Source organism: Rhodothermales bacterium, assembly GCA_040221055.1.
Taxonomy (GTDB): Bacteria; Bacteroidota; Rhodothermia; order Rhodothermales; family UBA10348; genus 1-14-0-65-60-17.
On the sequence record JAVJVN010000004.1, the window covers coordinates 57,672 to 115,342 of the forward strand.

Genomic DNA, 57,671 nt, shown 5'->3' on the forward strand with positions numbered 1-57,671 from the left:
ATGCGCCCGCGGGACATGCGGATCGTGTGGCGGAGGTCATGGTGACCTGTCTGGCGCCGGTCCTCGATGCGGACGCGTTCCGCCTCACGTGGGGCGGGGGCTATCCGTTCCTGGAAACCCGTCTTGCCGCACGTCTGCTGGATTCGGGTGTGGAGCTCGGCGGTGGCGACATTCCCGTACTTCGCGTGGACCTGGAGCGTGCTGACATAGCGTTCAGGCGCGTCGGTGGAGGCATGCTGGAGCGCACGGTTCGTGCCGGTATCGGGTATACGGTGACGCTGCCTGACGGCACGATGGGCGCAGCCGACGTATGCGACGCGTCCCTCGTCGACCGGATGGATCGCGCGACGGCCGAATCGCTGTCTGACCCCCAGTCCGGGCTGACGCAGCCCGCGCTTCCGCGAACAGGCGTTTGGAGCCGCTTCGTTGAGCCCGTCGTGCTGGTGGGGGCGACCGCCATCGGGACCTGGTTGTTCTTCAATCTCCGCAGCAAGCGGGCGGACGGCGGATGAGTGTGCGTACGGCCTCATTCCTGGGTTTGACCGCATTCCTGCTGGCGTCCTGCGCGGTACCGGTTCCTCCGGGCGGCGGCCCGCCCGACGCCACACCCCCCTCCATTATCGTAACTGAACCGGCGAACGGGACCGTCCGCGTCGAGGGCCGGGAGATCCGGCTCACGTTCTCGGAAGCCGTGGACCAGGGCTCGTTTGCCCGCGCGTGGAGCCTGACCCCCGACATCCCCGGCACGGCGGACGTATCCTGGCGCGGCCGGACCGTGACCCTGCGCTTTCCGGAGGCCTTCCGACCGGAAACCACGTACATCCTGACCATCGATTCCGCATTCCGGGATGCGCGGGGAGTCGGACTCACCTCCCCGATTTCGATGGCCTTCGCGACCGGCGATCGGTTGAATGAGGGCACATTGTCCGGGCAGGCGCTGGACCCCGTGACCGGCAAGCCGGTGGCCGGCCTGGATGTGTTCGCGTACGCTCCCGACGATTCACTGGGCGTGCATCCACCCCTCTACCGCACCCAGACGGGTCGCGACGGTCGATTCGGCTTCCGGAACCTGCGGGAAGGCGACTACGCGCTGTTGGGGGTGGGCGATGCCAATCGCAACCGCCGCCTGGATCCCGGTGAGCGGGTTGCGGTGGCTGGTGCGCGCACCGTGACCGCCGATTCTGTGAGTGTGCCCCCGGACTGGGACTTCCTGCCCGTACGGTACGACCCGGTTGCCCCCGACGTCGCGCGGGTCACCGCGGTCAGCACGCGGGATCTGGAAGTCCGCTTCACGGAAGCCGTGCAGCTGCACCGGACACCCGGCGTCGCCCTGGTGGATTCGCTGGACCGGCCAATGAGGGGCGCCGGAACGCCGGGGGCGTTGGCGGGTGCCGCGTGGTATATCCCGCCCGGGGACGTCCAGCCGATGCCTGCGAGACCCGACGAACGTCTGGCGACAATCTCCACGCGCTCCGCTGCGGTCTGGCGGATCCGGGTGGATACCCTGCTCGCCGGAAACTGGCGGCTCCGGTTGGAAGATCGATCAGGCTCCGCAAATGGCGCCGCGGTGAAACCGGCCATTGCGGATTCGGCAGGGAATGCACTCGCGAGCGGGAGTTGGCCCTTCACGGTGCGTGGATCCGAACCCCCGGCGGATACGGCTCGAGTGGTACGTGTCCTGCCCGATTCGATGTTGATTTTTCCGCGGGATGCGCTGCGCATGCTGTTCTCAGCTCCGGTCCCCGATCCGCTCAGGATTGCCCTGGAGGATACGTCAGGTACCGGGCTTTCCACGGTGACGGCGAGTGGCATGGCTGCCCGGCGAGAGACGGATTCCACAGGGTCGTTCACCCCCGCCCACGTGCTGGAAGTGGACCGGGGCGTGCTTCCACCAACCGGACCCTTCCGTGTGGTGGTGGCCGATACGTCGTTCATCCGGGCCCTGGCGGGCGTGGACGCCACGGGTGAAATCGTGGGCACGCTCGACTCGGAGGTACCCGTCGTGGTGGAATTTCCGGGCATCGACACCCTCCACGTGGACGCCGGGCTCACCCGTTTCCGCCTTTCGCAGGTGCCGGGTGGCACCCGCTACCGCATCCGGGCGTTCCAGGATGTGGACGGCGACGGCCGCTGGTCGGCAGGCACGCTGCGCCCCTGGTCTCCGCCCGAACCCATCATCTGGGCCGACGGCACCGAACCCGTGCGTGCGCGTTGGGAATCCGTACGGACCGATACGCTCCGCTTTTTGACGCCGGCTGCAGAAAACCGCCCCTGAGCAGGACATGCCCGACCCCTCATCCCAAATCGCCCCGCTCCTCACCGCCGCCGCCATGCGCGAGGCAGACCGGGTGACCATCGAGGAGATCGGGATTCCCGGGCACACGCTCATGGAGTGTGCGGGGCGGGCGGCGACCGCCCTCATCCGGTCGCTGGACCCGCGGCGGGTGACCGTGGTGTGCGGAACGGGCAACAACGGCGGTGACGGGCTGGTCGTCGCCCGCCTCCTGGCCGACCGGGGCGTAACCGTGGACGTGCTGCTGACCGGCGCCATGTCCGGCCCCGACGCCGTGCTGAACCTGCAAGTCCTGGAACGCGCGCTCGAGCGCTGGCCCGACATGCCCGTGCAAATCCTGCGTCCGGATTCCGTCGCGCCAGGTGGCGAGGTTACGGATGCAGCGTGGGCTTCCCTTCAAGGCTCAGATGTGGTGGTCGACGCCCTGCTCGGCACCGGCCTGAGCAGCGCCGTCCGTGAGCCGGCCGCAGCCCTGATTGACGGCATGAACGCCCTGAACACGATCCGGATTGCCCTCGACATGCCCTCCGGCCTCTCCAGCGATACGGGCGAAATCCAGGGTCGGGCCGTGCACGCCCACCACACCGTCACCTTCGGGGCGGCCAAGGTCGGCCTGTACATCGGCGACGGACCCGAAGTCGCGGGGCGCATCCACGTGGCGGACATCGGCATTCCCCGAGCGCTGCTGCGGGCGGCGGCGAGCGCCCCCGGCTGCGCCGGGATGCCTTCGGCAACGGCCGTGCGGGCGCACCTGAGGCCCCGCCGCCGCGGTGACCACAAATACACCACCGGCCCCACGATTGTCGCCGGCGGATCGACCGCATTCCCCGGTGCGCCCGCACTGGCCGCGCTCGCCGCCGCCCGCGTGGGCTCCGGGTACGTCACCGTCTGGTGCCCGGAGGCCATCCGGCCCCTGTTGCTGGAGAAACTGACCGAGATTCCGGTCGTCCCGTTTTCCGAGCAGCCCGACTGGGAACGCGCCCGGGCCCTGGTCGTCGGCCCCGGCCTGGGACGCGGCGACGCAACCAGGGACTTCGTGAAAACGACCCTGTCCGGCTTCGACGGTCCGGCCGTCGTGGACGCCGATGCCCTCCATGCCCTGCGCGACGACCGGGAATGGGTGGCGGCAAACAGCCGGGCGCGCTGGGTTTTCACGCCACACGCCGGCGAATTCGCACGATTGACCGGGACGCCAGAGCGTAAAATGGGAGACATCACCACCAACGTCATTGAGTCCGTCCGGGCGTTTGCCCGGGACTGGAACGTCGTGCTGCTCCTGAAGGGCCAGCCCAGCCTCACCGCCGAGCCGGACGGAACGGTCCACGTGAATGACACCGGAAACGCATCGGCCGGCACTGCGGGTACCGGGGACGTCCTGGCCGGCATGATCGGGGGCCTGCTGGCGACCGGCATCGATCCCTTCCATGCCGCATCGTCCGGCATCCATCTGGCCGGAACTGCCGCCGACCGGTTCGTTGAAGAGGGCGCATCCCAATCCATGATGGCCACCGACATCGTCGCCCTCCTGCCCACCCTGTTGGCCTCGTACCGCTGATTCCATGCCCGAATTTCTTCGTGGCCGCCTCTGGCCGGCCATCCTCTGGACCGTACTGGTGATCGTGGCTCTCAGCATCCCCACGCAGTCGTTGTCGAAGTCCGACCTCCTGGAATGGGACAAGGCCGCCCATTTCGTCCTGTTCTTCGTACTCACCTGGCTGTGGCTCCACGGGGCCGCAAGGACCTCCCGGACGAAAGGACTGCTGGTCGTGCTGATGGCCTGCGCGTTCGCGTTCCTGACGGAATACTACCAGGAAATGCTGGGCTTCCGGTCGAAGGACATGCTGGATGCCGTGGCCGATTCGGCCGGAGCCCTGGTGGCGGGGGCCGTCTGGTGGTGGGAGACGCGACGCCGCGACGCCTGAGCAACTTCCCCGCAGAAATCGGGTCTCTCCTTCAACCAATCATCATGGAGGCCCGACATGGCACTGCGAAAAACGGAGAACGCCAATCTCCGCAAGAAATATCCGCTGTTCGTGGAAGTCGGCCTGCTCCTGACCCTGGTCATCCTCATCCTGGCCTTCCGCCTGGACATGACCGTCAGCGAGCCGGTGGACTTCAACACGACCGAACAGGAAGTCGTCCAGATGGAGGAAATCCTCCAGACGCAACAGATCGAGAAACCCCCGCCGCCGCCGCCACCGCCGGTTCCCGTCGAGGTCCCGAACGACGAGGTGCTGGAGGACGTGGATCTGGACCTGGACATGTTCCTGGACATTGACGAAGCCCCCGACCTGCCCCCTCCGCCTCCCCCGGCCGCCGTCGAGGAGGAGCAAGAGCCCGAGATCTTCGTGCTGGTCGAGGACATGCCCGAGCTGATCGGCGGCATGGCGGGCCTGCAGAAGCGGGTCAAGTACCCGGAAATGGCCAAGCGCGCCAACGTGGAAGGCAAGGTGTTCCTGCAGTTCATCGTGGACGAGCAGGGCAACGTGGTCGATCCGGTCGTCATGCGCGGCATTGGTGCCGGATGCGATGAGGAAGCCCTCCGCGCCATCCGCGAGGCAAAGTTCAAGCCGGGCCGGCAGCGCGGCGTACCGGTGCAGGTGAAATTCAACCTGGCGGTCACGTTCCGTCTTCGCTGAGGAAACGCGCTGATGAATTCGGTCGCCCCCCCGGGAACGAACCCCCGGGGGGTGCGCGTAAAGGAATGGTGAACGCGTTTTTATTTCACGGCGGGTTCACGTATACTTTGCGCTCCCTTTCAATCAGCTGTACACCATGGCACTCCGCAAGACTGACAAGGCGAATCTCAAGAACAAGTACCCCTTGTACGTTGAGATCGGCCTGTTTTTGACCCTGGTCGTCCTCATCGTTGCGTTCCGCATTGACATGACGGCCAACAATGGTTTCGAGGTCACGACCACCGAACAGGAAGTGGTCCAGATGGAAGAAATCATCCAGACGCAACAGATCGAGAAGCCCCCGCCCCCGCCGCGGCCTCCGGTCCCTGTTGAAGTCCCGAACGACGAAGTCCTGGACGATGAGGACCTCGACCTGGACATGTTCCTGGACATCGACGAAGCTCCGGACCTCCCACCACCACCGCCTCCTGCGGCTGTGGAAGAAGAGCCCGAGCCCGAGATTTTCGTGATCGTGGAAGAAATGCCGGAATTGATCGGCGGCCTGCCAGGTCTCCAGAAAAAGATCAAGTACCCGGAAATCGCCAAGAAGGCCGGTGTTGAAGGCCGCGTGTTCCTGCAGTTCGTGGTCGACGAGAACGGCAATGTGGTGGATCCCGTCGTGACGCGCGGCATTGGTGCCGGTTGCGACGAAGAAGCCCTCCGCGCCATCCGTGAGGCCAAGTTCAAGCCGGGCATGCAGCGTGGCAAGGCCGTGAAGGTGAAGATGTCCCTTCCCATCACGTTCAAGCTGAAGTAAGCGGGCCCGCTGCGGTGAACCGATCGCGGCCGTGAAGTATAAGACCCTCGAAGGGGGGCGCCTCCCGGCGCCCCCCTTTTTTTGGCCAGACCCGAATTGCCGACACAACCAAACCGCACTGGACGCAACCAATCCGGCGCTTTTTTTCGTATTCTGAAGGCATCATGGAACCCAATCGAAACGAAGATCTCGACCGACTGGTTGACGGCTTGCTCCGCGACCGGGACTTCCTCCTGGCGCAGGAGCTGAAGCAGAAGGTCGATCAGCTCAACGAACTGCTGGCGCAGAGCGTCCGGCAGGAGTTGCAGGTGGAGCTCCTGGTCGATGAATCCAAGGGGCGCGGCGGCCGCATGCACACGCACGTGGACATCAAGATCTTCAAGGAGCTTTGAATACCGGACCCGTGAGCCCCACCCCACCGACGCGTACCCGGTATGACGTGGGCGTGGTACGTTCCTGCTTTCCATCACTGCATGTGGGTGACCACGTGTTCATGGACAACCCCGGAGGCACGCAGGTAGCGAAGCGCGTCATTGACCGGACGACCGACTATTTCACGCGCATGAACGCGAATACGGGCGGGTATTTTGCCACGTCCGAGGCCTCCGACGATCTCCTGGTCCAGGCCCACGCTGCCGCCGCTGACCTGCTCGGCGCATCGACGGGTGACGAAATCGTGTTCGGCCAGAACATGACCTCGCTCACGTTCAGCATCTCCCGATCCATCGGACGTGAACTCAATCCCGGGGACGAAATCATCGTCACGCGGATGGACCATGACGGCAACATCAGTCCGTGGCTTATGATGGCCGAGGACCGGGGCCTGACCGTCCGGTGGTTGGATTTCAACCGCGACACGTTCCGGTACGACCTGGATGACCTGGACCGGCTCCTGACCCCGCGTACGCGGCTCGTGGCGGTCAACTACGCCAGCAACGCCCTGGGTACGGTCAACGATGTACGCGCCGTCACCGAGCGCGCCCACGCCGTTGGCGCGTGGGTATATGTGGATGCCGTACAGTATGTGCCCCATGGTGTTACGGATGTCCAAGCCATTGGCTGCGACTTCCTCGCCTGCTCGCCCTACAAATTCTACGGCCCGCATCAAGGCGTGGTCTGGGGCCGCCGTGAATTGCTGGAGCGGCTTACGCCCTACAAGGTCCGGCCGGCGTCCAACGAACTGCCGACGCGGTTCGAGACCGGCACGCTGTCCCACGAGGGCATGGCCGGAACGCTCGGCGCCATCGAACATCTGGCCTGGGTTGGGGAGACCATGGGATTCGCCGCGCCCGCCATGGAGTCGGGCATCGGACCGGAGGGCGCCGGAACAGGGAGGCGGACGCCCGATCCCATACGCCGCCGACACCTCGAAGCCGCGTTCCACGCCATCGCCGAGCACGAGCATGCCGTTTTCGGAAAGCTGCTGGATGGACTGCACGCCATTCCAGGCGTGACCGTGTACGGCCCGGATCATCGTGATCGCGTTCCGACGGTCGCCATCACGAAGTCAGGCACGACGCCCGAACAACTGGCCCGCCATCTGGGCCGCCACGGCATTTTCTCCTGGGACGGACACTACTACGCGATTGAAGTCGTGCGGCACCTGGGTCTCGACCGGCAGGGCGGCATGCTGCGGTTGGGCCTGGCCCAGTACAACACGGCGGACGAAGTGGACCGGGTCCTGAATGCGCTTACAGGCTGATGACACCCTCTATTTCGGCGGCCTGCCGGTAATAATCGACCACCCGATCCGCACTCTCCACGTGCACCCGCGTGGTAATGCTGCGCCAACTGCCCTTGGACGACGCGCGGACCGTCACCTCTCCGACACCTTCAAACAACTGTTCAACTTGCTCGGCTTTATCCTTGGGCGCAATGAACTTGAACAGGTAGGTGGTCGGCCATTCGTTCTGGTCATCCAGCAACGTCCGGAATTTGTCCCACCACGCATTGGATGTAGGCTGCATAGGAAAGAACCCGGTAATTTGCCTTTCCTGAACCGGATGCCCCGCAACACAGTTCCCAGGCACATCGTACCTTCTCCGCATCCCAACCGAACGCGCACGTCGCCATGATTCCCCTTCCCGACTGGGCCCCGAACCTCCACCCCCTGATTGTCCATTTCCCGATCGGCATCCTGTTCACGGCGGCGTTGTTCGACCTTGTCGGTACGGCGCTGCGCAACCTGGACTTTCCACGTCGGGCGGCCATGATGCTGTACGTGCTCGGAGGGATAGCCATCACGTTCACCTGGCTGACCGGCCGTGCCGCCGCCGACTCGGTGTTCCTCCCGACCGAAGCCAACGCCCTGCTCACCGAACACGCCGACCTGGGCACGTGGGCGTTCTATTTTTTCGCAGCCTACGCCGTGGTTCGTCTCATAACCTTCTTCGCGGGGCTGGAGAAGTCAACACCCGTTCGGCTCATCCAGACCCTCGTCGGACTGGGCGGACTGGCCCTGCTGACGGTGACGGCCGATCACGGCGCAGAAATGGTCTTCAAATATGGCGTAGGGGTCCAGGCCGTGGACAGTTCCCCGGCCGTGGTCATGGCCCCGGCCGACTCCTCGGCGTTCGGCCCGCAGGTCACCGACAACGGCGGATGGATGTGGCGCCCCACGCGGGCCGCTGCCTGGCAATCCGCCATGGTCACCTCCGGTGATCTCCGCTCATCGCTCGTGGACGGCGGCGAACGCGGTGACGTGCTGGCGCTCTCGGTCTCTGACGGCAGCGCCATGTTCTGGTTCGACCAGCCCCTGGAAGCCATCCAGGTGGATGCCAGCATGGACCTCTCCGGCTTCGACGGCACGGCCATGCTGGTTCATCATATCATCGACAAGGACAACTTCCATTTCATGGCCGTGGGCCAAGGGGAGATGCGTCAGGGCCACAGCGAGAACGGCGACCTGTATCTGATGGACGCCAAACCGTTCGATGCCGCCGGGTGGCACACCTACCGCGTGGTGGGAGACCAGACCCACTTCCGGGCCTACGCCGATGAAGTCCTGGTCACGCACGGTCACAAGGAGGCCGCCGGATCCGGATTCGTGGGCGTCCGCCTGAACGGCACCGGGACCGTACTCCTGGAATGGATGCAAGTGCAGCCGGTGCGCTGACCTGCCACGTTGTCAGGTTCGCAAACATGGTACGTTTTTCGCATCGATCATTCCTGATTGAAAACGTACCATCTTCTGCCGCTTTGGCGGGGGCGAAAGGATATGAACCTGCAGAAATTCACCGTAAAGGCCCAGGAAATCGTGAAGGCTGCCACCGAAGTGGCCGCCGCACGCAACCATCAGGGCGTGGAACCACCGCATCTCATGCGGGCCTTCCTGGATGAGCCGGGCGGCATTGTTGTTTCCATCCTGGAGAAACTGGGCGCCACCACCGACCTCCTGGCGCGTCGAACGGATGCCGCGCTCGACAAACTCCCCGTGGTCACCGGCTCCAGCGTGTCGGGCCAGTACATCGGCAATGACGCCAAGAAGGTGTTCGATCGCGCATTGGCGGAGGCCGGCCAGCTGAAGGACGACTTCGTGGCATCGGAGCACCTGTTGATCGGCCTGGCGGCATCCAAGGATCCCATCGGGGATGCGCTTCGCGATGCCGGTGTGACCAAGGAGGCCATCCTGCGCATCCTGAAAGATGTGCGCGGCTCCCAGCGCGTGACGGACCAGCATGCGGAGAGCCGGTATCAGGCGCTGGAGCGGTATACCAAGGACCTCAACGACCTGGCCGAGAAGGGCCGGATCGATCCGGTCATCGGCCGCGACGACGAAATCCGGCGCATCCTCCAGATCCTGTCCCGGCGCACCAAGAACAACCCTGTGCTGGTGGGCGAACCCGGCGTGGGCAAGACAGCCATTGCCGAGGGGCTGGCCATCCGGATCGTATCGGGCGACGTACCCGACGGGCTCAAGAACAAGCGCATCCTGGCGCTCGACATGGGCTCGCTGATTGCCGGTGCCAAATACCGCGGCGAATTCGAGGACCGGCTGAAAGCCGTGGTCAAGGAAGTCGTGGACGCGGAGGGACAGATCGTCCTCTTCATCGACGAAATCCATACGCTCGTGGGCGCGGGTGCCGGGGAAGGCGCCATGGATGCGGCGAACATCCTCAAGCCGGCCCTCGCGCGCGGTGAACTGCGGGCCATCGGCGCCACGACGCTCGACGAATACAAAAAGTACCTGGAGAAGGACAAGGCGCTGGAGCGCCGGTTCCAGGTGGTCGTGGTGGACGAACCCTCGGTGGAAGACACCATTTCCATCCTGCGTGGCATAAAAGAAAGGTATGAGGTGCACCACGGCGTCCGGATTACGGACGGTGCGTTGGTCTCCGCCGCCGAACTCAGTCATCGCTACATCTCGGACCGGTTCCTGCCGGACAAGGCCATTGACCTGATTGACGAGGCCGCGGCCCGGCTGCGGATAGAAATCGACTCCATGCCGGAGGAACTGGACCAGCTCGAACGGCAGATCCGGCAGCTGGAAATCGAACGGGAAGCCGTGAAGCGGGAGAAGGACGACTCCAAGCTGTCCCAGATTGCCGAGCAGCTCGCCAACCTGGAAGAGCGCAGCGTGGAATTGAAGGCCCGCTGGAAGAAGGAAAAGGAACTGATCGGGGCCATCCGTGAGGCGAAGGAGCACATGGACGAGCTCCGCGTGGAGGCCGAGCGGCTGGAGCGTGAAGGCAAGTACGGCGAAGTGGCCGAACTCCGCTATGGTCGCATTCCGAAACTCGAAGAGCTCGTCGACGAGAACAAAGCGTTGCTGCAGTCCGCCCAGGACCAGGGTGCATTGCTCAAGGAAGAGGTCGATTCCGAAGACATTGCCGGCATCATTTCCCGATGGACCGGTATTCCGGTGTCCCGCATGCTGGAAAGCGAACGGGCGAAACTCCTCCGCATGGAGGAAGAACTTGCCAAGCGCGTCGTGGGACAGGCAGAAGCCGTGTCCGCGGTATCGAATGCCGTCCGGCGGGGCCGCGCCGGCCTCCAGGAGGAAACCCGACCCATCGGCTCATTCATTTTCCTGGGCACCACGGGGGTCGGCAAGACCGAACTCGCCAAAGCCCTGGCCCGCTTCCTGTTCAACGACGACAATGCCATGGTGCGCATTGACATGAGTGAATACCAGGAGCGACACGCCGTGAGCCGCCTGGTGGGTGCCCCTCCCGGCTACGTCGGTTACGAGGAAGGTGGCCAGCTCACCGAAGCGGTCCGCCGCCATCCCTATTCCGTCGTGCTGCTGGATGAGATCGAGAAGGCGCATCCGGAGGTGTTCAACATCCTGCTCCAGGTGCTGGACGACGGTCGATTGACCGACAACCAGGGCCGCGTGGCCGACTTCAAGAATACCATCATCATCATGACCTCGAACCTGGGTTCGGAAGTCATCCAGAGCCGGATGGATGCGGCCGGTGAGGACTGGTCGGACGCGTCGGAGGAACAGCTCAGAACCGAGCTCATGACCGTGCTCCGCCAGCGGCTGCGGCCCGAGTTCCTGAACCGGATTGACGAGATCGTGATGTTCCATCCGCTCGGACGGGATGAGATCCGGCGCATTGTGGACATCCAGTTCGAGGACGTCCGTCGTCTGGCCCGCAAGAGCAACAACATCGAGGTCGAGCTGACCGATGCGGCACGGGACCACCTGGCCGGCATTGGCTTCGATCCGGTGTTCGGCGCACGGCCGCTGAAGCGGGTCATCCAGCGGGAAATCACCAACAAGCTGGCCGAGGAGTTGCTGTCGGGCTGGATTGAACCGGACGAAACCATCCGGATAGATGTGAGCGGCGACGGGCTCAGTTTCGAGACGGTGCCGCAGTCAAGCGCGCCAGAGACCGCCTGACAGCAGAGGCCTCGGTCTGCATTTCAAGGGCCAGGTAGGCGTCGAGGCTGCGCGTGAGTGCACGCTCGGCCTCGGCGCTGCGCCCCTCCTCCAGGAGCAGGATTCCCCACGTGTGCGCGGCTTCCGCCACGTCGGCGTCTTCCTCGCCCCACAGGGCGGCCATCATGTCTACAGCACGGCCGTATGCGGCGATGGCCTGGCTGCGTTGTTCGCCCTCCAGATAAACGGCGGCCAGATCTCGCTGCGTGAGCGCGGCATAGGCCGATGAACCCGCCTGACCCAAAACATTGACGGCCTGGACGTACCACCGCGCGGCGTCGGTGTGCATGCCGCGGGCCTTGTCCAGGATGCCCAGCCAGCGCAGGTCCATCCCGACAAAGAAATCGATTTCGCCGGCATTGGCCCGGTGGATGTCGAGCGTCCGCAGGAGGTAGCGCTCGGCTTCCGCGAAATTGCCCTGGGCCAGCAGGGTCCGCCCCAGGTAGCTCAATGCCCGCGCTGTCTCGTTGTGGTCCGGACCGTAGATGCTTTCCCGCCGGGCTACAGCATCCTCCAGGAGCTGCCGGGCTTCATCGAGCGATCCCAGATCATACAGGATGCTGCCCAGGTTGTAAATGTTGTCAGCCACCAACGGATGACGATCGCCCAATACGGACCGGGACATGCCCAATGATTCGCGGTAATACCGCTCGGCGGCGGCAAAGTCGCCCTGGTTGGCGGCGAATGTACCCAGGTTGGACAGCGTTTCGGCGATGTGTTCGTGATCCCCCCCGTAGAGCTCCCGACGCTCGGCCAAAGCTTCCTGGAGCAGGGCCTCGGCCGTGGAGTCCTGACGCAGCCGCATGTGGGAGACCGCCATGTCGTTGAGGGTCTGTGCGGCCTCCTGGCTGGGATAACCAAACAGTGCCCGCTGCATGGCCAGGGCCTCTTCGTAGAGCCGGACGGCCTCCTCCCACTCCCGGGTGGTAGACCCTTCGTCCACGACGTAAGCGTAGCGGTAGAGCGCCTCGGCCAATTCGGGACTTGCCCCCTCCGGCCCCAGCCGGCTCCGCAGCTCGCGCACGTTGTCCTGGATGAGGTTGAGTGCGTTGTCGTGCGAGCCCAGTTCCGTATAGACCGCAGCAATGGTATTGCGAAGCGCCGCCTGGAGTTCGACAGGCGTATCGGGGTCCTCCGTAATCCGCTCCGCCCCCGCATCCACGAGCTGTCGGACCGTCATGTCCCGCCCCTGGACACGATCCGGACTGGCCTCATTGAACAGGTCGACCACGAACGCCGTGATGGCCTTTGACTTCCGGGCTTCCAATTCAATCTGGTTGCGCTGCGCGGCCGTGTCGACCGCATACCGGACCGAAAGCCCGGTCGCCAGGACGAGAAGGAATGCAATCACGACGCCGGCGGCTACGCCGGCCTTGTGCCGCCGTACGAACCGGTCTGCCCGGTACAACACGGAATCCGTCTGGGCCGAGACGGGCAGCCCCTGCCGGTAGCGGCCAATATCCTGCAGCAACTGATCGGCCGACTGGTAGCGTCGGTCCATATCCTTGCGCAGCGCCATGAGCACGATCCGGTCCAGATCTCCGCTGAGTTGGCGCCGGAGCCGCTCCAGCGGCGTGCGGCGCTTCTCGGAGACGAGGGTGGGCGACGTGTTTGCCTGCTCGTCCTTGACCCGGGAGATGGCCGTGCTGGGGCGCTCCGGTTCCTTCTCCAGCACGATCTTCTCGATTTCGTGCCGGGCCATGGTCTGGAATTGGAACGGCCGATGCCCCGTCAACAACTCGTACAAGAGGACACCCAGCTGATACACATCGCTGGCGGTGGTCAGATTCCCACCGCGCATCTGTTCCGGGCTGGCGTACTCCGGCGTCATGACCCGCAACTCTTCCCGCGTCATGGGCAATGTGTACCCGGTCAGGTCCGGATTCAGGAATTTGGCGATGCCGAAGTCGAGCAATTTCACTTCGCCGGATGCGGTCACCAGCACATTGGCGGGCTTCAGATCCCGATGCACGATCAGGTTCTGATGCGCATAGTGGACGGCCGAACACACTTTCTCGAACAGGTCCAGACGCGATTCGAGCGGCAGGCGGTGTTCGTCGCAGTACCGGTCTATCCGTTCACCGTCCACGTATTCCATGACGAAATACGATACGCCGTCCTCCGTCTGTCCCCCATCCAGCAGCCGGGCGATATTCGGATGCGTCAGCGAGGCCAGGATTTGCCGCTCCACGCGGAATCGCTTCAGGATCTCGTCCGAGTCCATGCCCCGCTTGATGACCTTCACGGCCACATACCGCTTGAAGGCTTCATCGTCCCGGACGGCCAGATACACCTGCCCCATGCCACCCTTGCCGAGGGGGCGGATGAGCCGGTACGGCCCGACAACTTTCGGCATGGAGGACTTGGCGTCGTCCGTCTCTTCGGACTCTCCGGCCGCCTCCGCCAGGTTCTTCAACGCATCGCGCAAATGCGACGGGTTGTCCGTCTCCAGGAAGCCGTCCGATGCGCCTGCGGCATCCAGCATCCGGAGCACGTCATTGCAGAGGGTCGTGTCATCCCCGCATTCGGACGCGATGAATGCGCGGCGATCGCCCGGGGGCAATTCCAGTGCGGCATCCAACACGGCCTCCATCCGCTTCCAGCGCGCCTGATCCATGGCTCAGACCTCGCCGCGAAGGGCCATGTACAGGAAGGCCTTGGCCTTCAGCCAGTCCCGGTCCACCGTACGCGTGGACACGTCCAGCAGAGCCGCGGTTTCTTCGATGGACATGCCCCCGAAATAGCGGCATTCCACGATCTGGGACAGGCGCGGGTTCATCTCCTCCAGCCGTTTCATCGCATCGTCCAGATCGAGGATGTCGATGGGTGTTTCGGACCCACTGATGATGGATGCGTTCAATTCCGTGTGTTCCACATCTCCGCCGCGTTTCTTGGCCTTGACCCGGCGCGCGTAGTCCACCAGGATCTGACGCATGGCTTTGGCAGTCACCGAGAAGAAGTGGACCCGGTCGTTCCACGTGGCATCGGACCGGTCGAACATCTTCAGATACGCCTCGTGGACCAACCCCGTTGTGTTGATGGTCTTGCCCGGGCTGCGGAAATGCAATTCCCGGCGCGCCATGCCGCGCAACTCGTCATAAACGAGCTCGAACAGCTTGTCGGCTGCCTCCTTGTTACCGTTCTGGTGCTCAACGAGGAGCTGAGTCACCAAACCATCGTACTGCATGGGGGGAATGGTCAGGGTTTATATGAGGGTACGCAACACGGGGCAGAAACGGAAGCCCTGAGGGTGAAGCCGCATTTCACACGGAAATACAATAACGGAAGTGGAATGTTGGGCCACATGCCAAACCATTGTATTTACTGTGCGTTGACCTGTGCATAACTCGGTTTGCAAAACGGCTGTCTACGAACGTAATTGCTGTTTGCCCACTGTCGCTTGAGAAATACCCAGCATCCATGTACCTGAGCAAACTGGAGCTCCACGGCTTCAAGAGTTTCGCCGAACGAACCGTCGTCGACTTCGCCCCCGGGGTAACCTGTGTGGTCGGCCCGAACGGGTGCGGCAAATCAAACGTCGTGGACGCCGTCCGCTGGGTCATCGGCGAACAGCGCGCACGCATCCTGCGCAGCGACAAAATGGATAACGTCATCTTCAATGGTACGTCCAAAAGACGCAGTTTGGGGATGGCCGAGGTCATGCTGACCATCGAAAACACGCGTGGCATCCTCCCTATCGAGTATTCCGAGGTAACCATCGGGCGTCGGCTGTTCCGGTCGGGCGAGTCGGAATATCTGCTGAACGGGGTGCAGTGTCGACTGAAGGACATCACCGACCTGTTCATGGATACGGGAATGGGCGCAGGCGCCTATTCGGTCATTGAGCTGAAGATGATCGAGGAACTGCTGTCGGACAATACCCAGGACCGGAGGCACCTGTTCGAGGAGGCCGCCGGCATCACGAAATACAAGGTGCGCCGGGGGCAGACCCTGCGCAAACTCAAGAGCACGCAGGTGGATCTGGACCGGGTCCGGGACCTGACCGACGAGCTCGACAAGCGGGTGGCCTCGCTGGAACGCCAGGCCCGCAAGGCCACGAAGCACAAGGAGTACGAATCGCGGCTCCATTTCCTGGAGTTGTCGCTGGCCGGACTGGAATACGACGAATTGACGGGGCAGCAGACCACGTTGTCCGCTGAGCGCACGTCATTTGCCGAGCAGGCCGCCGGGTTGTCGGCGAAGGTGTCGGCCGAAGAGGCCACGCACGAAGCACTGCGGGCGGATCACGTTACGCGCGAGAAGGCGGTCTCTGAAGCCCAGACGCTGCTCAGCGACCATACGGACAAGCTGCGCGCCGCCGAATCGGACCTGCGCATAAGCACCGAGCGCCTGTCCACCATCAGCCGGGACATGACCCGTCTGGCCGAGGAGGAAACGACCGATGCCGCGCAGCGCGACATGCTGCTGCGCCTGAAAACCCGCGCGGAACAGGATATTTCCGATGCGCAGCCCGCCGCCGACGTCGCTGAGAAATCGCTGACCGATGCGCGGCGCATCCGTGACGAGGCGCAGAACACGCAGCAGCGGCACCAGGTGAAGCTGCACAATCTACGATTGGAAGAGCGCACCGTGACCACGCGGCGTGTGGAGCAGCAACGGCAGTTGGACCGGTTGTCGTCCCGTCTGGAGGTCATAACGGCCGAAATGGACGAGCGCCGCACGGCCCTCGAAGGGCTGGGTGCCGGCGACGGTGACCTGGAAACGCGGCTCGGCGAAGTCCGCAGCCGGGTCGATGCCGCCGTTACCGCCCGCAAATCAGCTGAAAAAGCACTGAACGAGGCGCTCTCGTCGCGTTCCGAGCGGAACGATGCATTGGAAGGGGCGCGCGAGGCGCTCCGTGGCGCCGAGCGCGCACTCGACGCCGCGGGTGCCGAAGTCGCCCTGCTCGAGGGGCTGCTGGGCAGCTTCGAGGATTTCGGCGAGTCGGTCCAGTTCCTGGCCGAGGAATCCTCATGGACGTCCCGCGAAATGCTGACGGTCGCCGATGTGGTGTCGTGCGACGACGCGGTTCGGCCCGCCGTCGATGCCGCACTCGGCGCCTGGGCCGGCTGCATCGTGGTGGAAACCGACGCCGAAGCCCGCGCCGCCGTTCGCGCCCTGCGCAGCAGCGAAAAAGGCCGCGTCACATTTCTGGTATTGGAGCGGTTGGCTCGGGTTGAGCCTTCGGCCACCCAGGCCGCCTCCAACGTGGGCTCTGCCGTTTCGTCCGGTTCGGAAGCAAGCGTTTCACCCCTCCGCGCGCACGTACGCACTACCTCGGACCGCTGGGCGCCCCTGCTGGACCTGCTCTTCCACGATGCCTGGCTGGTGGAGGGCGATCTGGACAGCGTGACCGCTGACGGCTCTGGCCGCTTCTTCACCGCATCCGGCGAGTGGGCCGATGCGCGCGGTGCCTGGCATGCCGGTGGCCCGGCCGGGGGCAGCTCGGCCGCCGCGTCCCGGCTTGGTCGTCGGGAGCAGCTGGAGGTGGCGCGCCGCACGCGGGACGCGTGCGCGGAGCGCGCCGAAGAGGCTCGCGGCGCCGTGGATACCGCCCGTACTGCGCTCGAAGCGCTGGACATCGACGCGCTCCGCCGCTCGTTGGACGAGCGGCGCGCCACCCAGGTGGAGGCCGAGAAGGAACTCGCCCGCCTGGATTACGAGCAGGAAACCGTTGTGCGCCGCCGCCAGGAAATCCAGACCCGACTGGCCACGCTCGAAGACCAGCGCACGGCGACCGAATCCGAATTGCAATCGGTGACTGCCGACCTGAAGAAACTGACCGTGCAGGTTGCGGAGCTGCAGCAGAAGCGGGGCGACGCGGAAGCGGCCTTCCAGGACATCGAAGAGGCCAGCCGCGAGGCGTTCGGGCTCTTCAATGAGGCCAACATCACGGCCGTGCAGACCCGCAACCGCCTGGACAACCTGCGACGGGATCTCGCACGGACCACGAACGACCTGGAGAACCTGGACAAGCGGGCCACGGACCGGCAGTCCACGCTAGCGACGCTCACGGACCAGAAGGCCACGACGGAAAAGCGCTGTGCCACCCTCTCCGAACAGATCCGGGACCTCCAGGAGGCCCGCGGTGCGTTGGATGAAGCCGTGTCACAGGCCCGGAATCGGCTCATGGATACCCGTGTCGAGATCTCCGACCTGGAAGTCCGTCTGCGCGATCTGCGCCGGGAAAAAGAGACGGCTGTCAAGGAAGAATCCCGCCGGGAAGTCCGTCTCGCGGAAATCGCCACCCGTCTGGAGGACCTCATCCGGTCGGTGTCCGAGGACTTCGAAGTCGACCTGACAGCGTACGAAGTGGACGTGGACGAGGATTTCAATCGCGCGGAAGCCAAACGCGAGGTCCACGACCTGCGCAACCGCATCCGCCAGATGGGCCCCGTGAATGCGCTCGCCCTGGAGTCGTTCGAGGAAGAGAAGGAACGCCTGACCTTTCTCCGCGAGCAGTTGGACGACCTGGAGAAGGCCGAGTCCACGCTCATGACCACCATCACGGAAATCAATACGACTGCCAGCCGCCGTTTCAACGAAACGTTCGGGGCCATCCAGGAGAATTTCCGCCGGTTGTTCGCCGACCTGTTCGGGGAGGGCGCCGCGGCCGATGTCGTGCTGCAGGACGAGTCCGACCCCTTGGAGTCGGAAATCGAGATCTTCGCCAAGCCCCGAGGCAAGAAGCCGAGTGTCCTGGCCCAGTTGTCCGGTGGCGAGAAAACGCTGACCGCCATCGCGCTGCTGTTCTCCATCTACCTCGTCAAACCCAGCCCGTTCTGCATCCTGGACGAGGTCGATGCGCCCCTCGACGACGCCAACGTGGACCGCTTCATGCAGCTCATCCGCACGTTCTCAGACTCGACGCAGTTCGTGCTCGTGACGCACAACAAGCGCACCATGGAAGCCGCCGACCGCATGTACGGCATTACCATGCAGGAGCAGGGCGTCTCCAAGCTCGTCGGTGTCAAGTTCGAGGATGGCCTGCAGTTGGTAGCGTAATCAATCCGGTCCCACCGAACGCTGGATGAGTTCCAGGATGCGGCGGTATTCGTCGGTCCAGGAGGAGGGCTCGGTGAAGCCGTGGCCTTCCACCGGGTAGGATGCCAGCTCCCAATCGATCTTGCCGAGTTCTATCAGACGCTGGGCCAGCCGGATGATGTCCTGGTACTGGACGTTGGTGTCGATGACGCCATGCGCCATGAGCAGCGGGTCCTCGAGTCCGTCGGCGAAATAGATGGGCGATGACTGCACGTACGCCAGGGAATCGGTGACCGGCGTGTTCAGGATGTTGGAGGTGTATCCGTGGTTGTAGTGGGCCCAGTCGGTGACGCTGCGCAGTGCCGCCCCGCCCCCGAAATGCTCCGGCTCGGTGAACAGCGCCATCAGCGTGATGAATCCGCCGTACGATCCGCCGTAGATGAACACCCGTTCAGGATCGATGCCGTGCTCCCGGCCCACGTACTCCGACGCATCCACATAATCCTGCAGATCGCGTCCGCCCATCCAGCGGTAGATGGCCGTCCGCCAATCCCGCCCGTACCCGGACGATGCCCGATAGTCCACGTTCAAGACGGTGTATCCCATGTCCGCCAACATGTTATGAAACATGTACTCGCGCTGATAGGAGCTCCACCACCGGTGCACGTTCTGCAGATAGCCGGCCCCGTGGACGAACAGGACCGCCGCGCCATTGGGCCGCTCCGGCACGAATATCTGGGCGGGGACTTCGGCGCCGTCGGACGCCGGGATATGCACGATTTCGCCCGTGCGCCAGGGATAGGCGCGCCACTCGGCCGTGGTCGACGTGGTCACACGCTCCGCCTGGCGACCGAACGCCTTCACGTACAGGTCCGGCGGCTGCGTGGTAAAGGAATACAGGATCGCCGCACGATCCCCGTCCGGGTGCAGCGTCGCATCGTGATTGCCGACGGTTTCCGTCAAACGTGTCCGCGTTCCACCCTCGACAGGCATCCGAAACAAGTGGCGCTCAAAAGGTGAACCCTCGCTGGACGTAAAAAACCAGGTTCGGCCATCCTTCGACAATTGCGGACTGAAGACCTCAAACGGGCCGTCTGTGAGCTGCCGGACCGCTCCCGTGACCACGTCCAAGGTGTACAGGTGGGAGTAGCCGGTCCGCTCGCTCTGGAAGTGGATGGTGCGACCGTCCGGCATCCACCCGATGCCGCCACTCCAGGAGCGAACCCCCGGCCCGCCAATCCAGGCCTCATCCTGCTGCCGGTCCAACACGGTCAGGTCGCCCGTGGACGGATCCAGACGTGCAATCCAGCGGTCCTTGTTGTCCTCGGCGAAGATGTCCAGCACGGCCCAGGCGCCATCCGGGCTCCAGTAAGGGCCCGACGCGCTTACAACCCGCGCATCCGAACTGTCCACGGCCACGCCCTCTTCGATCCGATGCAGCGGCACCACATCGTACATGCCAGGCAACTGCGAAAAGTCCACCTCGACCACGTCGCCCGTCGTCAGATCCTGAACAAACAACGGCCGACCCGTCTCCTCAATACCCACCTTCGACCGGGCGTTCAGGTCCTCGGCGTATCCGGATTCCGTGACGTAATTCTGGACGAGCGTGCGCTTGTCTTCGGCGCGTTTCCCGATCTGGAACGAGGCGTACCGCTCCGCCGGATCCACCTGCAATCCGACCACGAATCCATCCCCGTAGTAGTGGACGGGGGGCCAGGCGGCTTCGTCCTGCGTCCGGTCGCGATCCCGCTGCGCATCGCGGGCTTCCCGTTCCTGGATCTGTTCGCGCACTACATCGAACAAGTCTATCTGTTGCTGCCGGAGCCATGCATCCTGTGCATCATCCGTATTCCGGTCCGACGGGGCCTTGCCCGAGCGCAGGTTCGTGAGCTGGACAACCCGGCCCGTCGCGCGGTCCAACCGGTATACCTGCCCGCCGCGCTGGAACACAATCCCGGTGCCGTCCGGCGTGAACCGCGCCCCGGACTCCACATCGACCGTTGTCGTCAACCGATCGAGCGCGCCTGTCTGACGGTCCAACACAAACAGATCCCCATCGTCCTGGAAAACCTTGTATCGGAAATCCTCCGTGTAGGTGCCGGAGCCATGTGCCCAACCGGAAAACAACGGCTGTACGTCCCGTCGCTCCGCCGCAGGCACCTGCTCGGGTTCACCCCCGGCGGCCGGTACGCGGAACAGGGAGTCGGCCGGAAAGGCCCCTTGCGGGTTCCACCAGAAATGGATCCACTCGCCGTCTTCCGTCCACGAGACCGAGCGCGGACTGGAGCCCACCCACGTGGTCTGCTCCTGCATGATCTTTGCGACCGTGAGTTCGGACTGTTGGGCCGTGGTACGAAGTGCGGCCTGCTGGCCGGCGGCCGGGAACGTCAGAAGAACGAGAGCGACAAACGCGACAAGACGAACAAGCATGAGCATTCGAGCGAAAGTGAGCAGAACAAGGCAGAGTAGAGCGGAACCAAGCGAGCGCGGACGGAGCGCCACCCAAAATACATTCCCCTACTCGTAATCGTGCTCGAAGTACTCGATCCCGCGGCTGGGGCCAGAGGTCTTGCTGCCTTTCTCGCGGATTTTCGTAGCCAGGCGTTCGGCGAAGACCTTGGCCGGATCGTATCCGTAATGGCGCAGGATGTGGTTCATGGCAATCACTTCGCACAGGACGGTCACGTTCTTTCCGGGCGTCACCGGGAGTTTGACCAGGGGGAGTTCCACTCCCATGACCGGGTAGCCTTCATCGACCATGCCCAAGCGCGTGTATTCCTCTTCGGAATCCCAGGGGTGAAGGTTCACCACGACCTCCACCCGCTTCTGGTACCGGATGGCCCGGACACCGAACATGGCGCGCACGTCGACCAGGCCCAACCCGCGAATTTCCATGAAGTGCTGGACGAGATCGGTGCCTGAACCCATGAGCACTTCTTCTTCCTTGCGCGTGATCATGACCACATCGTCCGCCACCAGCCGATGCCCGCGCTCTACCAGGTCGAGGGCGACTTCGCTTTTGCCGATGCCCGGTGGCCCGACAATCAGCAGCCCGATGCCGTAGACATCAATGAGAGAGCCATGCACGGCTTGCTGAAGGGCAAATTGATCGGCCAGGAAGTCCCGCAGCAGGTACATGAACTGCGTTGACGGCACCGGCGTGGAGAAGACGGGAACGCCCGCGCTCGTAGCCATGTCCAGCAGGTCCTTCTCGAGCTCATTGTCCTCGGTCAGGATGAGGCAGGGGATGGCAAACTTCAGGATGTTGTTGAAGGCCTCCCGACGACGTTCCGGCTCCAAGTGCTGGAGAAAACGGTTCTCGGTATTGCCCAGGATCTGCACACGCTTGTGCGTGAACAGGTCCAGATAGCCGGCCAGAGCCAGACCGGGCCGATGGAGGCTGGCATCGGTTATCAGGCGTTCCCCATCGACCACGTGGTTCAGGGGCCGGATGTTCACGCGCACGGCCTTGCGCAACTGCTCGATGGCAAATGCGACGGTAATGGAATCCTTCTTGAAGGTCTTGGGCGCGCGCTGTGACATCAGGGTACCTCTACCGAGTCCAGGAACCGCTGTACGATTTCCTCGCTCGTGATTTCTTCGGCCTCCGCCTCGTAGGTCACCGCTACACGATGCCGCATGACGTCCATGGCGACCGACCGGATGTCTTCCGGTGTAACGTACGCCCGGTGCTGCAGGAAGGCGTGGGCCCGTCCGGCCAGGTTCAGGTTGATGGTGGCGCGGGGCGAGGCGCCGTACTCGATCAAGGGCTTGAGGGTGCCGAGCCCCACCTTCTCCGGTTCGCGCGTGGCCACCACCAGATCCACGATGTACTGTTCGACGCGCTCGTCCATGTAGAGATCGTTGAGCACCGAACGTGCCGACAGGATCCGCGCAGGGGAAACCACCGGCTTGACGGCCACCTTGTCCCCCGTCCGGGCCATGCGGCGCATGATTTCGAGCTCTTCCTCACGCGTGGGGTAACCCACCTTGATCTTCATCATGAACCGGTCCACCTGCGCCTCCGGCAGCGGGTAGGTCCCCTCCTGCTCGATGGGGTTCTGCGTGGCCAGCACCAGGAACGGCGCTTCCAACGGGAACGTCTTGTCGCCAATGGTCACCTGCCGCTCCTGCATGGCCTCGAGCAGGGCGCTCTGGACCTTGGCCGGCGACCGGTTGATTTCGTCCGCCAGGATGATGTTCGCGAAGATCGGTCCCTTCTTGATGGTGAAGATGCCTTCTTTCGGATTGAAGATGAGCGTCCCGAGCACATCGGCCGGCAACAGGTCCGGCGTGAACTGGATGCGTTGGAACTCGGTGCCGATGGCCTGCGCCAGGGACGATACGGTAAGGGTCTTGGCCAGGCCGGGTACGCCTTCCAGCAGCACGTGACCGTCCCCGAGCAAACCGATGAGCAGCCGCTCCACCATATAGCGCTGGCCGACGACCACGCGGCCGATTTCGGCCAACAAGTCGTCCACGAAGGCACTTTCCTGGGCAATCCGGTCGTTTACGGCTGCGATATCGAATTGGGTCATGTCAGATGTTTTACAGTATTAACGCGTCGTGAATCCCGTTCGTGTGCGACTCCCGGAATTCATCCAGGAAAGACGGCAAGGAAAATGGTTGACCGACAATCAGCAACATGCCCTGCTCGCCGGTCTGGACCACCCCGTAAATCCCATCCAGGCTGAGTCGTTCCGCCTGGGCTACAGGTTCGGTGAAAACAGGCCGTGTGGTGGACCAGTCATTCACCTGCGATGCCTGCATGATCTTGAGGATGGCACCGAAGAACTGCCAGTCCTGGCGCCGGATGGCCACGGTCAGTTTCTGCACATTCCGGTTGGACGACACCAGAAACCGGACCACGGGTCGCAATCGGCCCGGGATGGCCGCCAACGCCGCGTCCAGGTCCTTGTGCTCCAGGTCCCGCAGTGTGACCATCCGGGAAAATCCGCCGCCCTGGAGTGCCGCTGTGGCACGCCTGGTGGCCTCCTTGCGCTCATCCATGCCCTTCGGCGGGAATTGGTTGGCTCCGCCCGTGTCGAGCAACACAAATCCCGGGCGCTGCCCCGACGGAACATCCAGGCGCAGGAATTCCCCGTTCTGCGTATCGATCAACACGAACGGCCCTTCGTCGGGGAGAGATGCGCCAATGGCGTAGGCCGGACTGAGCGGCATGCCGGCCACCCGGTCCAGAATGTTGCGGGCCCGTACCCGGACCTCGGCATCGGTCGACTCGATTCCGATAAGCGCCTCCACGGCCCGGATGAGCGCAATGCAGAATGCAGCATGGTACGCCATGCCCAATCCGGGAGGAATGGCCGCCACCACCGCGAGATCCACTTGCCAGGTGTCCCGGGCAAGCTCGGACAAGACGGCGGTCACCAGGGCCTCCAGCGGCGCATCGGACGTCTCATGGCGGTCGAACAGGAATACCTCCGGGCTCCCCTCCACCACCAGGCGCGAGTGTTCGGCCTTCGACGGGCGGATGGATACCGCAATTCCTTGCCGCAGCTGCAGCATCAGCGCGAATCCATCGAAGTAATGCGTGTGGTCCGCTATCAGCCCCACGGATCCATGGGCGAACGCGGCCTCGGGCACAGGGCCTTCCATCCCCAACCGGTCGACCATGAGCGACCGCGACCGCTCCAGATACTGGGTCGGCCGGAGCGATTCGTTCTCCTGCATGCGGTTCAGCGCGTACAGGAACGGCTTCACGAACGAAGGCGTGGATTTACTCAAATCTGTCCCCGGAGGAGACGGGGTATCCGTTCAGGAAATCTTGGGCTGGCAAACGGCGCTTGCCGGCTTGCTGGACCTCCAGGAGCTCCAGCAGACCGTCGGCGCATCCAATGAACAGGCGATTGTCCTCCACCCCCACCTCACCCGGGGCGGGGGGCGGGCCTTGAAGCAGGTCAGGCACTGGATCGGAGGGCCGTGCAAGATACAGTTTCAACAGGGTTCCGTCATGCATGGTCCAGGCTCCCGGATACGGGGACAGGCCACGGATATGATTGTGCACCCCGACCGCCGTTTGCGTCCAGTCCACGCGGCAATCATCCGGAAAAATCCGGGGAGCCGGCGTCGCCAGGGTATCGTCCTGTGGCTGGGCCTCGGCCGTGCCGTCCAGGATCATGCGCGTGGTTTCCACCACCGCTTCGGCCCCGAGGACCATCATCCGGTCGTGGACCGATCCGGCGGTCTCGTCCGGCCCGATGGGCATGGCACGTTTCAGGATGATGCTTCCGGTATCCACCTGTTCTTTCAGGAAGAACGTGGTGACCCCGGTTTCGGTATCGCCGGCCATGATGGCCCGGTTGATGGGCGCGGCGCCCCGCCAGCGGGGCAACAGGGAGCCGTGCAGATTGAAGGCGCCCAGGCGCGCGGCCGTGAACACCGCAGCCGGGAGGATCCGGAAGGCCACCACCACGATGACGTCGGGTGCCAGGTCCCGGACCTGGACAGCGAATGCCGGGTCCTTGACCGACTCAGGCTGGAGAATGGTGTCTATGCCTCGCTCAAGTGCGGCAGCCTTGACAGCCGTGGGCGACAGGCGCTGCCCGCGACCACGCGGCTTGTCGGGGGCCGTGACCACCGCCATCGGGGTCAGACCGGCGTCACAGAGGGCATTCAGGGAGGGTACGGCGAATTCCGGCGTGCCCATGAAGAGGATTCGGGGTTTCATCCACCTACGGTACAAAACAGCGACGAGATCTACCGGAAAGCCTCGGCGAAAAGGGCCCCGTCCAGTTGGTGGCGAGGACAACACCGGTGGGCGCGAAAAGGGCCCCGTCAGCTCAGTACAATTTGGTGCGCTCGTCCCAAATAGGCACCAACAACTGGTAATCCCCGAATCCGGTCTTGTCCACGAAAATGAACTGCCGCCCTATACGCTCATAGACCCAGACCTCGTACGGCTCGTAGTCGAAGCTGTGCGGCTTCTTCTGGACGAAATCCGGCTCGCCGAACCGGACCAGGACAAATCCACGGTCGGTTCGCCAGCCATCATCGACGGCCCCGTAGTTCCGGTTGGCCTGGGCAATCCGGTAATAGTACTCCTCCATGCGCTCATTGCGGCTGGTCCCCGGCGTCGGGTCCCGCTTGTCCCAGAACGAACGGAAGCGCTGGAACCGCTCGACGTCGTTGGGGGCGCTCTGGATGAAGCTCAGGTCCCGCTTCTTGGCGATGTACTCCATCTGCGCGATGGCATCGTCCATGTTGGTTTCAATGTGCTCGGAGAGTCCGGACCACTCCGCCTTGATGGAGCGGGTGGAGCGGGCCAGTTCTGTACCGTTCAGGTCCTCGACCACAATCCGGAGTTCGTATGCCCCCACCTTCATGTCCTCGATGGGTACGGTCACCAGGTACTGGGTCCGACCGGACTTGACCGTGGCCGTCTCTTCCTTGGCATAGACCAGGTCACCCGGCGTCCGCATGACTTCCTGGCGGATGACGAGGTCCCGACCGCGATCGGCATAGACTTCGTAGAACACCTGGAACCCCGGCGATTCGGAACCGATCCGCCCGTCAATCCGGGGGACTATGGTGAAGCTGTCCTCGTCGAACGACTCCAGCAGCGTGATATCGCTGACGGCCACCGGCTGGCTGAAATCCCGGACATTGACGTCGAATTCGCGGTAATGGGTCTGGGAGGAATTCCGGTCCGAAATGGAGTATTCGAAAATGTATCGACCGGGAGCGAGCTCAACAGCCTGCGTGGTATAATCGTACCGATCGTCCGCCTGCGTCATGCTGTAGGTGTTAGCCACCACTGACGCATCCCAGATCCTGGACTGGACCAGATTACGGATGCGTCCGTCTTCCGATACGCGGCTCGCATCCAGTTTCACCTCGTAGGAGGCCGTGAACCCGTTGATACTGTTGATGAAACTGAGGTGCCGGTAGGGAATGCGGGTGTAGGTATCCAACCGTGTCATTCCGGGCGTCTCTTCGCTCCTTGCTCCGAGGACATCCACTTCGAAATCCTCCTCGGCCACCTGCGCCAGGACCGGTCCCACCGGAAGCAGCAGGACGAGCAGGACGACCGGCAGCCAGGACCATCCGCGTGTGTAACAGTCGGCCATACGGTGATTGATCAGCAGATTCGGGATTGGTACAAATTCAGCAATACGGTCCGCAATATCGGAAACGAATCCCGCTCCATCCAACACGGCAGAGTGGACCGTTGTTAAAGGCCTACGAATGGTGGGGCGGGGAAGGCGAACCGAACAGGGCCGCGACGAACCGGCGGCGATCGAAAATCTGCAGATCGTCAATGCCCTCCCCGACACCGATGTATTTTACGGGGATATTGAACTCATTTGAAATACCAATCACAATACCCCCTTTTGCCGAGCCGTCAAGCTTGGTGAGGATGAGTCCCGTGACGTCCACACTGCGTGTGAACTCCTCGGCCTGCCGGATGGCGTTCTGGCCGGTCGAGCCGTCCAGGACCAACAAGACCTCATGGGGCGCCCCAGGGACCTGTCGGTCCATGATGCGCTTGATCTTGGACAGTTCGTCCATGAGCCCACCCTTCGTATGGAGCCGTCCTGCCGTATCGATGATGACCACATCCGCGTCCCGCCGTTTGGCCGCGGCCAGTGTGTCGAAGGCCACCGCGGCCGGGTCGGCCCCGTGTCCCTGCTTGATGATATCCACACCAGCGCGTTCTGCCCAGATGTCCAACTGTTCCGTGGCTGCCGCCCGGAACGTATCGGCCGCCCCCAGCACCACGGTCCGTCCGGCGGCCTTGTAGCGCGCGGCCAGTTTCCCGATGCTGGTGGTCTTGCCAACGCCGTTCACACCCACAATCATGATGACATGCGGGTGGTTGGGCAGCGCCGCGTCGAAGGCCACCGGCCTGTCGGCTGAATCGCCCAGCAAGAGCGCCGCGATTTCGTCCTGGACCATCTGGTCCAGATCAGCGGTCGACACGTATTTGTCCCGCGCCACGCGCGCTTCGATCTTCCGGATGATCTCGACGGTCGTCTTGACGCCCACGTCGCTGGTCACCAGGATTTCCTCCAGGCCATCCAGGACTTCCTCGTCAACGACATCCTTGCCGGCGACCATTTTGGAGATCTTGCCGAACAGGGACGTGCGGGTCTTTTCCAGCCCGGATTCCAGCGTTTGTTGCTGTTTGTCGCGTTTGAATGCGTCGAACAGACCCATCAGATTTCCTCTTCAACTTCAACGTGGGCATCCGTCGCGCGTCCGAGGAGCACGAAAAACCGGATGATATAACGAACGAACGACCACGCCAGGAGCGCCGTCGTAATCCAGATGCATTGCTCGATCAACGGTGCGTCGGCCTTCAACAACACCGCCAATACGGTAACGGCAATGGCCGTGACGGCCACTTTCCCGGACCACAGACTCATGACGATCTGACCCGTCCTGACCCGGATGATGGCACCGCCCGCAAAAATGGAAAGGTCCCGCACGACAATGGCCGCCAGGAACCACAACGGCAGACTGCCCCGCATGGTCAGGGCCGTCACAACGAGCCCGGCAGCCACCTTGTCCACGAACGGGTCCAGCACCTTGCCCCAATCCGATACCGTGTCGGACCACCGCGCTACACGCCCGTCAAAATAATCGGTCGCGACCGCGAACACGACCAGCCCCATGATCCACAGCAGCGGGCCGTCCTGGAAAATCAGGACGGTAATCGGAATGGTCAGGACCAGGCGAAACAGCGTCAGGACGTTGGGAATGGTCCAGAATCGGCCGAGGTCGGATGTCGAAGCGGATTGGGGCATGGATTGGAAGAGGTGACCGCACACAGTACGCCCGTCGGGGCCGTGCGTTCATTTTCCGACGTGAATGGCCAGGGCCTGCATGGGAGGCACGACCACGGCCACCTGGCCGTCTTCCCCGACATCCACGGATTGACACGCACCCTGTGCCAACACGTTGCAATACGATCCCGGTGGCATGGATGTCGGCACGGTGGCCTCCAGGACGTCACCGGATCGGTTTAGGACCACGAACCCCCGGTCTCCCCGGCTGAAGGCGACCCGGTCGGGACCGTCCGACCACCACTGATCCACGGTCCGCGCGGGTCCTGTGGCGCTCCGGAAGCCCACCATGCCGGCCGCTTCCGGCCAGCGATGTTCGCATGCCCACTCACCCCCGTTCCCGACCGCGCCGCAATCCGGCACCGTGGCGGGCGGTCCGGCGCTCGGATCCTCGAAGCGATAGCTGCTCATGACCCGGGGCCGACCGTACGGCCACGCGAGCGTGAATACCTGCGCCAATCGGTACAGGTCGGGCTCGGCGTGGGTGAGCGCCGCGCCGTGGCGTTGGGTATCGTGATTGTCGACGAATACGAGGGCGAGCGAGTCGGGTGCATAGGCACGGGACGTCCAGGCATATCCGCCCGGCGCAAGATCACCGAGCGGTCGGCTGCGGAAGATCTCCGCCAGTGCATCGCCGAAGGTGAATTCGGTCATGGGCCCGTTGGGCAGATACGCCCGCACCCATTCGGATTGCTGTCCCCCGGAGTAGATTTCCTGATAAATCCAGGGGTTTTCATTGCTTCCGCTCATGCCAGAAGGGTCCAGGACGGATTTCTGAAGGATGGATGCGAGCTCCGTGGGCGGAATATGCTTTGCGGCATCGAACCGGAAGCCTTTGATGCCCAGTGACATGAGGTCCTTCAGATACGCCGCGAGCGTATCCTGGACGTTCTCCCGGCCCGTGGCCAGGTCGGACAGGTCCAGCAGTTCGCACGTCCGGACCTGCGTCAGGTCGTCCCAATCCTGGATATCATCGTTGGGCGTCAAGCCGCAGTGATTGAAATCCTCCCGGGTCCACAGGCCCGGGTAGTCATACGACCCGAAGGTGCTGCCCGCGGTGCCCTGCCCGGTGAAGGTGACCTCATCATGCTGCAGGTCGGCGTCGGCCATGTGGTTCAGCACGGCATCCACGTAGATATCCACGCCTGCGGCGTCACACCGGGACACCATGTCGGCGAATGCGGCCCGATCCCCGCTCCGGGTCTCCAGCCGGTAACTGACAGGCTGGTACCGTTCCCACCAAGGTCGGCCCTCGACGACATGGTTCTCCGAAGGCGGGGATACCTGGACGGCCGCGTAGCCGGTGGGCCCCAGGAACTCCTCGCATTCCCGCGCGACGGCATCCCAGCTCCATTCGAAGAGCTGGACCACGACACGGTCCCGAAGGTCTGCATATGGCCCAGAGACATCCACAGGTTCGGGCGTGGGCGCGGCGCATCCGATGGCGAAAAACAGCATCGCGCAGTGCATCATCTTCATGATCCATCCTCCTTAACCATGGACCAGGCCACGGCGGAAATTCCGAGCGAAACGGCCGAAATCACGAAAATGATGCTCTTCTCGGGGGCCGCGCTGACGAGCACGCCTATGCCCAGGCTGGCCACGAGCTGCGGAAGCACTACCGAGAGGTTGAAGAGGCCCATATAGAGGCCCATCTTGGTCTGGTCCACCTTCTGCGACATGATGGCGAACGGCAGGCTGACGGTCGCCGCCCAACCGACTCCCAGGACGCCCATCATGATGTAGAGCGCCATGGGTGTGGCGCCGACGAACAGGATGCCGGCATAGCCGAGCGCCATGACGGTCATGCACAGCATATGGGTACGCACCCGGCCAAAGCGCTCCGTGGCCGGCTCCAGCACGAAGGCCGGCAGCAGGGCACCGACAGCGCTGAGCACGAGGAAGCTGATGGATACGACGCGGCCCATCTGCACGTCCGAGAGCAGCGGCATGGCATCCTGCACATACGCAAAGAGATACACGAACATGGTCTGGATGCCCAGCCACGTAAACGAGTGGGCGGCAAGGATTTTCTTGAAACCGATGTCGCCGGCTTCGGCCCGGGTCTTTCCGACGGACGATTTGAGGATTGCTTCGGCTACCAGCCCGACGGTCACCACGCCAAGGACCATTTCGACCCAGTACGAATCGCGGGTCACGCCCATGAGCCGCTCGCCCATGGCGTAGACGGAATAGATGAAAAAGCCCCACAGCGGGCGCGTCGTGCGGATGGTCTCAAGAACGGAGAAGCCGGGCGTACGGACGGAAGGGTCGGTGGCGTCCAGGTCGGCTCCTTCATCCTGTCGCAGCACACGGGGCTCCACGATGAACAACGCCGGCACGATGGAGAACAGGAAAACCAGCACGGCGCCGGCATAGATGAGGACGTTGTTGTTCCAGATGGCCCCGACCGCGTAGGCCAGGACGCCGAACGTCCCGGATACGGTCTGCATCCAGGTATACCCCTTGGTGCGTTCCACGCCCGCCGGCGTGACGTCCGCGATAATGGATCGCGTGGGGTTGAAACTCACGTTGATGGCAAGGTCGAGCGTCAGCGCCACGGCAATGGCCACGCCCAGGATGCCCCCGACACCCATGGCATCGGAGATCACGTCGATGTTCGGCAGGGCCAGCAGCATGAGGGCCGAAAGGACGCCGCCAATCAGGATGAACGGGCGCCGGCGCCCGTTCCAGAACCAGACATTGTCCGAGATTGCCCCGACAATCACCTGCCCGAGGATGCCGGCAATCGGTCCGGCCGCCCAGACCAATCCCACATCGTGGATATCCAGGCCGTACTTCGTGGTCAGGATCCAGCTCAGCGCCGAGATCTGCACCGACAGGGCGAAGCCCATGGCGGTGGCCGGCAGGCTGAGCAGCATGTAGAAGCTCGTCGAGAGCCTCTTCTGGATTTCAAGCATATTCGCGTTCCGCGGTAGTCAGGGTGCACCTGCACAAAACAGGACTTGACCAACACAGGAGGGGCGGGGCGGCCTCCCGGCCGCCCCGCCCCCGATCCGTGCTGAACTACATGATGGACATGGCCCTTACTTGAGCAGGACCATGGTCTTCGTGACCACCTTGTCGTTGGCCACGAGACGGTAGATGTACGTACCGCTCGCCAGGTTGCGGGCATCGAACTGCACGCTGTGACGGGAAGCCGGAACGACGCCGTCCACGAGCGTCGCCACATTGCGGCCCAGGAGGTCGAAGACCTGCAGCGTGACCCGACCCGAGTTGGCCAGTTCGTACTCGATGGTCGTCACCGGGTTGAACGGATTCGGGTAGTTCTGGGAGAGGACCACTGTTTCAGGCAGCGTCGACTCTTCCGTATTCGTGGCGATCATGTCGTTTTCTCCACCGCGACGTACAGCGACGGCCGAAGGTGGTGTCGACAGATTGTCCACGAAGATGTACGGATCGTAAAGCGAATCCTCGTACGTACCGTCGGCCTTCAGCATGGCGCCGAACGTCAGGTTGACGACCGGGTTGGCTTCATCCACGTTCATCACGTGGTTACCGGCAAACGTGGACTCGTTGTCGAATCCGTTGACGCCGAACTTCAGGTCCACACCCCGCTTGGCCTGACCAGCCGTCTTCATGAGGGTCATCGTGAAGACGGTGTCACCGGCAACGGCGTCGCCGTTCGTTCCGTCATCCACCAGCTGGAGGGACGCGATGGCCGCCAGATTGGCGCCCCAGTCTTCCCATCCATTGGGGCTGGCAAACGGACCGTTTGCAAACAGGCCGTCGAACGAAGTCACCGGATCGCCGGTCTGCACGTCCGCAGGCATACCCGACGAGTCGGCCAGGTGATAGAATGCAGGACGGGCATCCACCTGGACGAGCACCTCGGTATCGGCCGAGAAGATGTCTTCAAACGTCACGCCACTGAAGAACGGAATTTCCGTTCCGGCCGGTGGGTACGTGATGTCAATGAAGCCGTTGCTGTCCGTATCCGGCTCATCGCCCCGGATGGAAATCCGTTTGTCGGCACCGCCTCCCAACCCACGATGGTTCCACCGGATCCGTCCGGTTTCACGGTCGTGAACTTGAACATGACATCCTCACCGACATTGAAGTTTTCCAACTGCACAATGCCTGTGTAGATGTTCGGATCGAGGAAATCGGCTTCGAGATTCGTCACACCGGCTGACCAGCCATTGAACGTTCCCGTGGCCGAAACCGTGGCACCGGCTGATGGGTCGAACTCGCCGTTCAGCAACTGGACACCCATGTTGACCGAGAACTCGATTTCCACGTCCACCGGTACGATGTCGGCCTCGCCACCGCTGCGAACCGCCGTGGCCGTCGGTGGCGTGGCACTGTTGTCAATCAGGACGTACGGATCGTACAGACCATCCAGGAACGTGCCGTCGGACTGACGCATGGCGCTGAAGACCAACGATACGGTCGGGTTGGCTTCGTCCACATCCATCTTGTGGTTTCCGGCAAACGTGGATTCGTTGTCGAATCCATTGATGCCGAACTTGAGGTCGACATTCCGCTTGGCATCGCCAGCCTTCTTGGAGAGTGTGAATGTATACACCGAATCGCCTGCCGTGGCATCGCCCTTCGACCCGTCATCCACCAACTGGAGAGATGCGATGGAAGCGAGCGTCGCTCCCCAATCTTCCCAGCCATTCGGACTGGCAAAGGGACCATTGGCAAACAGGCCGTCGATGGACGTCACCGGATCGCCGGTCTGTACGTCGGCCGGGAGTCCCGTGGAATCGGCAAAGAAGTAGAATGCAGGACGGAGGTCGACTTCGACGACGACGTCCGTATCGGCAGCGAACACATCATCGAATGTGATCCCGCTGAAGAAAGGAGCATCCTGACCGGCAGCCGGGAAGCTCGCATCCAGATAGCCATTGCCATCCGAGTCGGTTTCCGTGCCGGTAATGACCAGAGCCCGATCGGCCCCGCCTTCCCAACCTACCGAGGTTCCACCGGCTCCGTCATCCTTGACGGTGGTGAACTTGAAGTTGATCGTGCCCGGGGTAAATGCATCCAGCTGGACAATCCCCGTGTAGATGTTGGGGTCAAGGAAGTCCGCCTGCAACGTGTCCGCCGTTGCGGTCCAACCGTTGATGGTGCCGGTGACTGTCACCGCCTGACCCGTGGACGGGTCAAAGCCTCCGTTGAGTAGTTGTACGCCCATATTGACCCTGAACTCGACTTCCACATTGACCTGGGCCTGTGAGCCCTGGACAAAGAAAAAGCCAAGCAGCAGGATGCTGACGCATCTTGTAGCCATGTTCATAGTGCACCTCCTGATGTGCATGTGGTGGTTTTTGTGACCTGCTGTCAGGCCTTAGAATGTTGCACCGAGTGTCCACATCTGTGGCGTGCCCAACAGACCATAGTCCTGGAAGACATAGTCGAAATGGGCCGTCACCGTCGTGGATACACGGTACTGGAGTCCAAATCCTCCGGTCAGGCCGCCGTCGTCGGCTTCGTCCGAGAACGCCTGGCGGTAGCCACCGCGGAGAAAGAAGAATTCCTTGAAAGCGTATTCCGCGCCGAAGCTGGCACTTTCCGAATTGTCGTTCGGGTGCACAGCATCCATGCTGACCGTAATGCGCTGGTTTTCGCTGGAAACGGCGTCGAGGGCCAGGCCAACGCGGAAATTGAGCGGCAGCGGCCACTCATCCGTTTCCAGACTTGCGCCCAGCCTCGGATTGTTACCCTCAATGTTGGGATCGATGTCAATGGCACGCCGCAGGTCCTTGCCCGAGAGCTGCAGGTCCGAGCCGAAATTCGACATGGACATGCCAATGCGCAGATTCTTGTATCCGGTGTTGTAGAACACGCCCAGGTCCATGCCCAGACCCGTGGCTTTCTCGTTCCAGATTTTCTGGTGGATGTACTTCACCGTCGCCCCGGCTGAAAACCGGTCGGTGATGTTGCGGGCGGCACTCACCCCGATGGAAATATCCTGGGGCGTGAACAACTCGCCGGTGCCTTCCGGATTGGATATGGTGGTGACCTCCATTTCCCCGTAGTCCAGCACCATGACGCTGACGCCGATATGGGCTACGGCGGTCCGGAATCCGCTGGCGAGGTAGTAGAATTTGGACTCCACGAGCCAGTCGGCCCGCACGAAATCCACGGCTCCGGAGCCGGTCATCCGGGCCAGGCTGGCCGGGTTCCAATGCAGGGTGTTGGCCCCTCCTTCCACGGCGGCACTCGCCCCACCCATGGCCGACGCGCGCGCATCGGTCCCGATGGTCAGGAACGGCGCGGCCGTCGTGGCCACCTTGTTCTGGGCCGCCGCCGGGTCCACGACCAGGAGGCCGAAAATGCCCATGCCCATCAGGCCCGCGCGCAGGATGCTTCTCAGGTACTTGTTCATTTGATCAACGCGATTTTGCCGGTCGTTTCACCGAGTCCCGGCGCTTCCACGTGGTAGAAATACACGCCGAACGCCACATCCAGGTTGGTCCGCGAGCGGAGGTCCCATGAGACCGTTCCGTCGTCAATGAACCCATCGTGGCGCAACTCCCGCACCAGTTCTCCCCGGGACGAATAGATCCGGATGGTGGCGTCCCGCGGCACGTGGATGAAGTCCACGCGGCGTTCACCCCGTCCACTCGTGATGGTCGGAGCCAGCGGGCGTTCCCACGATGCCGCCGCCACGTACGGATTCGGCACCACCTTTATCCGGTCCAACTGCCCCTTGGCACTTTCGTCATCCACGTCCGATCCGAACGAGGAATACCGGAACGTATCCTTGTCGGAGAAGGGCTTGCGGGTAGCGATGGTGAACACGTCACCACTTCCCGGGAAGGTGCCCTGGTCGCTGTCGGCCCGGACGGCGAAGTTGAATGCCCGTTCGCCCGACGGCGTCGACTCGAAGATGAAGATGAAGTCGCTCGTGGCGTCGAACCGTCCGTTCGGCTGCGCTTCAAAGAACACGAACGGGCTCGGACGGTCTTCCGTCACGTTCCAGACGGTGAAGTTGGCCGGTCCGGCTACGGCCTGGGGACCGCGGCTTCCCAACTGGAATCCACCCGTCGACTGGCCCACGCCGTCGGCACCGAAGCGGAGTTCATAGTCGTAGGGAATGATGTTTCCGGTGAACCGCCACTGCGATACGTTGGTCGCACCCACGAAGAAGGGGACCATGCCCTCGGGCTCCGCCCAGTTCGTACCGTCCATGTCCAACTGCGTCGCGTCGTTGTTGAACGACAGCCGCATGCCGTCGAAAATGACCGACTCCGATTGGGCAAGCTGCGCGTCAGTCACCACGTCGAAACCGTTCCGCTCCACGTTGAACGTACTGGCCGAAATACCGGGGCCGAACCGGATGGTGTACTCGGTATTGTCCTCCAGCATGCGGGGATCAAGCACCTGCACGAAAACCTGGCCCGTTCCGGGTCCCGACAACTGATCGACGGTCTCGGACACGCCACCGGCGGAGTAGCCCAACACCGGTGCATTCGGCATGATTTCCACTACGTTGACGTCGGTCTGAACGGATCCATCTTCCCGGACGGTCGCCGTACGCGCATTCTCGGCCGGATAGAAGGCCTCGCTGCCTCGGTCGTAGGCCGTCACGGCGTAGTAGTACCGGCGTCCGTTTTCCACGCTGTTGTCCACGAAGGAGTGCACCAGCCCGGAGTTCGTGCCCAGGTTGAACGGCACGCCGCGCACCCGGTCCATGACGGTCTGGTCCCCGTACCAGAGCCCGTTTATGCCGTTCTTGAGGTCGAATTGGGCAATCGGCGCCAGAAGCGCCGGATTCCCGAACACATCGGTGACCGGTCGGGGATCGCGGAAGAATGGATCGGTGGATTTGTAGATACGGTACCCTTCGAAGTCCATGCCGAGCACGGGGTCGATGGAGGCCTCGGCGCGCGCATCCCAATACAGGGTGACCTTGCCATCGCCCGGCACGGCCGATACGATAGGCTTCTCCGGCGGACGCGCGAAGTTGTAGTTCCGGTCGTAGATCTCCTGGACCGTCTGCACGTTGTTCGTAATGGTGGACAGCTTCTGTGCGAAGTCCTCCCCGTTGCCGAATACGAGTGCCATGGAGAAGCGGTGGGTCTGGCCCGGCTCCAGGCGGAAATATCCCGAACCGAAAATGAAGTCGCCGTCGACGCCACCCTGGCTCTGCTGGGCCACGAGTTCTTCGTTCGTGGTGAAGAAGCCGGGCGTGAGCGCATCCCACAGGCGCTGGTCATCGTTCATCCGGATGCCGCCCGGGGGCGTGAAATAGAAGAACGAGGACAGGCCCACCTGGTCCGTTTCCGTGACATCGAGCGCATCGAAATTGGGTTCACCGAGCGTCGGCACGCCGTCCCCTTCACCGGGGTCGCCGGTACCGGCCACGCCGTCCGCGCCCACATCATCGGTGAGCGGATCCCAGTCGCCATCGTTGTCCACACCGTCCTGGCCCGACTCGTCGACCATCGGATTCAACAGGCCGTGGCGCACGGAGTCTTCCCGCGTGGCATTCCGGTTGCGGATGTCCCGGGCAAAGCCCACGTAATTCATGAAGCGGACCGGCGGGAGTTCTTCAATCTGACCCGAGAAATTCTGCTTGCGACGCAGGAAGTGCAGGTCCTCATCCTCGTCGATCAACCCGTCCAGGTCGTCGTCAATCAGGTTCTTCTCGACCACTTCCTGCTCGCCGATCTGGGACCGGATGACGACCCGGTTCTCCTCGAGCACCGAACCCGCACCGATGGTGTGCGACACGCCTTGGGATTCCACCGTGATCGTGCTTCCGTCCGATGGCACGTAGGTAATCCGGCGCTCGAACGTCGTGCCGTCAATCAGGACGACCGGATCGCCGGCCTGCAGCGTGCGGGGCTGGAAGTCCTGGGGTGTGAATACGTTGCCCTGGCCTTCCAGGCCTCCCGTCACGTAGGGGAATCCATCAATGTCCCGGCCGGGCTCCTCGAAGGGATCGCCGTCGCCGTCGTTGTCAATGCCGTCCAGATCATTGCCCGGGCTTTCCATGAACGCATATCCGGCAATGCCGACGTTCTGGCCTTCATTGCCCAGGAAGGGCGGGGCATCGTACGAATACACAATCCGGTTCAATTGGTCGAAAAAGGCCAGGTCATCCTGGGAATCGCCATCGCCGCCGGCCAGCGTTCCGACCGTGAGACCGGTCGCCACCCGGGGATAGGTGGTGGTCCCGGTATTCGTGACCTCATAGATGAAGAAGAGGGCATCCTGGGCCAGGAACTGCGTCCACTGCATGCCCCGCATTTTCACGGCCAGTCCCAACCCGCCCCGGGACAGGTCGGTGGAATCGGGTGCGAACTGCGGGAAGCGGCTCTGGACTTCCTTGTCGGCGTGGTCGTCGGCCCAGAAATAGGACTCCAGGTCGGCATTGAAAATCCCGCGGCCGAAGAACCCGTTCCACGGCGCGCGCCCCGTCTCCGGGTCGACCCACGTGGGCTGGTCGGGCCAGCGGTCCGGCCAGGAGTCCGGATCGGTGGAGATGGCCGGGCTTTCGTTCTCCCCGTCATTGTTGGCGAACCCGCCCATGGGCTCGAATCCCCAGAACACGGACCGGTTCTCGGGGTCGGTGTTCGATCCGGATCGCGGATGGCGGGGTGTAATGCCCTTCACGATGGTCGTATCGGCTCGTCCGTCCCCGTCCAGGTCAATGGGCACTTCCGCCACGACCACCGGGACCACGTCCCCCACATAGAAATCACGGGATCCCTTCGGCCAGTTGCCGCGCGTCTCCCCGACACCCGCCAGCAGGCCCGTGTTGAAGAACGTCATGGCAATCTGGTTGCCGTCGTGGATGTTCTTCTTTTCGTTGTCCCGGCTTCCGCGGTACTGCGGATCGAACAGGAACGCCGGCAGATTCGAGCGGTCCTGGGCCATTGCGTCGGTGGCAGGCGCGACCAACGGACCCGCAAGCAGCACGGCCACAAGCAGGAGGGCAAAACGTCCCATGGTGTGTGTGGATGCAATCATGATCAGAATCGGTAGGAAACGCCAAGCGTCACGCGTCGCGGCTCGGCATAGAAATCGGGGCGGGTATACCAGCGATCCAGGAACGCCGGATTGCCCTGGAACGAAGCTTCGTCCACGTTCTTCTGGAGGGAGTAGCTGGCCCGGCCGGTGTCGCCGAACACGCCGTACTCGTTCTTCCGGTCGAACAGGTTGTCAACCTGGGAGAAGACCTGCAGCGTGGCGGAACCCACGTCGAACGTCTTGTGGACCGTCAGGTCGACGTCCCACGTGACCGGTTTGGGCTGGCTGTTCAACTGGATGGTCGTGGGCAGGATGACCCCGGTCTGCTGCGTGGTCTGGGCAGGCGTGTACGGCAGGCCCGACCCGAAGGAGGACACCAAGCCGAAGCCCCAGTTGGCGTCCCGGTCGCGGTAGGTCAGGCTGACGTTCGCCGTGTGCCGCTGGTCCCAGTCCAGGGGCACGATCTGCTGCTCCCGCTCCTGCTTGGCCGCGGCGGCATTGAACACCGCCGCCGGATCGGACGCATTCCCCTTGGCCACCTGGAAGGTGTAGTCCAGGTTGAGCGACATATCGGTAGTCACCTGCTGGTTGAAGCGCAGGATGATGCCCCGGATGAACCCGAAGTCCGAGTTCACGAACTTGCCATAGCGTGCCGACGTGCCGGCAATCAGGATGGGGTCGGTGGCTGTTCCGGCGAGGTCATTGATGTCCCGGAAATAGGCGGTGATCTCCACGCTTGTGGTCGCCGTCAGGCCCTGTTTCAGGCCGATTTCCCCGTTGATGGTCTTCTGCGGGCGCAAATCGGCATTCCCGATGAGCCCGATGAGACCCGATCCGGACGTTCCCAGACGGAAGAAGGGATTGCGATACAGCAGTTCGAAGTTCGGGACCTGGAAGAACCAGCCGTACGAGAAGTGGACCACACCGGTCTCTGAAATCGGGAACGATACGCCGAGCCGCGGACTGATCTGGGTCTTGGCCGATGCCTTCGCGAACACCTCGTCGTCCGTCAGATTCTGGCGGCGTTCCTCGAACACGATGTCCGGATCCGTTTCATCGCGCAGGATGGGACCGTCCGAATTGAAATAGTCGAACCGCAGGCCGGCGTTGATGATGAGCCCCTCGAATTCAATCTTGTCCTGGATGTAGGCCGCGAATTCCGTTGGCTTCCGGTTGTAGGCCCCGTTCGTGACCAGGGCCTGATCGAACCCGTCCACCACCGGGAAGACCGCCGTGAATTGATCCAGGAAGTTGAGGTCATGGAGACGGTACTCCAGGCCTGCCTTGACCATGTTCCGCTGGTTCAACTGGGTGGTCACGTCCAGCTTGGCCAGGTACGTCTCCGTGGAGCGGCTGAATCGCCCGTTGTCCGTTCCGCCCACGGCGAAGTTCGAGGTCTGGAGGCCGTCGCGGAATCCGATGTACGTGTTGTCCACATAGCGCGGGTCGAACGGGTCCTCGTATTTGTAGGCCTCGAAGTCCGACCGGGTACGCGTGATGCCCAGCTCATAGAAGGTCTTCGACGACAGCGTGTGGGTCAACTTCAGGAAGGTCGTGAAAGCGTCCTTCTGCTGGTTGCCCCGCGCATCGGGGAAGAACATGTTTTCGTGTGTGGCTCCGCCCTGGAATTCCTCCCGGCTGGCAATCCCGGTCAACGCCAGTTTGAGGTTGCCGAACTTCCAGGTCACCTTGGCCTGCCCCGATGTTTTCTCGTAGGGATTCAGGGAAACCAGCGACGAATCGCCCGATCCACCCGGATTCAGGAGCGACAATCGACCTGTGGGGTCCAGCCCCACATCCTGGGCCTCGAACACACGGCGTCCGTACAGATGCCCGTCGTTGGAGAAATACCGGATGGACGAATTGAAGAAGAGGCGATCCCGCTTGATGGGTCCCGAAAAATCCGCTTCGAGGTTCTGCACGGCCGTCGGCGAAATGTCGTCGATGTTGGAGAACAAGGTGTTGTTGGTAGATGCGTAATCGCCGGCAAAGGCGCGCAGCCCCCCGCTGAACTGGTTCTGCCCGTCGCGCGTGACAATGTTCACGATGCCGCTCATGGCCTGTCCGAACTCGGCATTGAAGGCACCGGTCACCACCTGCACCTCGTCCACCATGTTATTCTCGATGGATACGCCGAGACTGCCGTCGAATACGTCGGTCACCGGCATGCCGTCGACCCAGTATCCCACCTCGCCCGTCCGACCGCCCCGGAAGTGCCCGTCCACGACGCCGGCCTGCAGGGCGATGACCTGTCCGAAATTCTCGACCGGCAGCGCCCGGATGTCCTCGCCGCTCACAATGGCCGTGGTCGCGGTCAGGTCTTTCTGTACCAGTGGACGCTCTGCAACAATCACGATCTCCTCACCCTCGAAGACCTCCTCACGCATGGAAAAATTGACCTCGGCCGTGAGCCCGGCGTTCACCTGAACCCCGGAAATGGTCTGCTGGGAAAAGCCCACGAAGGACGCCACCACATCGTAGGTACCGGGCGACACTCCGATGATGGAATACTCGCCGTCAAAGTTCGTGGCGGTACCCTGCGTAGTGCCGGCAATGAAGATGTTCACCCCGGGGAGACTCGTTCCGGTTTCGGCGTCCGTGACGCGCCCGGCAATCTTGCCGGTGGTCTGGGCCTGGACCTGGGTGACCCCCATGAACAGGACCAGGACGATCCAGAGGGCCGATGGATGGATGATGCGGTTCCTTGCCATGCTTACAGCGCAATCCCCTCCCGAACAGAAGCCGGCACGGAGGCACGGGTCGACTGTCGCTGGATGAGTGTTGGTGAAAAAACGGTGTGCACCGTGCCTTCCGACTGGGAAGCCAGGCGCTTCTGGAGCAATTCGAATGACCGCCCCCCTATGTCGTACATCGGCTGACGAAGCGTGGTCAATCCCACGTATCGGGCAACCGGAAGATCATCGTACCCCACAATCTGCACATCCGTGGGGCATTCCAGCCCGGCGTCCTTGAGCGCCTCGAGGGCACCCACCGCTTGTGCATCGGACGTGGCAAAAACGCCGTCCGGGGGCGAATCGAGCGCCAAAAGCGCTTTCATGCCGAGGTAGCCGGAGTGCTCGTTGTATCCATCATTCAGGGGATGCATGCTCTCCATGACGTGCGATTCCTGGAGCACGACCCCGGTGCCCGCCAGCCCCGCCTGGAAACCGGCCAGGCGGTCCCGGGCCGGAACGGAGTCGCGGTTTGCCATGAGGACGGCCGGATGACGCACACCGGTGTGAATGAGATGATCGGCAGCCAGCAGGCCGCCCTGGCGATTGTCGGACGAAATGGAATCGAGCTTCGCGTGGTAGCCGTCCACCACCACGACCGGCTGTTTCGAAGCCGCGACGAGCTTCTCCAACTCGCCTTCCACAGGCGCCGAGAACAGCAACACGCCGGCCGAGCGCCCGCGGTGCAACGCCCGGTCCAATTGGGATGACATTTCGTCGAGCGTCCGCGCGGAAAATACCAGCAGATCGTATTCGGAGTCGGCCATGCTGTCCTGCAGACCTCGCAGTACTTCCGCGAAGAAGTAGTTCGAGATCATGGGGATGACGGCCGATATCACATCCGTGCGGCGCCGGGCCAGACTGCGGGCCGAGGCATGGGGCTGATAACCCAGCTCGGCGGCCACCTTGAGCACTGACTCCCGGGCCTTGGCCGACACTTTGGGGCTGTCATTGAACACACGCGACACCGTGGCAATGGATACCCCGGCCTTGGAAGCAATGTCGTAGATGGTCAGTCCCATCGGAGGCGTGTGTGTAAGCGCTTACATAACGTGGTCACAAGGTTAACAAATCGTGTCCATATCGTCAAGTCATGCGGGACCCGAGCCGACCGAATGTCGTTGACACGTTGTCAGACATCATTTTACCGTGACCGATTTTTCCACGTTCGACGTCGCCTTCGCCATGACCGGCGATGTGTACCGCAATTCCCGTGCGTTGAAGCAGCTGGAATCGCTTACACGACTCGGGCTCCGGGTCGTCGTGCTGTGCCTGGAAGGCGAGGCTCCGCCGGTGCGACTTCCCGGTGATGTGGAGGTCCGAAGGATGCCGGTGCCGGAGGGAAGTGGCCCCGGTTTTTTCCGCATGGTCCACCGGGGCATGTCGGACATGTTGCGCGCGGTGAATGCACGGTGGATCCACGCATCGGACCTGTATGTGGTACCCGCATGCGCGCGACGCGCAAAAAACTTGTCTTCCGTGTCCTCCGCCAAAGATCCTGTCCCCTGGTCGTACGATTCGCGAGAACTCTATGCGCACGTTGCGGCGACCGCCGGTCGTCCCTGGGTATCCTGGTTCTGGCGGCTTCTGGAGGGCCGTTACATCCGCCGCGCACGGGTCGTGTTTACGGTTTCCGACCGGATTGCCGACCACCTGGCGGCGACGTACGGCATTCCGCGGCCGGTCGTCGTCCGGAACGTTCCGCCCCGCTCCACGCACGTCCGTGCCGCACCTCCGTTACCGACCGGACCACCCGTCATCCTCCATCTCGGTCAGATGCGTGCATCCCGCGGACTGGAGCATTTGATTGCGGCCATGGCGTTCGTTCCCGGGGCCCGCTTGGTCTTCATGGGATACGGCGCCGGAAAACCTGTGCTTGAAACCTTGGCTGCAGCATCGCCCGCCGCCGACCGGATTGAATTCCGCCCGCCGGTGCCGCCAGCCGATGTCCCCCAGGCCGCGGCCGAAGCATGGGTCGGCGTGACGCTGCTGGAAGACTCCTGCCTGAATCACCGCTATGCATTGCCCAACAAGCTGTTCGAATACCTGGCGGCCGGAGTCCCCGTCGTGGCATCGGATCTTCCCGAAATAAGGGCCGTTCTGGAATCCACACAGGCTGGCATGTGCGTGGATCCATCCCATGTCCGGGAACTCGCCGCAGCCCTCCAGCATGTATGCGACAATCAAACGACCTACCGGCCGAACGCCCGGCGAGCCGCCGAGCGATTCAACTGGGAAAACGAAGCACAGGCCTTCGTGACCCCGTTCCAGGATCTCCTATGAAAACCCCTGCCCGCTTCCTGCTCCTGCTCGTATTCGTCGCCACCGCCGCGACAGATGTTCAGGCCCAGATTGAAACGACCACGGACAACATGATTGTCTGGCCCTCCTTCCAGGAGGCGTTCGATGCGGCAGTCGGGAGCGACAAGATCGTACTCATCGATGTCTGGTCACGCAATTGCGGGTGGTGCCGGAAGCAGCAGACCGAGGTCTACACGCAGCCCGAACTGCAGGACATCCTGGCGACCCATTTTGAAATCGGACGCCTGGACATCGATGTGGCCACGGACACGATTTCTTTCCGCGGATACGACCTGAGTTCGGCGGAATTGGCTGCCGGACTCGGCGCATCGGGCACGCCGACGACTATCTTCATGGAGCCCTCAGGCTCCTACATCACCCGCCTGGGCGGATTCCATCCGTACGACGACTTCGTGAACGTACTGCAGTTCATCGGTACGGAATCGTTCCGGGAGATGTCCTTCCAGGACTACGTGGCTACGCTGCCTGCCGCCAAGCCCTGACGCTACAGGCTGCCGTTCATGCCGCACTGATTCTGGATGGCGAACTTCCAGGATCCGGGTGCCTTGACTTCGAAGTCGATGATTTCACCGTCCTGCAACTCGACGGTGACGACACCACCCGACCATCCGACACCGTGGATATCGTCCATCATGATGGTCCGGGACCAGCCCAGACCCGTGAACAACAACCGATCCGGCAATAGTCGCGCCCGACCCAGAAAAACGCGCCGGTCGGGAAACTTGGCGCGTGATTTCAGCAGGACCAGATTGTCGGTTTTACGGGCCACTCGACCAAAGGAAGGTTGGAATCAAATAGACAAGAACGTATCCCGGTCAACAACGGGTTGCGTGTTGCGGAACAACATCGAAGAGGGGACACGCGAGAAAACGCCAGAAGGTAAACAGTTCCCGAACTCACACGATCCTCAAACAGTCCTTGCACCACCTGCTGCTCGCTGAATGGGGACAGCAATCACTCCGTGGCCGGGGGAACGTTCTGGGCGGGACCGAACGCCCCGACAGCCAGCGTCAGGGCAAACAGCACGGCGATCAAGATGCCCACGGCTTTTCCGGCCCGCTTGATTTCAGCGGTTCGACCGGTCTCGGCGGTGACTTCCACCGGAGCCGACAGCAGTTCCGCATAGGTGGAATCGGGCAGCTGCTGCCGGTATGCCACGTCCAGCGGCGTAGCCACCCGCCGACCAATCCGCTCCAGCCAGTAGAGTCCGATCAGTTCATCGCCCACCCGGGGCGTGCCGGAAAGTCGCTGGAAACTGCCTTTCAGTTGCACGAACGTCGTTTCTCCCCGGTCCTCCGCATTCAGGGTGACGCGCATGACGAGATTCCTCAAGCGTTCCGGCGAGTAATCCACGCTGTCGGCCAACGCCTGCGAGGCGGTGATGAGCGGGACATAGTCGGTCTGAAGCAGTCCCAGGCGCTCATTGGCCAGCGTGATGGTGAAATTGCTGCCCACCAGGACCGACGTCGCGGTATCGAGCACTTCCAACCGATCGTGCGTCGTGGTGAAGGCGACCGTTTCGACGTGCGTACCCATGCCCGTCGTCCCCACGGGAACGACGGCCTGCCGCGGGGTACACCCCGCGACCAGGAGGCTCCAGGACAGGATGGCCCCCAGAATGCCCACGCTTCGTCTGTGCATATTCATGCCTTCATGATCGACCTTACCCGTCATGCCTTAACTGCCGTCACTACCCGGTCGCGGCCAAACAGGTCCTTGTGCACGTGTACATCCACGAATCCGGCGTCCCGCCAGAGCGCTGCCACGTCCCCGGCATGGTCCGTGTGCACCTCAGCCACGAGCAACCCGCCGCGCACCGGGCCATCACTCCCTTCACTCTCATCACTCCCATCACTCCCTTCCGCACCCCCGCCCCCCCGGAGCCGCGCCTGGCCCAGCGCCGCCAACACCCGGTAGAACACCAGCAGATCATCTCCCGGAAACAGCGCCAGGGCCGGTTCGTGCGCCAGCACCTCCGGCTGCATGGACGCGCGCTCGGCGGTGGGGACATACGGGGGGTTCGAGACCAGCACATCCAGCAGCGGCACATCCTGTTCAATCAACACATCCATCTGCCGGAATTCGACCCGTACATGGTGGCGCGCGGCGTTGCCGCGCGCCACACGAAGGGCCTCGGCGCTCACATCCACCGCCAGCAGCTCCAGGTCCGGCCGCTCCGCCGCAATACTGACCGCTATGCAGCCACTACCGGTGCCGACGTCCATCACGCGCCCGCCTTCCGGAGCCTCCCGGACCACCCAATCCACCAGCCACTCCGTCTCGGGGCGCGGAATGAGAACCCCAGGCTCCACGCCAAACAACCGCCCCCTGAATTCCGCCTCGCCCAGGATGTACTGCAGCGGCTCGCGCCGCACCCGGCGCTCCACCCACTCCTCGTAGCGAAGGGACTCGGGCCGGCTCGGCGCATCGTCCAGCGCGGCCATCAGCGCCGCGCCGCCCAACCCGGCGGCCGCTTCAAGCATCCACCGGGCCTCGCGCGCCGCATGCTCCACACCAGCCTCCTCCAGAAGGCGGCGCGCGCGCATCATCAATGTCCTTCTGGATTCGTCGGCCACGGTCCCCGGCAGTCAGATCGCCATTTCAGGAACGGCGTTGTTATATTGGTTCTCGTTCAACCCCTGGCCACGGCCTCCGATCCTCGCCTGCCGGAACAATTCCTCCGGCCTGCCCGATACGCACTCCGTACCGGGATTTTTTTGGATCCGGAATGTAAGCGTTTACACACCTCATGACGACCCGCGAAAAACTCCACAATCTCAGCCGCAACCTCTGGTGGTCCTGGCATCCTGAAGCCATCGACCTGTTCCAGCGACTGAACCGCGATGCCTTCCGCGCGACCAACAACAATCCGTTGATGGCGCTCCGCGATGCCCAGGCCCGCGTCCTGGAGGATCCCCAGTACCAGGCCCAGGTCGACAGCGTCTACCGGGCCTTCCGCGCGTACATGGATACGCCCGGTCCGCAGGCCCACGCGCCCCGCACCGCGTACTTCTGCATGGAGTACGGCCTGCACGAAAGCCTGCCGCTCTATTCGGGCGGACTGGGCATCCTGGCCGGCGACCACATCAAGGCCGCATCGGATGTCGGCATGCCCCTGACCGCGGTCGGCATGTTCCTGCGCGACGGGTACTTCCGCCAGTACTTCGACGAGAAGGGCCAGCAGCACGACGAATATCCGTCCATCGATGCCACGTTCCACCCCATGGAGCCCGTGCGCGACGCCGATGGCCACGACATCACCGTCACGGTGCATTTCGGACATCGTCCCGTGCAGATCCGCGCATGGCGTCTGCAGGTCGGCAAGACCACGCTCTATCTGCTGGATTCCGACTTCGGAGCCAATCCCTACGACCTCCGCTTCACCACACGACGCCTGTACCAGGGAGATCGTACGACACGCATCCGTCAGGAAATCGTGCTCGGGATAGGCGGTCTGCGCCTGCTGCGGAAGCTCGGCGTCGCGTCCGACGTGTATCACATGAACGAAGGCCACTGTGCCTTCCTGACGCTGGAGCTCCTCCGTGAGCAGAACCATGTGCCGGAGGCCGCCGATACCGTCCGCCGCCAATGTGTGTTCACCACGCATACGCCCGTCATGGCCGGACACGACCGGTTCGATCCCGGGCTCTTCCTGGAGAACATGAGCCACTACCGGCAGGAATTGGGCCTCAGCGAGCACGACCTCATGGCATTCGGTCGTGTGAACGCGGACGATCCGGGCGAGCAGTTCACCATGACCGTTCTCGGCCTTCGGCTGTCGCGCAGTGCGAACGGTGTGTCCCGACTGAACGGCGAGGTCGCCCGCCGCCAGTGGATGCACCTCTACCACACCGACAACCCGTCCGATGTCCCCATCGGGCACGTCACGAACGGCGTCCACCTGCCCACATGGGCCGCCCCCGCTTCGCGGACCTTCTTGAACCTGCACCTGGGTGATTGGCAGCGCGACCGCGACCAGGCCGCCACGTGGAGTCGTATTGAAAAGGTGTCCGACCCGGAGATCTGGGAGTACCGTCGCCGTCTGCGCAGCAACCTGATTGACTTCGTGAACGATTACACGACCACGCAGACGCTGCCCCAGTCCCCTCGGCTCCGGCCTGACGCCCTCACCATCGGGTTCGCCCGGCGCTTCGCCACCTACAAGCGCGCGCCCATGCTCTTCCACGACCTGGACCGTGTACTCTCCTTGTTCGCCGACATCGATCGCCCCATCCAGGTCATCTACGCCGGCAAGGCGCATCCGCAGGACGAGGGTGGGCAGCGCTTCATCCAGGAAATCTTCGAGTACACCAACCGTCCCGAATTCGACGGCCGCCTGGTCTTCCTCGAGAACTACAACATGGAAATCGGCCGCAAGCTGGTTTCCGGATGCGACGTCTGGCTCAACAACCCCCGCCGCCCCTACGAGGCCAGCGGAACGAGCGGCATGAAGGTGGCCATCCACGGCGGACTGAACCTGTCCATTCCCGACGGCTGGTGGCCCGAAGGCTACGACGGCACCAACGGCTGGTCCATCGGGGACGATTCGTCGCACGAGTACCACGACCCCGCCGTCCAGGACCCCCTGGATGCGGCTCTTCTGTATGATGCGCTCCAGAACTCCGTCATCCCGCGCTTTTACGAGCGCGACGAGAACGACCTCCCCACAGCCTGGATATCCATGATACGCCGCGCCATGTCCGGCCTCACGTACGGCTTCTCCGCCCACCGCATGATCCTGGACTATATTGCCCAGTATTACACGGAGCAGGTGGAGGCCTGAAAGCATGAAACTCTACGACCGGAAGCAGATCGGCGTCATTCTCAAGAAAGCCGCCGAGGATGCGCCCGTTGACGAGCCCGACAGCGCTGTGGGATTGTCCGTCGAGGAGTTGCAGCAGGTGGCGCGCGCTGCCGGCATAGATCCGGCCCGGATACCCAAAGCGGTGGCCGAACTGGAGTCGGCCCCGGAATCCGGTGATCACACGTTCTGGGGTGGTCCATTCGCATTCGACAGCCAGGTGCTGGCCAATGGCGAGATAGACGCGGGGCAATGGGAAGAGATGCTTGTTGCCATACGCGCCTTCTTCCGGGACAAAGGCGACGTCACCGTCCGCGACTCCGTATTCGAGTGGAGCTCGCCATGGGGCACAACCAACGCCGCCCATGTCACCGCGCGCAAGGACAACGGCAAGACGCGGATAAGCGTGCATTGGCACGGGCCACTGACCGCCGTACCGTACTACCTGCCCGTGCCCGTGGTGACCATCGGAGCACTCATTTTTGCATCCGGCGTCCTGGAATGGTCGGCCGTTCCGGGACTGACGTTCACGGCCCTGGCTGCCGGGCTGGCCTTCGTGACGGGACGCCTGTTCCTTCGCCGGAACATGGCCGCGGGCCTCAAAAAGCTCCGGAACCTGACCGCGAGCCTGGACCAGATAGCCGGCGCGCGTCCCGCTGGCGCCGACATCGCCGCGCCGCTCTCGGAAGGCGTTCCCACTGGGGAGAAAAGCGCCGATCCCGTCCTGCAACTGCCGGACGAGCCGACCGCCGACGAACCGGATTCCCAAGCGACGGTGCGCGGTCGGTCGCGGGCTTGAGCCGTTTTACGGCAATGTCCAGCGGCACGCTTCAGGCCTGTATGGCGCGGTGTGGCTGAACATAGTCGTTAAAATGAGCGTTTACGTCCATTGTCGACCAACCGGAGCAGAATCATGGCCACCGCGAAATCATTACATCGTTCAGAGGTGATCAAAGAACTCGACAAGATTCCGTCCGCGAAAGAAAGTTTCCGTCAGGGGTGGAGCGAAGCTCAGTCAGAAGAGACTCACCCAGTATCGGAGCTTTGGGAGGACACTGATGCCGCGTGAAGGGAATCCTCCTTTTGAGGTCCGATTCACGTCCGAAGTTTGACTCCATCAGTTGCTATACTTTATTAAAGCACGTGCTTTACATTCATATAGTCGGAACGAAGACAACGAAGAGCAGGCCACCGATTGCAAATCAGACGCAGAATGAGAAAATGTGTGTGAAACGTTACTGTATGCACTGTGTAGAAAACGCACTCTCAATCGAATGCCAGCCATGACAGAACCATCAGTCAAAGAAAAGGTCCTCAAGGCGGTGGGTGAACTGCCCTCGGATGTGACATTCGAGGACGTAATGGAGCAGCTCTTTTTCCTCTACAAAATTGAGCAGGGGTTGCGCCAGATTGATGATGGCCAAGGCATCCCGCATGCGGAGGTCAAGAAGCGTTTGCACAAGTGGCACACGTAATCTGGGCACCCCAGGCGATCGCCGACTTGGACGCCATCGGTAGCTTCATGGCCAGGGAAACGCCCCAATTTGCACAGATCTTGGTGGACGGGGTGTATGACGCAGTCACTCGTCTGGTAGATTTTCCGCGCTCAGGGCGCGTGGTACCTGAGATTGGCGACGAGGCAATCAGGGAAATCCTGTACAGGGGCCACCGGATTGTCTATGTCCTGAGCGGAAAGGAAGGCAGAGAGGAGGCAAAGGTGCTGACGGTGTTCCACTCGTCGATGCCATTCGGGGAATCAAGGTAAATCGGTCTTTCATGACTTTGGCCACATAGGCTGAATTGCTTCGACCGTTAACTTCACGTACCGGCGGAAGGCGAGCCGGGTACGAATTCGAAGCAGGATGGTCAACGTCATGAAAATGTGGGTGCGAGGTTGGATTCTCGGGGTGGCGGTCATCCTGAGCGTCGCCCTTCCGGCGAGCGCCCAGTCCCTCGTAAAGGACATAAACACGCTGACAAGCGGTCCGCGTCCGCATGATCTCGTTTCTACCGGAACGCAGGCGTTCTTTACCAGCGGGGGTGGACTCTGGGTAGTCGACGAAGCCGGTATCCACATGCGTCGCGTCTTCAAGGATTGGCCCGGCAACCTGCGGGGGTTCGCGCCCGATCAATGGGCTGGTGCTGCGTTGAATGGAAAGCTGCTGTTTCGACTTCAGGGATCAGCAACCGGGTTCTCCCAGTCGCCCTATTTCGAAGATTTGTGGGTCAGCGACGGGACGCCTGACGGCACATTTTCGTTGACTGACGTCAAGTCACGGTACAGGATCGGGCACAGTATTGCCCTTGGAAACCACGTGTACTTCCTGAAACACCTTGCGGACGGATATCGCAACTCCGTGAGTGAGCTGTGGATCACCAACGGAACGAAAGTGGGGACGGAACTCCTTGCGTCCTTTCGTGCCTCAGACGAAGGAATTGTTGAATCGCTCCATGAATTCGACGGTGCCTTGTGGTTCGTCACCAAGCGATATGGCGAGTCCAGGTATCCGGTCCAATACGACCTGGTCCAATTCGATACGGTCAGCCACGAGAGCACAACGACTGGTTTCACGTCATCCACATACATGGATATCACAGGCATTTCAGAATCGAAGCTGTTCCTGTTTGTTGGTGAAGATGATGGTGGTCTCGAATTGTGGGCCATGGACAAGGACTCACGCGATCCTCAACGGGTGCATGCTTTCCCGGATGACACCTACGTGAGCACATACGCTACGTGGGGCATTGCGACGACGAGCAGTCATTTCCTCTTCAAATCCAGTAATTCAAGGCACTTCAGCGATCTGTACGCGTCGGATGGAACGCCTGAGGGAACACACCTGCTGACAAACAAGATGGGAGGATGGAGTACGTGGAATCCCGGGCGGAAATCGGGCGTCGTCGGGAATCGGGCCCTCTTCCAGGCCCCGGACTCCACTCATAGTGAACGCATTTGGACAACGGATGGTACCGTGGAGGGTACCGAAATCCTGACGTGGCCGGAATCGGGAGATCCTTTCGACGTGACCGATGGGTTCACTGTGTTCAGAGATGAGGTTTTTTTCGCCGCTTGGCAGCGCGCAACGGGCTGGGAACTCTGGGCGACGGACGGCACGCCTGGTGGAACCCGTTTGGCAGCCGACTTCCGTCCGGGGCCTGAAAGCGGCTCGGTCGATCCAGTAGTCGCTACGAATTCCGGGGTATTGGGTACCGCTCTGGACCTGTCCGGGAACCCCCGCCTCTGGTATTCCAGCGGGATTCCCGGAAAAGAGCGAACGGTCCCGTATGTCACCGACTATGCCCGCAACAACTCATCCCACCCACAACGCTTCCGCCGATTTGGCAACACCGTCTATTTCACGGCAGGTACCGAGGAAACAGGCAGGGACTTGTGGAAAACAGACGGGACCCCTTCCGACACGGACTTGCTCTTCCCCCCGGTCCCCGACGGGCTATCCTCGAATGCAACGGCCATTGGCAGTATCCGTGACCACCTGTTCATTGCTACCGACGACAGTCTCTACTCACTCAGCCTCGAGTCCGGCCGAATAACCAATCTCAGTCTACCAGGGCGCGGCCCTTTCCATCCATCCAGGCTTCGCCAGAATCGGATGTATTTCAATGATTCAAGTCCGTACGGTCTGCTTTTTGCGCTTGATGAACACGGAAATCCCGAGTTGTGGACGTCGGATGGGACCGTGGACGGCACCCGGAAGGTATCGGCATTCGGCACGCCATCCACCCGCAACCCGGACTTTTCCCCGTACCATGACTATCTCGACAGGGTCATGGGCACGGTTGATGGAAGACACGTTGTGCTCAAATACGCGCCCGAAGGTCGATTCGTATACAGTATTGATCCGCTGACGGGTTCGATGGAGATGCTTCTCGATCCATCGTTGACCTTCGGTAGCGCACACATGGTTCAAGGACACAACACGCACCTCCTGCACTATTACAGGAGCCCATCAAACCACTTCTTTACAACGGATGGCACCACATCGGGAACCAAGAAGGTGGAATTGACAGGCGGGCCGGGCCTCCCGGAATCCATTCAGGAAGTCCACCAGCACCAGAACGGACTGCTCTTTACCGCAACCACGTCGGACACGGGGCGCGAATTGTGGTATTCCGACGGAACGCCTGAAGGGACACGGATTCTCCGTGACATCTGCCCGGGGGCATGCGGTTCAGTGCCCCAGGCTTTCGTGAGCGTGGGCGAGCATACCTTTTTCAAGGTCTATTCTGAAGGCGACGATCACGTATGGGTGACCGATGGAACGACGGAGGGAACGGTACCCGTGATCACGGAACGAACACCCGAAGGAGAACGCGATGTGGAGGTGCTCCGGATGTTTCCGACAGACTCGGGCGTACTCGTGATGATGCGAATGGGCGTTCGCAACAACCAGATCTGGTATACTGACGAGTCAAAAGGATCCGGTCGTCTGCTGTCGGACGGTTTTGACGATGGATACGAGTTCTCCGGCGACGTCCAGCATGGGGCAGTACTGGGCCACCAATTCATCTTCGCGGCCGAACACCCCATTTATGGCGATGAACTCTTCAAGCTCGATTTGCCGGGGCGCGCCACGTCGGTCGCCACCGAAAGCACCGTACCGACAGGAATCGGAATTGAACCGGGCTATCCCAACCCGTTCAGTAAACAATTGACCGTGTCGTTCGACCTGCCCACTGCCATGGAGATCCGCATAGAGGTATTCGACATGCTGGGACGCCGGGTATGGACCGAAGAGGCGACTCGCTTGCCTGCGGGCCGCCACACCACGGTTCTGCAGCTCGGCCCTGAACTGGCTTCGGGCGTCTATCATATTCGGGTTCGAGCAGACTCGCACGTCCGAACCATCAGAGCCGTCAAGGCCGACTGAACGGAGCCACTGACACACGACGAATGACGCAAAATTGACGGCGTATATGCCCGGGCCCTACTTTGACGTCGCGTCAATCAGTCCCCCGTCCGTCCAATCATCGGCTCCTACCCATGCGCCTCAAAATGACCCTCTTCCTCGCGATCTTCGCGAGCCTGCTCTGGACCTCCCCGGCCGCCGCCCAGGAGGCGGCGTATGACAGCGTGGTGACCGCATCGGCCCAAACCGACCCCGGGCTGTTCCTCGTGCACCAGGTCGACGGGAAGATCCTGTTCGAGATTCCCGATGCCATGCTCGGCCGGGACATGCTCATCATGAGCCGCTATGACAAGACGCAGGACGGGTATGCGAATGTCGGGGCGAACATGGCCGGCAACCTCCTCGTGCGCTGGGAACGCCGGCACGACCGGATCCTGCTGAGAGGCGTATCCCATTCCATGACGGCCGACCCCGATGACCGGGTCAGCCTTGCCGTCGAGAACTCCTCATTCGCGAGCGTGATCGAGGCCTTCCCCATCCTCACGCGGGGTGACGGGACCTCGGTGGTGGACGTCACGGACCTGTACCTGGGCGACCACCCCAGCTTCTCCATGCCGCGCAGCCGCCGCACCCAACTCAACGTCCGCTCCTACGACCGGGACCGGAGCTGGCTTGAATTCACCCGGAGCTTCCCCATCAACGTGGAAGTCCGCGTGGTACGCACGTATGCGGCCGACTCACCTCCCTCGGCAGGCCGGGGCGGAGCGGTATCCTTCGAAGTGAATCATTCGATGATCCTCCTTCCGGAAGAGCCGATGATGCCCCGTCTCCACGATGAACGGGTCACCTACATCAGCACCAGCCGGACCGACTTCTCCAGCGATTTCCAGGGCGTTCGGCCCGAACGATACATCCGCCGGTATCGCATGGAGCCATCGGATCCGGAAGCCTGGGCAAGGGGCGAGCTCGTGGATCCGGTCCGCCCCTGGATCTGGTACATAGACCCCGCAACGCCGGAAGAGTGGATTCCCTACTACATCGCCGGTGTCGAGGAGTGGCAGGAAGCATTCGAACTCGCCGGGTTCAAGAACGCCATCCAGGCGCGCCTGGCCCCGACACCCGAGGAGGACCCTGAGTTTTCCCTTCTCGATGCGCGCTACTCCGTCATCCGATACGTCCCGACCACCACGCGGTCCGCGAATTCGGGCGGGGACGTCGTCGACCCACGGTCGGGCGAGGTCATCCGCGCCCATACGAACATGTACCACGGGCTCGACGAGCGCCTGCGCTGGTGGCTGCTGTCCCAGGTCGGCGCGGCAAACCCTGCCTTCCAGACGAACAAGCTGTCCGAGGAAGACATGGGCGAAGCCATCCGGTACGTGGTATCGCATGAAACCGCCCACTCCGTCGGGCTCCCGCACAACCAGATGGCCAACTTCGTCTTCCCGGTCGATTCGTTGCGCAGCCGGGAGTTCGTGGAACGGATGGGACACTCCGGTTCATCCGTGGGCCGGACCCGCTACAATTACGTCGCCCAGCCGGGCGACAACGTGCCCCCGGAGCGTCGGATAGGCCTCTGGGACAAGTTCGCTGTCATGTGGGGCTACCGGCCCATCCCTGAAGCCACCACGCCGCGGGAAGAGTTCGAAACCCTGAACCAGTGGATCGTGGAGCGCTCCCATCTCCCGTGGTTCCGCTCGGCTGAAGCCCTGTTCGGAATGGATGTGGAGTGGGACCCCAAGCGGATGACGGAGGGCATTTCGGATGATCCCGTTGAGGCGGCCGAATGGGGCATGCGGAATCTGCGCTACGCCGCCGAAAACCTCATGGACTGGGTGCTGGCCCCCGGCGATGACTACTACGAGCTCGAAACGCATCACCTCCAACTCCTCACCCAGTGGAATCGATACGCCGAGCATGCGGCGGCGGCTGTCGGCGGCTCCTGGACCCATTACAAACGCTTCGGCGAGGAAGGCTGGGTCTACACACCCGTCGAGCCCGAGTATCAACGGAAAGCCATGCAATTCCTGGACGAACACGTCCTCCAGACGCCGGATTGGGCCCTGCAAATCGATCAGCTTCGCCGGATTGAGCATGCGGGCGTCGTCGAGCGGGTACGCGCCTACCAGGAACTGGCCGTCCAACGCCTCCTGAATCATGCGCGACTGGCCCGGATGATCGAGCACGAAGCCTTCCTGGGCGACGAGACCTACCGGCCGGCCGACATGCTGGATGATACGCGCCGCATCGTCTGGCGCGAGGTGGCCACCCGATCGGCCATCGATACATACCGGCGCAACCTCCAGCGGGCGTATCTCGACCAAGCGCATCATCTCCTGCAGGAAGCCGAGTCAGACCACTGGAATCCCCCGGGATCCGGCAACCTGCGCGTCGGCCGCAACGACGATCCGCCCCTGAACGCCGATCTCCACATCGGGCAGTCCGACATCCGGCCGCTCGTCCGTGACCAACTCCATCAACTCCAGGGCGAGCTGGAAGCCGCCCTCGCCGCCGGCGTCCGGGACCGCATGACCCGCATCCACCTGGAAGATGCGCTCGTCCGGATTGAAAAGGCGTTGGAATAGAAGATCATCGAACCGGTAGTCAGTATAACGGAGACTATGTACCCGGTAAGGTTGAGGTATCGTCGCCGGTGCCGGAACACAGGCCCGGTTCACCGATGAGGAGCCTCAAATGCACAGCATTTGGAGATCCGAAGCGGTGCAATCGGGCCGTCAACCCTGTCCAGTGCCTGACCGACTGAAATGAACCCGGAAATCCACTATCGCACCGCTGTCAAGGAAGACCTCGGCACCCTGATCTGGCTTCTTTCGGATGATGCGCTTGGCGCGACACGCGAGCACGCCGACGCGGAGCGGATGCAGGACTACAGCGCGGCATTCGATGCGATCTCAGGGGACCCGAACAACCAGCTGGTGGTCGCCGAACGGGAGGGCACGGTCATCGCCGTCCTGCAGCTGACGTACATCCCGAACCTGACGTACACCGGCAGCTGGCGGGCACAGATAGAAGGCGTCCGCGTCGACCGGAATGAGCGAGGACGGGGCGTCGGGCGGGCGCTGGTACAGCACGCCATCCAGCTGGCGAGCGAACGCGGTTGCCTCATCGTGCAGCTCACCACGGACAAGCGCAGACCAGCCGCCCTGGAATTCTACCGGGAGCTCGGCTTTGAAGCCACCCATGAAGGAATGAAGCTTTGGCTATAGAAGGCCCGGTTCACCGATGAGGAGCCTCAAATGCGCAGCATTTGGAGATCCGAAGCGGTAGGACCGGGCCGACAGAACCAGAACAACTGCGGTAGGACCGGGCCGAATGCCGCACTTCAGCTATATGATTTTAAAGCAGACACTTAAAATACTTGTAGTAAGCGGAATGCTTCTTTGAAGCCACCCACGAGGGGATGAAGCTCTGGCTGTGAGAGGCCCGGTTCACCGATGAGGAGCCTCAAATGCGCAGCATTTGGAGATCCGAAGCGGTAGGACCGGGCCGAACAAACCTAAAGCAATCCCTCGCCCCTGGCCCACACCGTAAACGACTCAACCAGCTGATCGAACGACTCCAGCGCGAAGAGCAACGGCTGCACGTGCCAGACCTCATAGTCCTGCCGGATGACCCGGTCAATCGAGAACGGCACCACTTCGACATCGTCGGAAAGCGCATGCTCCAGTTCGCCCTTCGAACTCATGATGCCCGCGCCAAACACGCGCAAGCCCTTCGTTTCGCGGATCAATCCGAACTCGATGGTGAACCAGTGCAGCCGCTCCAACGCCAGACGCTGTTCGCCGACCGCGCGCAGGGCCGCCTGCCCGAAGAAGTGGTAGAAATCGGCGACCGCCGGTTCCGTGAGCATGGGCATGTGTCCGAACATGTCGTGGAAGCAATCGGGAGCCGGCGTGTAGTCCAACTCGTGCTTCTCCCGGATATAGTCCGTAGAGGGAAACGTCCGTTCGGAAATCAGGCGAAAGAAATCCCGCTCGTGGAGCAAACCCGGAATCCGCGCAATGCGCCAACCCGTGGCGCGCTCCATGCTGGCACTCAGGTCGCGCAGCAAGGGGATCCGGTCATGGCTCATGTCCAGCGTCCCGATCCCGTCCAGGAAGGCCTGCCCGGCCCGGCCCGGCAGCAATTGCTTCTGACGCTCAAACAAGTAGCGCCAGTTCTCATGCATGTACGGCGTATAGGCCGGCGGCTCGATGGCGTCGCCAATGGGCGGATCGCCGTCCAGGTAGTGCGGAATACACCGGGGGTCTACGCCCTCATCGGCTGCCTTCTCGTAAGCTGACTTGACTTCCATCCCCGTCTCCAAATCCTTGATGAACACTGTTAACCGGCCCCATGGATCACATACGATCCATCTTCGAATCTGTTCAGGTGCCTGCTTACGTCAACAATCCCGCCACCAGGAACGCCACGAAGCTGACACCCGCGAGCGCGATCGTATAGGGCAACTGGGTATTGATGTGATCCACGTGATCACTCGCCGCTGACATGGAGGCGATGAGCGACGTATCGGACAGCGGGGAAGCATGGTCACCGAACACGCCGCCGGCAAGCACCGCGCCGAGCAT

Annotated in this window: 44 protein-coding genes (2 of these 44 cut by a window edge); 20 read left to right on the top strand and 24 right to left on the bottom strand. The window is 62.5% G+C overall.

Annotated elements, in window-relative coordinates:
• The 8 genes from RIE53_00860 to RIE53_00895 all read left to right on the top strand — a co-directional run.
• On the top strand, positions 1-512 hold the 3' portion of the coding sequence (locus tag RIE53_00860; protein MEQ9103225.1) for a hypothetical protein. It extends 97 nt beyond the left edge of the window; the window shows 512 of its 609 coding nt (coding positions 98-609); its start codon lies beyond the left edge, outside the window; its stop codon occupies positions 510-512.
• Positions 509-2,275 carry an Ig-like domain-containing protein gene (locus RIE53_00865; GenBank protein MEQ9103226.1) on the top strand — a complete coding sequence of 589 codons (1,767 nt, stop codon included), beginning with the start codon at positions 509-511 and terminating at the stop codon, positions 2,273-2,275. Before RIE53_00860 ends, RIE53_00865 begins: the two co-directional genes overlap by 4 nt.
• Positions 2,276-2,282: 7 nt before the next feature.
• On the top strand, positions 2,283-3,848 hold the full coding sequence (locus RIE53_00870) for an NAD(P)H-hydrate dehydratase (GenBank protein ID MEQ9103227.1): 1,566 nt from the start codon (positions 2,283-2,285) through the stop codon (positions 3,846-3,848).
• Between the two features lie 4 nt (positions 3,849-3,852).
• Positions 3,853-4,215: a VanZ family protein gene (locus RIE53_00875; GenBank protein ID MEQ9103228.1), complete on the top strand. Its 363-nt coding sequence runs from the start codon at positions 3,853-3,855 to the stop codon at positions 4,213-4,215.
• A 57-nt stretch (positions 4,216-4,272) separates the two neighbouring features.
• Positions 4,273-4,932, top strand: a complete 660-nt coding sequence (locus RIE53_00880; protein MEQ9103229.1) for a TonB family protein — start codon at positions 4,273-4,275, stop codon at positions 4,930-4,932.
• Positions 4,933-5,068: 136 nt separating this feature from the next.
• A complete protein-coding gene (locus tag RIE53_00885) occupies positions 5,069-5,728 on the top strand; it encodes an energy transducer TonB (protein MEQ9103230.1) in 660 nt (219 codons plus the stop codon).
• 164 nt (positions 5,729-5,892) lie between these two features.
• Positions 5,893-6,120, top strand: coding sequence for a hypothetical protein (locus RIE53_00890; GenBank protein MEQ9103231.1), 228 nt, complete (start codon positions 5,893-5,895; stop codon positions 6,118-6,120).
• Between the two features lie 11 nt (positions 6,121-6,131).
• Positions 6,132-7,430 (top strand): cysteine desulfurase-like protein, encoded by a 1,299-nt coding sequence (locus tag RIE53_00895; protein ID MEQ9103232.1) that lies wholly within the window; start codon positions 6,132-6,134, stop codon positions 7,428-7,430.
• Here the strand turns inward: RIE53_00895 and RIE53_00900 are convergent.
• Positions 7,420-7,695 (bottom strand): DUF493 family protein, encoded by a 276-nt coding sequence (locus RIE53_00900; protein MEQ9103233.1) that lies wholly within the window; start codon positions 7,693-7,695, stop codon positions 7,420-7,422. The genes RIE53_00895 and RIE53_00900 overlap by 11 nt on opposite strands.
• Positions 7,696-7,799: 104 nt before the next feature.
• On the opposite strand from RIE53_00900, the gene RIE53_00905 reads away from it, so the two are divergent.
• A complete protein-coding gene (locus tag RIE53_00905) occupies positions 7,800-8,843 on the top strand; it encodes a DUF2231 domain-containing protein (GenBank protein ID MEQ9103234.1) in 1,044 nt (347 codons plus the stop codon).
• Positions 8,844-8,945: 102 nt separating this feature from the next.
• On the top strand, positions 8,946-11,576 hold the full coding sequence (gene clpB, locus RIE53_00910; GenBank protein ID MEQ9103235.1) for an ATP-dependent chaperone ClpB: 2,631 nt from the start codon (positions 8,946-8,948) through the stop codon (positions 11,574-11,576).
• On the opposite strand, the gene RIE53_00915 is transcribed toward clpB, so the two are convergent.
• Together RIE53_00915 and RIE53_00920 are read right to left on the bottom strand one after the other, a co-directional pair.
• Positions 11,530-14,232, bottom strand: a complete 2,703-nt coding sequence (locus tag RIE53_00915; protein MEQ9103236.1) for a serine/threonine-protein kinase — start codon at positions 14,230-14,232, stop codon at positions 11,530-11,532. The genes clpB and RIE53_00915 overlap by 47 nt on opposite strands.
• Positions 14,233-14,235: 3 nt before the next feature.
• Positions 14,236-14,802, bottom strand: a complete 567-nt coding sequence (locus RIE53_00920; protein ID MEQ9103237.1) for a sigma-70 family RNA polymerase sigma factor — start codon at positions 14,800-14,802, stop codon at positions 14,236-14,238.
• Positions 14,803-15,035: 233 nt separating this feature from the next.
• Between RIE53_00920 and smc the strand changes: the two genes are divergently transcribed.
• Positions 15,036-18,620, top strand: a complete 3,585-nt coding sequence (gene smc, locus RIE53_00925) for a chromosome segregation protein SMC (protein ID MEQ9103238.1) — start codon at positions 15,036-15,038, stop codon at positions 18,618-18,620.
• Here the strand turns inward: smc and RIE53_00930 are convergent, their stop codons facing one another.
• The 16 genes from RIE53_00930 to RIE53_01005 all read right to left on the bottom strand — a co-directional run bounded on the left by RIE53_00930 (position 18,621) and on the right by RIE53_01005 (position 42,113).
• Entirely contained in the window at positions 18,621-21,032 is a 2,412-nt protein-coding gene (locus tag RIE53_00930) for a prolyl oligopeptidase family serine peptidase (protein MEQ9103239.1), read from the bottom strand.
• Positions 21,033-21,119: 87 nt separating this feature from the next.
• Positions 21,120-22,145: an HPr(Ser) kinase/phosphatase gene (gene hprK, locus RIE53_00935; GenBank protein ID MEQ9103240.1), complete on the bottom strand. Its 1,026-nt coding sequence runs from the start codon at positions 22,143-22,145 to the stop codon at positions 21,120-21,122.
• Positions 22,145-23,140 (bottom strand): AAA family ATPase, encoded by a 996-nt coding sequence (locus RIE53_00940; protein MEQ9103241.1) that lies wholly within the window; start codon positions 23,138-23,140, stop codon positions 22,145-22,147. The genes hprK and RIE53_00940 overlap by 1 nt, the downstream gene beginning before the upstream one ends.
• Positions 23,141-23,150: 10 nt before the next feature.
• Positions 23,151-24,323, bottom strand: coding sequence for a hypothetical protein (locus RIE53_00945; protein ID MEQ9103242.1), 1,173 nt, complete (start codon positions 24,321-24,323; stop codon positions 23,151-23,153).
• Between the two features lie 16 nt (positions 24,324-24,339).
• On the bottom strand, positions 24,340-25,290 hold the full coding sequence (fmt, locus tag RIE53_00950) for a methionyl-tRNA formyltransferase (GenBank protein MEQ9103243.1): 951 nt from the start codon (positions 25,288-25,290) through the stop codon (positions 24,340-24,342).
• Between the two features lie 112 nt (positions 25,291-25,402).
• A complete protein-coding gene (locus RIE53_00955; GenBank protein MEQ9103244.1) occupies positions 25,403-26,689 on the bottom strand; it encodes a GWxTD domain-containing protein in 1,287 nt (428 codons plus the stop codon).
• Positions 26,690-26,801: 112 nt separating this feature from the next.
• Positions 26,802-27,779: a signal recognition particle-docking protein FtsY gene (ftsY, locus tag RIE53_00960; protein MEQ9103245.1), complete on the bottom strand. Its 978-nt coding sequence runs from the start codon at positions 27,777-27,779 to the stop codon at positions 26,802-26,804.
• Entirely contained in the window at positions 27,779-28,369 is a 591-nt protein-coding gene (locus tag RIE53_00965; protein MEQ9103246.1) for a CDP-alcohol phosphatidyltransferase family protein, read from the bottom strand. Before RIE53_00965 ends, ftsY begins: the two co-directional genes overlap by 1 nt.
• A gap of 48 nt (positions 28,370-28,417) precedes the next feature.
• The gene (locus RIE53_00970; protein ID MEQ9103247.1) at positions 28,418-29,887 is read right to left on the bottom strand and encodes an alpha-amylase family protein; all 1,470 of its coding nucleotides are present in this window, start codon (positions 29,885-29,887) and stop codon (positions 28,418-28,420) included.
• On the bottom strand, positions 29,884-31,329 hold the full coding sequence (locus tag RIE53_00975) for an MFS transporter (protein ID MEQ9103248.1): 1,446 nt from the start codon (positions 31,327-31,329) through the stop codon (positions 29,884-29,886). The genes RIE53_00970 and RIE53_00975 overlap by 4 nt, the downstream gene beginning before the upstream one ends.
• A gap of 126 nt (positions 31,330-31,455) precedes the next feature.
• Positions 31,456-32,295 carry a T9SS type A sorting domain-containing protein gene (locus tag RIE53_00980; protein MEQ9103249.1) on the bottom strand — a complete coding sequence of 280 codons (840 nt, stop codon included), beginning with the start codon at positions 32,293-32,295 and terminating at the stop codon, positions 31,456-31,458.
• Positions 32,292-33,668, bottom strand: a complete 1,377-nt coding sequence (locus RIE53_00985; GenBank protein MEQ9103250.1) for a hypothetical protein — start codon at positions 33,666-33,668, stop codon at positions 32,292-32,294. Before RIE53_00985 ends, RIE53_00980 begins: the two co-directional genes overlap by 4 nt.
• Positions 33,669-33,725: 57 nt before the next feature.
• A complete protein-coding gene (locus RIE53_00990; protein ID MEQ9103251.1) occupies positions 33,726-34,766 on the bottom strand; it encodes a PorV/PorQ family protein in 1,041 nt (346 codons plus the stop codon).
• Positions 34,763-38,359, bottom strand: a complete 3,597-nt coding sequence (locus RIE53_00995) for a hypothetical protein (protein MEQ9103252.1) — start codon at positions 38,357-38,359, stop codon at positions 34,763-34,765. The genes RIE53_00990 and RIE53_00995 overlap by 4 nt, the downstream gene beginning before the upstream one ends.
• Before the next feature lie 2 nt (positions 38,360-38,361).
• Positions 38,362-41,070 carry a TonB-dependent receptor gene (locus RIE53_01000; protein ID MEQ9103253.1) on the bottom strand — a complete coding sequence of 903 codons (2,709 nt, stop codon included), beginning with the start codon at positions 41,068-41,070 and terminating at the stop codon, positions 38,362-38,364.
• Positions 41,071-41,072: 2 nt separating this feature from the next.
• On the bottom strand, positions 41,073-42,113 hold the full coding sequence (locus RIE53_01005; GenBank protein MEQ9103254.1) for a LacI family DNA-binding transcriptional regulator: 1,041 nt from the start codon (positions 42,111-42,113) through the stop codon (positions 41,073-41,075).
• Positions 42,114-42,240: 127 nt separating this feature from the next.
• Here RIE53_01005 and RIE53_01010 point away from each other — a divergent pair, with 127 nt between their 5' ends.
• Together RIE53_01010 and RIE53_01015 are read left to right on the top strand one after the other, a co-directional pair.
• Positions 42,241-43,374, top strand: a complete 1,134-nt coding sequence (locus tag RIE53_01010) for a glycosyltransferase (GenBank protein ID MEQ9103255.1) — start codon at positions 42,241-42,243, stop codon at positions 43,372-43,374.
• Positions 43,371-43,895, top strand: a complete 525-nt coding sequence (locus tag RIE53_01015) for a thioredoxin fold domain-containing protein (GenBank protein ID MEQ9103256.1) — start codon at positions 43,371-43,373, stop codon at positions 43,893-43,895. Before RIE53_01010 ends, RIE53_01015 begins: the two co-directional genes overlap by 4 nt.
• 2 nt (positions 43,896-43,897) lie before the next feature.
• On the opposite strand, the gene RIE53_01020 is transcribed toward RIE53_01015, so the two are convergent.
• From RIE53_01020 to prmC, 3 genes are all read right to left on the bottom strand, one after another.
• Positions 43,898-44,182 carry a hypothetical protein gene (locus RIE53_01020; GenBank protein ID MEQ9103257.1) on the bottom strand — a complete coding sequence of 95 codons (285 nt, stop codon included), beginning with the start codon at positions 44,180-44,182 and terminating at the stop codon, positions 43,898-43,900.
• Positions 44,183-44,367: 185 nt separating this feature from the next.
• A complete protein-coding gene (locus RIE53_01025; GenBank protein MEQ9103258.1) occupies positions 44,368-45,060 on the bottom strand; it encodes a hypothetical protein in 693 nt (230 codons plus the stop codon).
• A gap of 23 nt (positions 45,061-45,083) precedes the next feature.
• The gene (prmC, locus tag RIE53_01030) at positions 45,084-45,989 is read right to left on the bottom strand and encodes a peptide chain release factor N(5)-glutamine methyltransferase (protein ID MEQ9103259.1); all 906 of its coding nucleotides are present in this window, start codon (positions 45,987-45,989) and stop codon (positions 45,084-45,086) included.
• Between the two features lie 173 nt (positions 45,990-46,162).
• Between prmC and glgP the strand changes: the two genes are divergently transcribed.
• The 7 genes from glgP (at position 46,163) to RIE53_01065 (ending at position 56,309) form a co-directional block, all read left to right on the top strand.
• Entirely contained in the window at positions 46,163-48,196 is a 2,034-nt protein-coding gene (gene glgP, locus RIE53_01035) for an alpha-glucan family phosphorylase (protein ID MEQ9103260.1), read from the top strand.
• Positions 48,197-48,200: 4 nt separating this feature from the next.
• Positions 48,201-49,013, top strand: a complete 813-nt coding sequence (locus RIE53_01040) for a hypothetical protein (GenBank protein ID MEQ9103261.1) — start codon at positions 48,201-48,203, stop codon at positions 49,011-49,013.
• Positions 49,014-49,127: 114 nt separating this feature from the next.
• Positions 49,128-49,283: a hypothetical protein gene (locus RIE53_01045; GenBank protein ID MEQ9103262.1), complete on the top strand. Its 156-nt coding sequence runs from the start codon at positions 49,128-49,130 to the stop codon at positions 49,281-49,283.
• Between the two features lie 214 nt (positions 49,284-49,497).
• On the top strand, positions 49,498-49,689 hold the full coding sequence (locus tag RIE53_01050) for a hypothetical protein (GenBank protein MEQ9103263.1): 192 nt from the start codon (positions 49,498-49,500) through the stop codon (positions 49,687-49,689).
• Between the two features lie 399 nt (positions 49,690-50,088).
• A complete protein-coding gene (locus RIE53_01055; protein ID MEQ9103264.1) occupies positions 50,089-53,103 on the top strand; it encodes a T9SS type A sorting domain-containing protein in 3,015 nt (1,004 codons plus the stop codon).
• A 113-nt stretch (positions 53,104-53,216) separates the two neighbouring features.
• Positions 53,217-55,667: a zinc-dependent metalloprotease gene (locus RIE53_01060; GenBank protein MEQ9103265.1), complete on the top strand. Its 2,451-nt coding sequence runs from the start codon at positions 53,217-53,219 to the stop codon at positions 55,665-55,667.
• A 180-nt stretch (positions 55,668-55,847) separates the two neighbouring features.
• Complete coding sequence (locus RIE53_01065; GenBank protein MEQ9103266.1) at positions 55,848-56,309, top strand: GNAT family N-acetyltransferase; 462 nt, start codon at positions 55,848-55,850, stop codon at positions 56,307-56,309.
• 290 nt (positions 56,310-56,599) lie between these two features.
• Here RIE53_01065 and RIE53_01070 read toward each other — a convergent pair whose 3' ends face one another.
• Positions 56,600-57,424, bottom strand: coding sequence for a phenylalanine 4-monooxygenase (locus tag RIE53_01070; protein ID MEQ9103267.1), 825 nt, complete (start codon positions 57,422-57,424; stop codon positions 56,600-56,602).
• Positions 57,425-57,482: 58 nt separating this feature from the next.
• Positions 57,483-57,671: the 3' end of a Na+/H+ antiporter NhaC family protein gene (locus RIE53_01075; protein MEQ9103268.1), read on the bottom strand. 1,242 nt of this gene lie beyond the right edge of the window; only the last 189 of its 1,431 coding nucleotides appear in the window; its start codon lies off the right edge, out of view; it ends in the stop codon at positions 57,483-57,485.

Coding starts and splice junctions, on each gene's coding strand:
- RIE53_00955 (MEQ9103244.1), bottom strand. CDS start 26,689: ATGGCCGACTGTTACACACGCGGATGGTCCTGGCTGCCGGTCGTCCTG.
- glgP (MEQ9103260.1), top strand. CDS start 46,163: ATGACGACCCGCGAAAAACTCCACAATCTCAGCCGCAACCTCTGGTGG.
- RIE53_00890 (MEQ9103231.1), top strand. CDS start 5,893: ATGGAACCCAATCGAAACGAAGATCTCGACCGACTGGTTGACGGCTTG.
- clpB (MEQ9103235.1), top strand. CDS start 8,946: ATGAACCTGCAGAAATTCACCGTAAAGGCCCAGGAAATCGTGAAGGCT.
- RIE53_00875 (MEQ9103228.1), top strand. CDS start 3,853: ATGCCCGAATTTCTTCGTGGCCGCCTCTGGCCGGCCATCCTCTGGACC.
- RIE53_00915 (MEQ9103236.1), bottom strand. CDS start 14,232: ATGGATCAGGCGCGCTGGAAGCGGATGGAGGCCGTGTTGGATGCCGCA.
- RIE53_00985 (MEQ9103250.1), bottom strand. CDS start 33,668: ATGGCTACAAGATGCGTCAGCATCCTGCTGCTTGGCTTTTTCTTTGTC.
- RIE53_01000 (MEQ9103253.1), bottom strand. CDS start 41,070: ATGGCAAGGAACCGCATCATCCATCCATCGGCCCTCTGGATCGTCCTG.
- RIE53_00940 (MEQ9103241.1), bottom strand. CDS start 23,140: ATGACCCAATTCGATATCGCAGCCGTAAACGACCGGATTGCCCAGGAA.
- RIE53_00975 (MEQ9103248.1), bottom strand. CDS start 31,329: ATGCTTGAAATCCAGAAGAGGCTCTCGACGAGCTTCTACATGCTGCTC.
- RIE53_00880 (MEQ9103229.1), top strand. CDS start 4,273: ATGGCACTGCGAAAAACGGAGAACGCCAATCTCCGCAAGAAATATCCG.
- RIE53_01065 (MEQ9103266.1), top strand. CDS start 55,848: ATGAACCCGGAAATCCACTATCGCACCGCTGTCAAGGAAGACCTCGGC.
- RIE53_00885 (MEQ9103230.1), top strand. CDS start 5,069: ATGGCACTCCGCAAGACTGACAAGGCGAATCTCAAGAACAAGTACCCC.
- RIE53_01025 (MEQ9103258.1), bottom strand. CDS start 45,060: ATGAATATGCACAGACGAAGCGTGGGCATTCTGGGGGCCATCCTGTCC.
- RIE53_00865 (MEQ9103226.1), top strand. CDS start 509: ATGAGTGTGCGTACGGCCTCATTCCTGGGTTTGACCGCATTCCTGCTG.
- RIE53_00990 (MEQ9103251.1), bottom strand. CDS start 34,766: ATGAACAAGTACCTGAGAAGCATCCTGCGCGCGGGCCTGATGGGCATG.
- RIE53_01040 (MEQ9103261.1), top strand. CDS start 48,201: ATGAAACTCTACGACCGGAAGCAGATCGGCGTCATTCTCAAGAAAGCC.
- ftsY (MEQ9103245.1), bottom strand. CDS start 27,779: ATGGGTCTGTTCGACGCATTCAAACGCGACAAACAGCAACAAACGCTG.
- RIE53_01055 (MEQ9103264.1), top strand. CDS start 50,089: ATGAAAATGTGGGTGCGAGGTTGGATTCTCGGGGTGGCGGTCATCCTG.
- RIE53_00900 (MEQ9103233.1), bottom strand. CDS start 7,695: ATGCAGCCTACATCCAATGCGTGGTGGGACAAATTCCGGACGTTGCTG.
- RIE53_01060 (MEQ9103265.1), top strand. CDS start 53,217: ATGCGCCTCAAAATGACCCTCTTCCTCGCGATCTTCGCGAGCCTGCTC.
- fmt (MEQ9103243.1), bottom strand. CDS start 25,290: ATGAAACCCCGAATCCTCTTCATGGGCACGCCGGAATTCGCCGTACCC.
- hprK (MEQ9103240.1), bottom strand. CDS start 22,145: ATGTCACAGCGCGCGCCCAAGACCTTCAAGAAGGATTCCATTACCGTC.
- RIE53_00965 (MEQ9103246.1), bottom strand. CDS start 28,369: ATGCCCCAATCCGCTTCGACATCCGACCTCGGCCGATTCTGGACCATT.
- RIE53_01015 (MEQ9103256.1), top strand. CDS start 43,371: ATGAAAACCCCTGCCCGCTTCCTGCTCCTGCTCGTATTCGTCGCCACC.
- RIE53_00920 (MEQ9103237.1), bottom strand. CDS start 14,802: ATGCAGTACGATGGTTTGGTGACTCAGCTCCTCGTTGAGCACCAGAAC.
- RIE53_00905 (MEQ9103234.1), top strand. CDS start 7,800: ATGATTCCCCTTCCCGACTGGGCCCCGAACCTCCACCCCCTGATTGTC.
- RIE53_01050 (MEQ9103263.1), top strand. CDS start 49,498: ATGACAGAACCATCAGTCAAAGAAAAGGTCCTCAAGGCGGTGGGTGAA.
- RIE53_01005 (MEQ9103254.1), bottom strand. CDS start 42,113: ATGGGACTGACCATCTACGACATTGCTTCCAAGGCCGGGGTATCCATT.
- RIE53_00970 (MEQ9103247.1), bottom strand. CDS start 29,887: ATGAAGATGATGCACTGCGCGATGCTGTTTTTCGCCATCGGATGCGCC.
- RIE53_01045 (MEQ9103262.1), top strand. CDS start 49,128: ATGGCCACCGCGAAATCATTACATCGTTCAGAGGTGATCAAAGAACTC.
- RIE53_00870 (MEQ9103227.1), top strand. CDS start 2,283: ATGCCCGACCCCTCATCCCAAATCGCCCCGCTCCTCACCGCCGCCGCC.
- smc (MEQ9103238.1), top strand. CDS start 15,036: ATGTACCTGAGCAAACTGGAGCTCCACGGCTTCAAGAGTTTCGCCGAA.
- RIE53_00930 (MEQ9103239.1), bottom strand. CDS start 21,032: ATGCTTGTTCGTCTTGTCGCGTTTGTCGCTCTCGTTCTTCTGACGTTC.
- RIE53_00995 (MEQ9103252.1), bottom strand. CDS start 38,359: ATGATTGCATCCACACACACCATGGGACGTTTTGCCCTCCTGCTTGTG.